Raw genomic sequence first — 54647 nt, forward strand, 5'->3', positions numbered from 1 at the left:
TATTCACGGCCCAGCTTTCGGGCTTTATCAACTGCCTGGCAGCAACGAGCCGTCTGGCGGTTGGGTTTGGAGCACAGGTGAGCCACTCACATATACGCGGTGGTCGAAGGGCGAACCCAACAATTACAAAGGCAACGAAGGATATGCCCACTTTTTCGGCGTTCCCGAGCACACACGCGACCCAAATTATTGGAACGATGGTCGCGGCTCCCACACCGCATTCATTGTCGAGATTGAATAGAATGCGACATCAGGTCCGACTTGGGCTAAACGCGGTCATCTGAGTGATTTTGTCAGATGCCCGCAAAGGATCAGATAGCAGACCCAACGTTGCAATGCGCTAAGGTCTGCTACAGGCTCGCAATGCCTTCGGCATCACAGCATGGTGGGGTTAAGTGCCATGAATTGATAATGGACTTACCGAAAGCCTAGGCGTCCGTCTTTGGTGCGGTGTCCAACAACAATTGGAACCGAGGATGACTGCGAAGAGAGAGGAAATCTGGATCATTTCGCATCCAGTCTCGTTGAACGGGGCCAAGACTCGGATAAACCTTCTCAAGGCAATCTAATGCTTCTTCGGTTTCACCGATCAAAGCATAAACGCAGGCCACGTTGTATCCATCTGTCGAATAGCTGTGGGATTCCATTGAAAGAGCTCGACTCAACCACGCGCGTGCCTCATCAATCCTTCCAAGGCTAGCCAAAACGGACGCTGATAATTCGAGTGGATCAGGGTTGTCGGGATTTCGTTCTACCGCTTCTTCAGCCCGTTTAAGACCCATGTTGAGGTAAAGGTCACGTTCGTCGAACCGTCCGAGTTCGGTGAGGTCGGCAAGAAGTAGAAGTGGTGACCGATAATCGTCAGGCTTGATTTCAAGGGCTCGTGTAAAATGATAGGCGCTCTGCTTATGATCCAGTTGACCGCGATGATAGCGGGCAAAATTATGGTGCGCATCATAACAAAGTGGATCAAGCGACAGCGCCCTGCGATAGGCTGTGACCGCGGCCTCATTCTTTCCGACAATCTGCGAAGCCAGTCCGAGGGAGGCGTGTGCTTCTGCCAAGTTTGGATCTAGCTTAATGGCGCGTTGAGCCATGCTGACAATATCTTCAGAGGGGAAATTCGTGCCGTGCCAATCGTTGAGCCTTGCTTCGCATTCAGCCAACCCCACGTAAGCGCGGGCGTAGTCAGGGTCGTGCTGCACTGCTTCAAGAAAAAGCGTACGTGCCTTTTCAAGATAATTTCTGGCACGCATATGAAAGTAGCGTCGCCCCTTTAAATAAAGATTGTAGGCATCCACACTTTCCGTAGGTGCACTTTCAGCGATATCAGAGTCAAAAAGCCGAACCTGCAATTGATCAATTATTATATTTGTTATCTCGTCCTGTAGGGCAAAAATGTCAGATAGGTCACGGTCATAGCGTTCTGCCCAAAGGTGCCCGCCAGTTACACCGTCGATTAATTGCGCTGTAATGCGGAGGCGGTTACCAGATTTTCGAACACTGCCTTCAAGAATATTGCGTACGCCCAAGTCTCGAGCGACATCCTGCAGTTTCGACGGTCGGCCTTTGTATACAAAAGCTGAGTTTCGACTAACTACAAAGAGACCCGAAAGCTTTGAAAGATCCGTGATCAAATCTTCAGTGATACCGTCAGCAAAATACTCTTGTTCGAGGTCACCACTCATGTTCTCAAAGGGAAGAACCGCGATTGTGGGATGGCTAGAAGCACTTACTATTGCAGGCTGAACATCACCAGTTTGAGGGCGAACGTGAAAAACTGGAACTGCGTTATCGATGTTCTTCAGCAGCTGTTCGCCTGCGGCATCAAAAGTGATACCGATCTTGTTACCTACCTGATCGCGAACGATCCCAGAAACGGCAATGCAGCCGGGTTGAGCCAGCGCTTCGATGCGGGCCGCGATATTGACGCCGTCGCCGAATATATCTCCGCCCTCAAAGAGCACGTCGCCCATGTTGATGCCGATACGGAAATGGATCTGCCGATCTTCTGGAACGCCTATGTTTCTTTTGGCCATTGCCTCTTGAATGACGAGCGCGGATTCCAACGCGCTTACAACGCTTGCGAACTCCGCAAGAATGCCGTCCCCCATAAGCTTTACGATGCGGCCGCCAGCTTTGTCGATTTCTTCATCGAATACTTTGGCGAGAATTTCTTGCATCTCAGCCAAGGTGGCGACTTCGTTTGCGCCCATCAAACGGCTGTAGCCGACTACGTCCGCGGCGAGTATGGCAGCTAGGCGTCTTTCCATTGGTTCTCTTCATCTCCGATTAATTCGAGCTTATCACCGAAATGATCACGGACAGCGCCCAGAAACGCATTCGGAGTGCTATTATTCACTTTGAAACACGTTGTTTCCACCGATACCGGCTATTTATCTTAAGGCCCAACGCCGACATTGGCTTCAGCCGAACGCAACGTTCGCTGAAGGTTACGACAGTTACACCCATATCCAAAGTTTGTTTGAACGTCCGCTTTGGGCTCGGTGCGGTCATTCGCTGAAATGCCGCGAGCGACCGCAATGCGGATGGGGTGGATGGCGTCTGCAGTCAACCGTCGCACTTTGCGGCAGACTGCAGCAGTCATCTTCTGCAATGAAAGGAGCCCCACCATGGAAGTTACGACGATAGGATTGGATCTCGGCAAGGACGTTTTTCAGGTTCATGGCGTGACGGCCGACGGCACAGTTGCATTCAATCGTACGATCCGCCGCAGGCAATTACTGAAGTTCTTTGAGACCCTGCCGAGCTGTCTTGTCGGTATTGAGGCGTGCGGGTCGGCACATCACTGGGCGCGTGAGCTGACTGAAATCGGCCATGACGTACGACTCATGCCAGCGACTTACGTTAAGCCCTACGTGAAGCGCGGAAAGACGGATGCGGTTGATGCCGAGGCGATCTGCGAAGCCGTCACGCGACCGACCATGCGGTTCGTTGCGGTGAAGTCAAAGGAACAACAAGCCCTTCTGGCAATCCATCGAGTGCGCCAGCTTGTCGTGCGCCAGAAAACCCAGATGCTGAACGTGATCCGTGGCTTGCTTCGTGAGTTTGGTCATGTGATCGGGAATGGGCCGGTGGCGGCGATGCGCTTCGTCAAGGCGTTCAAAACCGGCGACCGCCCAGACATCCCTGACGTGGCGAAGAGCATGCTCAGGACCCTCTGTGAGCAGGTCGTCGCACTCGAAGAGCGCGTGGTCTTCTACGACAAACTGATCGAGCACCATTCCAAGATCGATGATCGGGCCAAACGCATCCGAACCGTTCCTGGTGTCGGTCCAATCACCGCCTCGGCCATTGTCGCTACCATCGGCGACGGCAAACAGTTCAAGAACGGACGCGAGTTTGCTGCATGGTTGGGGCTCACTCCATTGAACAGGTCAAGTGGCGGCAAGGAACGTTTGGGCCGGATCAGCAAGAAAGGAGACCGCTATATCCGGCGATTGCTCGTGATGGGAATGACTTCACAGGTTCAACGCGCCCGCGGATACCCTGAACGCGTGCATCCCTGGATCATGCAGCTCCTAGAGCGCAAACCCGTCCGTCTCGCGACAATTGCGATGGCAAACAAAGCCGCGCGGATCGTCTGGGCGATCCTAACCAAAGATACGCATTACCGCCAGGCTGCCGCATAACCCGAAACCCGACACGGAATTGCAAGACGAATGCCATGATGGCACGTGCGGTCATCCGAAAACCTGAAACCCCGAGCTTTGTCCTGAACTCTAAAGTTCGTGTTGCCGATTGGGACCAGGTTAGCGGAACCCATCAAGGCCAGCGGCTCAAGGAAATGCCGCAATCAAAGGCCGGACACAGGACTGTACTGACCAACCGCGCAATCAGAGCATTTTTTCCTTGCAAAGCAGACGCCATCCACACAGGACAAAGCCGCCCGATGCTGGCGCAGCGAAAATCAAATCGATTGCTCGACAGTGTCACGGTATCACCCGCGACAGCGCAGCACGATTTCTCGATACCGGACGTTCAAATCATGCATATAGGCCAAAACTTAATCAGGCCGTTCGCTTCGCTCGGATATAATGTCTCAAATGCGGAGCAAGCTGCATTATGCTGCTGCGGAGACAATTGGCTTATTGCGCCACCGTACCTTTGAACGACAAGCACCCGCCCAGCCAAATATTTTGAGCGAGCGCAGTTTCCGTCACGTTTTTTCAGTGTTACCTTCGCAGTACTGCCCATATTTGGAGGAGAGGGGCAAACCTTGGAACGCAGGCTTGCCGCCATATTCGCCGCAGACGTAGTCGGTTTCAGCCGTATGATGGCCGAGGATGAGGTGGGCACCTTCGAACGTTTGACCACGGTGCGCCAAGACATCCTCACCCGTTTGATAGATGAAAAGAACGGGCGGATCGTCAAGCTTATCGGCGACGGACTGCTGGCCGAATTTGCAAGCGTTGTTGATGCCGTGGAGGCTGCGATCCAGATACAGGAGGCGGTTAAGGACAAAAACGACACCATTGATCCCCACCAGCGTATCGAATTGCGGATCGGTATCAACCTGGGAGATCTGATCATCGATGGCGACGACATTTACGGAGACGGTGTTAACATTGCGGCGCGCCTGGAACCCCTAGCTACGCCCGGAGGCATCTGCATCTCGCGCGAGGTTTACGAACACACGCGCGGCAAAGTCAGTAAGCCATTTGAATCTGCGGGTGTCCACCGGGTCAAAAACATACCTGAGCCTCTCACGGTATTTCGGATGGCGGACCCGAATGGCTCGAAATACACTTCACTGTCTCGCTTCAAAGTTCGACGCGCTGTCACGGCGGTGGCCGTAATAGCGATTCTTTCAGGTGCCGCTTTTATATTGCGTGATGGCATAGTTGCCCTTTTCGGCGGCGCTGAAAGTGAAATTATCGCAGCAGAGGACGGGCTGCCTTCTCTCATTGTGTTGCCCTTTGAAAACCTCGGGCTGCCAGACGCGGAACGCTACATCGCAGATGGGCTCACGGACGATCTGATTACAGATTTCTCGAAAGTCGCCGGGCTGATGGTGATCGGCAGCAACACCGCGTTTTCCTATCGGGACCGGACAATCGACAGCAGGGCCATCGGTCGCGAGTTGGGGGTGGGCTATGTTCTCGAAGGCAGCGTGCGCAGAGCGGGAACTCGGCTTTTGGTCAACGCGCGGCTGACAGATGTGAGCAGCGGGCAGACAGTATGGGCCGAGCGGTTGGAGCGAAACGAAGCCGATATTTTCTCCATGGAAGCTGGCCTGATAAATGAGATCATTGATCAACTTGGTGTGGATGTGAGTGTGTCCGAAAAGGAGCGGATCGAACGCCTACCTACAACGGATCTGGAAGCATATGACTTCTTTCTCAGAGCCGAAGAAGCCGCTCGCAGCGGCTTTCGGCCCGGGCTGCGCGAAGCGTTGAGCCTCTATTCGGACGCAACCGCAATCGACCCGACTTTTGCCAGGGCATTCGCGGCACAGGCCCGCACCGAGGCATTGATCATGCGCCGTAACTATGACGATGTGCTGCCCTTTCCGGTCGCCCGGAAACGCGCCTACGAACATGCCGGTCGTGCCTTAGAAATTGATCCCGATGCGGCGATGCCTTTTGCCGTATTAAGCGAGTTGCAGACTGTGGATCGAAGGTATGAGGAAGCGATGCGCTCGGCGCAGCTTTCTGTCGAGAAGGCCCCCGGTGAAGCATCTGCTTATCTTGCGCTGAGCTTTGCGCAAACATTCTACGGCCGACATGAAGAGGCGATCGAGAATTTCGAAACGGCTCTGCGTCTCAACCCACTATTGCCGGGCTATGCACGTCAGATCGCAAGCTTGTCATATATTCTGACAGGGCGTCCCCAACGTGCCGTCGAAATCCTTGAGGAGATAAAAGGCAATTCTCAAGGTATTGAGGACTACTTTAACATCCTCGCGGCCGCCTATGGAGAGGCTGGCCAGACGCAAAAGGCGCAAGCAACTGCAGACGAGGTGGCCGAATTTGCTCCGCATACTTCGGCGCAACTCTACAAGGTCTTGTTTGCGCATTTTCGGAAGCAGGAAGAACTCGATCGGATCATTGATGCAATGTTGACTGCGGGCGTGCAGGAATGGCCCTTCGACTTTCAACCTGGCGCTCGCGAAAAGCTATCTGCCGACGCGGTTACCGCTCTCATAGACGGCAACGTATGGCAGGGAAACTTCGAAGGCCGCGGACCCGGCTTGATGCAGATTTCAGAGAACGGAAGTATGGCCTTGCGCGCATCCACATTGTTTGTCACTGGATCGGCATTTGTGAAAGACGACACATTGTGCTTACAACAACCCGGTCTTTCGCTTGGTCGCCCGGCTTGTGGCATGGTCTACAAAAATGCCGAAGAAGAGGTCGGGGCGAGCGAGCCTTACAGCTACATCAACCCGCATATTCTGTTTCACTTTAGCCCTGGCGGATGACCATCATCCGAGGTGCGCGTCAATTAGAGTAATCCTTGGCTGCCAGCGGCTTGGTCTTCTCCCAATTCGCATCCGCCTTGGCGATCACCGCTTCCCCTTCTGGGTGGTCAAGCATTTCTGCTCCGGTCGGGTCCGATATAAAGTAAAGCTTCCCATCGATGATCCGCCAGGAATTTACTGGGTCGATGTTTTCGGACGCGTTGGCCCCAAGGCCGACACCCAATGTGCAATACCCGCCATATTGCGGAGCGTATTTGGTTGGGTCAGACTTAAACAGTTCGCGGTTCTCTGCGCTGTTGAAGTGCCATGGCGTGCCAAGCCAATCATATGCGAACTCACTTGATCCCTTTACCGCACGGCTTTCGGTGAAATAGGCAACAGTATCATAACCCTTGATTGCAACATCGCCGAAAGGCCCAGTGTTGATGGGCTCATCCGCCAGCGCACTCGTGGTCATGCTTGCAAAAAACAGCCCGCTCATCAGAAGTCGAAAGTTCATTTTTTGACCTTACCTTATGTGCCTGCCTCCAAACACAGGCGGTGAAATTCCGGGCCGAAGGCATCTGGCGGGGGGCAAGTGGCTCCGTTCTGCTTCAGCAGCCCAACGATATCATAGTGTTTACGGAACATCGTTCGGATTAGAACCGAAAAGCCATCGTTATCGAGTGTCACAATATCCGCACCGTTGTCGAGCAGTAGCTCGATCATCTCGATATGACCCTCATCGGCCGCCATGAAGATGGGTGACTTTTCGGCCCTGTTGATGCGTCCATTCACGTCTGCGCCTTTGGCGAGAAGCAGCTGCGCTGTCTCAATCTTACCGCCGAAGGCAGCCGCGTGAAGTGGAGTGAAACCGCTGTGGTTACGCGCCATCACGTCAGCCCCTGCTTCGATCAGAGCCGCAGCGGTTTCGGTGTTTCCAGCCAACGCAGCAGCAATCAAGGGCGTAGCCTTGTTCGGCCCCCGCTCATCAACCGAGGTACCGCTTTCCAACAGAGCCTTAACGGTCGCTGTATCACCCTGCTTTGCAGCATCGAATAACTGACCTGCTTGAGCGGGCCCAAGTATAAAGAATGCCGTTGTAAAGATGGCAATAATCCAACGCATGGATCTACCTCCCCTGTTTGAAGTCTACAATGAGCCGCTGTTGCGCGCAACGACGGCTTATTCGCTGCGGTGTTGAAGACGGTTTCGATCGAGTGGGTTTAGTCCATGCAGCGGCCCCAGAGACAACGAGTGTTTTGTCCGCGACGGAGCGTAGTGCCTCCGAATTTCGCCGCAGCCAGCATGAATGTCCGGTCTTTAATCTGCGCCGCGACGCTCCGGTTAACGAGAAGTAATGCTGCAGCGGCGAGATTTACTGGTCGAGAAGGTCTGCTTTGGGCTCGGAGCAGACGCTCGCTGCACTAAGTGTGAATGGCCGCTCTGCGGACTTTGCGGTTAAAAAAGCATCACTGCTGTATTAATTGCGCGAATTAGACAATCCAGCTAACTTACATGCATGCCAGATCCAGCAATAGACCCCAAAAAATTCCGATCACATGAATCTCTAAACGCTGAACTTGAAGCGATTCTTTGCGGCGCTCCCAAAGAAAACGGCACATTAGATATGATTGTAATGCGACCTGATCACGGGGAGCGTGTTATGCCGGAGTCATTCGAGGTTCGCGCCAAGGATGGCCTCCCCGGCGATCATTGGATAAGCGGGACTGGATACGCATTGGATGACGGAGCGGGCGATCCGGATGCGCAAATTTGTATCATGATGTCAGGGTGCATTCGAGCAATTGCTGGCGAAAAGAAATACTGGCCGCCGGCTGGTGACAATTTCTTCATCGATATGGACTTGACCCCATCTAACATGCCTCCAGGCACAGCTTTCGCCATTGGCGGTGCAGAATTTGTTGTAACTGAGCTTCCCCATAACGGGTGTCAGGCTTTCATTGACCGATATGGTCGCGATGCTTGCCTATTCGTGAACACTGGGGTGGGCAAAGTACACAGACTTCGTGGCATCTACGCACGTGTGACGAAAGACGGCACGGTCTCCGTGGGGGATGCCGTTAGCAAATTGGCGTAGGCAGCGGAACCAACCCTCTCGAATCCTAACGCTGAGCAATCACTGCCCAACGGGGGCAATGCCAATTTGCCAGTCTTTCGTGAGACCGCTTTGGGCTCGATGCAGTCATTCGGGAGCAACGGGGATTCGAACCCAAGGTTCTTCCTTGAACCCATTCCTTTCAAAACACCATCCTGTCCTCACGCCTTGGGCGAGATGGATGGTACAGCCCCCTCCGCCTGCCCGTTTCTACGTCAGTATCGAGATAGGCGCGTTGCGAGCGTTTCATATACTCCGCGAACTGGGTCAACGCGTCGACCTGGTCGTCATAAGAGGCGTCGGGAAATGCAAGCAATTCGCGACGGAAAGTGTCAAACCAAGGCTTGTCGGTCGGAATAGCCAGTTTGCCCGACTTGATCCAGTCAGTATGCGGGATGAACCGGTCCAGCTTGCTTGAAACGACGTCGATACCCAGGTAGACGCCCGCCGTATTCCTTCGGAACTCTTGCAGGATCGACCGCCCCATCGCCGAGTCCTCGATCAACACTCTGTCCACATACCAGCTCTTTCGCTCGCGCAAGATTGCCGCCTTTAACTCCGTGAAATTGGCGCGCTTCCGGTACACATCGAGAAGATACCAGCGCTCTTCGAGATCATGCCAACCAAAGGTCAGGCCAACCGAGTAATCGCACCGCGGACCATCTTTTGCTGCCGTATCCCAGCTTTGGACCCTGCGCGTGAAATGCGCTTCATCCGGCAGCGTGTCGACCAGGTGCAGATCATCCATAGTGAGGAATTCATTTTCTGCCTCGCTAGGGTTTTGTTGATATTGAGCCTGAAACGCATAGTTGCCGATATCCGCTTTGATTTTATCCAGAACCTCCCGCGGTTCCCTTTCTGGACTGAGCAGGTCGCCCAACCGCCGAGGCCAATGGCGGTTATTGTATAGGGATATGTCCTCCGGAACTTCAGCAATCGACGGCAGACACAGGTGTTCGAATGTCCCCTTCTCGAGTAGGTAAGCGGAGAAGTCATCGGGATGCAGGCGCTGCTGGATAGAGACAATTCGATCCGTCCGTTTGTCGTTTAGTCTCGAGAACAGGGTTTGGTCAAAATAGTCACGTAACTCCTGACGATAACTGTCGTGACGCATCTCTGAGGGTTTGCCCAAATCATCAATGATGATCAGGTTGGCACCAAACCCGGTGATGCCCCCACCGATGGAGGACGACTTTCGCCCGCCCCCGGCCGTCGTTTTCATATGATCAAACCGGTTGTGCTTTGGATCCAGTTTCATCCGCGGAAAGAGACGTTGATAATGCGGGCTCGTCACCAGGCGGCGGAACAGTTCTGCATGCTCGCGAGCAAGCTCCTTGCCGTAACTAACGACAACGATCTTCTGTGTTGGGTCCCGCCCCAGCACAAACGCCGGCAAAAGCACCGACCCACAGATGGATTTCAAGTGCCGCGGTGCAATCGAGATCATCAGGCGCTGGCACTGCCCCGCAGCGACCCGTTGCAGTGAATAACACATGGCTTCGAGATACGGGGCTCGGACAAGTTCTTCACCCGGGCAAAGGACAGGAAACACGCCAGCCAGAAAGGCATAGAGGTTCTCACGCGTCAGCGCGTCAGTGACTTCCCTGCGCGGTTCAGAGTTCTGGGCGTTCATTGCCGATGCCTCCCTGAACTGTGGCAAAGAGATCTTCCGGGTCACCGCCGAACATATCCGCAAGGGCTTCCAGTACAGCGACATCCGCTTGCGGATCGGTCTGTGCGGTGCTCTCGGCGGCGGTTTCGGCCGATGCCAGCGCATTTTGCAGCACTGGCAAAAGCTTTAGAACCCGATCAATATGACGCATCTCTCCCTTTACAGCTCCATTAACCAGCTGTCTCAGGATCGCATCCAGCATCGTAACTTCACGTCTGGAACCGTTTTCTGAGATCGTGATCTTTCGGTAAAACGTGTCTTCCAGCACTTTGCCTACATTCTTCGACGCTTTTGGCCTACCTTTTGGGTTGCCAGATTTGCCGCGTTTAAACTGTGTGGCCGTTGGCGGTTTGCCATAGCCAACCTCATAGCCGTCATCTCTGCTGTTATCCGACATGATCCACCTCGCTGTCGCCGTAGACAGATGCCGCGATGGCCAGCACGCGAGTGGCAAATGTTTCACCTGTCGAGGTCAGGACTGCTTCCTTTCCCGTCATCTCTTGCCATCTGCGGATTGCGACATCGACGTAAGCAGGATCCAGTTCGATGAGACGGCCCCTGCGACCGGTTTTCTCTGCCGCCAGCAATGTTGCCCCAGAGCCGCCAAAGGCATCGAGCACAAAGTCGCCCCGGTGGCTGACATCCATCAGCGCATCGGCCACCAAAGCCGTTGGCTTCACCGTTGGATGATCGGCGAGATCAGCTTCGCGCCCTGCGCCGAAAGTATTCACACCCGCATAGTCCCAGACATTGGTCCGGTTGCGACCGTGCCTGCCCAGCTCGACATTGTTGATGTGCGGTGCACCCGGCTTCTTGAAAACCGCGACCATCTCGTGTTTGGAGCGGTAGAGACTGCCCATCCCACCGTTGGTCTTGTTCCAGACGCATAGGTTGATGAGATCAAACCCGGCCGCCTTGCCTGCCGCAATCAGCTCTTCGATGTGGCGCCAGTCCATGCAGACCATGGCGATACCACCCTCAACCAGCTGCTCCAGCAGCCGTGCCAGAACGTCGGAAAGGAAAGTGCGGAATTCGGCGTCAGACATCTCGCCGGAGGCCATTGCAAACTCGCGATGATCCCCGCCGTTGCCACTGCGCACATGACCGTTCACCGGGACATTGTAAGGCGGGTCGGTGAAGATCATCCGGCAGGTCTCGCCGTCCAGCAGGGTTCCATAACTGCGCGCCTCAAGGGAGTCGCCGCAGAGAATGCGATGGTCACCAAGGATCCAGAGATCGCTGGGTTGTGTCACCGCTGGTTTTGCGTGATCGGGATCTTCAACGGTTTCTGTGGGATCGCTTTCGACATCACCGGCGCCGCCGATAATGATGTCAATCTCCGGGATCTCGAAGCCGGTGATGTCGAGGCTGAAGTCCAGCTCACCCGCTACGCTGAGGTCCATCAGCTCGCCCAATTCGATCCGGAGCGCATCCTGGTTCCAGTCAGAAAGCTCTGCAAGCCTGTTGTCTGCGATTCGATACGCTTTAACTTGCGCGGGCGTCAGATGATCCGCGCTGATTGTAGGGATCGTTGCGAGCTTCAGGCGCTTTGCAGCTTCGATCCGCCCATGCCCGGTGATGACGTTGTTCTCACCGTCGATGACGACCGGAACAACAAAGCCGAACTCGGCGATGGACTCAGCCAGGCGGCCAATGCTGCTGTCGCTGTGGCTGCGTGTGTTGTTGGAATAGGGCTTCAGATTTGCGATCAGGGTCTGGTCGATCCTGTCGCTGATCCAGACAGGCCGGTTGGCCCCAAGTTCGGGCGTTATCTTCAATTTTGCGGGCATAACTGCCTCCATAACTGTTGGGCGAAAGCGCCCTTTTCAGAAATGGATCGCGGTGGACATTCGGAGAGAGCACAAAGAGCAACTCCCCGGACCAAACGATCCGGTTAAGTTGCCCCATCGAATGCTCTCTCCTGGTCAGGATTATTCCCGGACCGAATGAGTGCTGCCTGCTGGGACAGTCGTGCCCTTCGCTGGGAAGGACAGGTAAAAAATAGTGCGCCACGACACGTCGCGCAACCCTCCACGGATGTTAACCCAATCTTAACATTCTGGTTTTGTTGACGAATAAACGGTAACATTGCACACCGCACTGTTCTCAAGGCAGTCCGTCACTCAGCAGGAAACCACTGGACTAGTGTTGGGAAGCACGCGTCACTGTCCCCACGCCCGACGCAGTCTCGGGCGCTCCTCGGTACCGGGCCGGCAATTCGCAGGGCCCGTCACAGAGGAGACAGATATGACCAAACCCAGACAGACGAAAATCGCAAAGGTACAAGCGATGCTGCTGCGCCCGTCAGGCACAACCATCGACGCTTTAAGCAAAGCGACGGGCTGGCAGGCGCACTCAGTGCGCGCGGCGTTAACCGGATTGCGCAAGGCCGGACACCAGATTGAACGGCAGGAGGCAGAGAGCAAAACAGGCAAACCTGTGTATCGCATCCGCGCCGCTGCCGAGGCGTCAACATGACGGTCGCCGAGATAGAGACCATGGACCGGGCAGCTCTCGTGGCTGCCTGGTCGGCGATCTGCCGCACTCCAGTGCCCAAAGGTCTGAGCAAGGCATTGATGCGCCGCTTTCTTGCCGTTGCGATCCAGACGCGGCAGATGGGTGGCCTGTCAAAAAAGTCCAAGGCAGCGCTCAGTAAGTCTTCGCATCAGAACGCGCGGCCGAAGAGCCCCGCCTTGCAGCCGGGCGGGCGCCTGCTGCGCGAATGGAACGGGGTCACGCATGTTGTCGACGTGACGGACGCCGGATTCATCTGGAAGGATACAAACTACCGCTCCCTCTCCAAGATTGCCCGCGAGATTACGGGCGCGCATTGGTCGGGCCCCCGTTTCTTTGGCCTGACAGGAGCCGCGAAGTCATGAGTCAGACAAAGATCCGCTGTGCCATCTACACCCGAAAATCCACGGAAGAGGGATTGGATCAGGAGTTCAACTCGCTGGACGCCCAGCATGAAGCATGCGCGGCATACATCGCGAGCCAGAAGCATGAAGGTTGGAAGATCCTGCCCGCACGCTATGACGATGGTGGTATTTCCGGCGGGACACTGGAACGCCCTGCCCTGCAGCAGCTGATGGCGGACATTGACGCGGGTCGCGTTGACATGGTGGTGGTCTACAAGATCGACCGGTTGACCCGGTCCCTGGCAGACTTCGCAAAGCTGGTTGAACGGCTGGAACAGGCTGAGTGTTCGTTCGTGTCCGTGACACAGGCGTTCAACACATCTTCGTCGATGGGTCGCCTGACGTTGAACGTGCTGCTGTCTTTCGCGCAGTTCGAACGCGAAGTCACAGCCGAACGTATCCGGGACAAGATCGCGGCCTCAAAGAAGAAAGGTATGTGGATGGGAGGTATCCCACCGCTCGGGTATGATCCGCATCCCGACAAGACACGTCGTGAACTGGTTGTGAATGCAGACGAAGCAGCAGTCGTTCGCAGGATATTCCAACTCTACGAGACGCATCGCTGTTTGAACGCAGTTGTGCGTGAGGCGCAAGTACTTGGTATTCGGTCCAAGCGGCATGTTTTTTCCACGGGACGCACGCAAGGCGGCAATTCGTTCAGCCGCGGACGGATCTATCACCTGCTGACGAACCCGGTTTATCTCGGCCTGATACGCCATAAGGATCAGACCTTTGACGGCCAGCATCCGGCGATCATTGAGCAGGCGCTTTGGGACAGCGTGCAGCGGCATCTTCAGTCCGCCAGTGTAAAGCGGCGTGGCGCGCCTGCAGGGCATGCCTCTGGATCGGACGCTCTGCTAAAAGGCAAAGTGCGCGATGAGACAGGTGACATCCTGACGCCCACCCACACAGTGCGGCGCGGCAAGCGGCAGCGCTACTACGTCTCCAACCGGCTGATCTCAGGCGGCCCCGATCCGACGGGGTGGCGCCTGCCAGCCGCGACCTTCGAACAAGCTGTTGTCGACGCAATCGCCGGTCATCTTGAGGAACAGGCAAACCGGCACGCTGTTTTGAAGGAAGACGACATCACCAATTCAATGCGCGCTTCCAGATCAATCATGGCACTCGCCGGGAGATTGCGAACGAAGGGATGCAAGGACGCAGCACCACTCATCCTCGCTGTCACGCTCGGGAAACAAAAGCTCGATATCCAACTCGATCCTGATGCTGTCGCCACCGCGTCCGGTCTGAACAATATGACTCTCCGCGACGGGCTTTTTAAAATTTCCACCACCTTCGCCTGCAAACGCCGCGGCGTCGAAACGCGGATCATTGCCGGTCAAGCAACACCCGAACCAGATCAGACCCTGATCCGCGGTTTGCGCAATGCGCACGCCTGGTCCGACGCGTTGAGATCAGGTGAACCCCTGAAGGATCTCGCCCAGCGCGTCGGCCACTCCGAGCGCTACATCCGGCGCATCATATCCTTGATCTCGCTCTCGCCCCGATTCCAGTCCGCGATCTTCGACGGCACTCAGCCCCCGCACATGAATCTCGAGACCCTGGTGCGGGGCACAATCTCCCTCGACTGGAACCACCAGGAACGGGTGTTTGGCCCCCACTCCTGACGTTCCCTGATTGTGGAAATCGATTCCCTGTAACAGGTTCAAAATTTCCCTGTTCCGCAAATCAAATTCCCTGTTAATGGATTTAGGGAATTTGCGCGCAAGCCATTGATATCACTCCCGCAAACACGATCCAAAATACAGAAATCATCCCGTTTTGGCACAAATTCCCTGTAAATCGGCTGTTATCAGGGAAAACCGGACCGAGGAGTTCAGGCAACTGAGACTGTCGAGGATAATGGCGCAAGCTGCGGCAACCCGGTCCGTCTCTGTCACGGATACAGGTTCACAAGCCGCGGAAATGACGCGGGAATTCCAGCTAAAACGGAAGGGTCATAATGAGACGGGGGTAGGTGGCGGACCGAGGAGGATTCGAACCCCCGACCCCTTGATTCGTAGTCAAGTACTCTATCCAGCTGAGCTATCGGTCCGCATTGGTGAGGCGCTATGTAGACCCGGTATCGGAGACGCGCAAGACGATTCTTCAAAAATCTTTCAAAAAGTCCCGTCCCCTCGAGGAAGCCTTATTTCAAAGGTGGTTCCTTCAGAGCCGGTTTCCTTCAGCACAAGATCGCCACCGTGACCTCGAACCAGTTCCTGCGAAATTGCCAAGCCAAGACCTGAACCGCCTTTTCGCACGCCGCCCTGGAAGGGCGTGAACAGGTTCTCTTGTGCCTTGGGTGGCAATCCGGGGCCAGTATCCCGGACTTCGATGCACCAATCGTCCTGAAATTCGCAACCCGTGATCGTCACTTTCCCAGGTTTGCCTGAGGCAACCAGCGCCTGACGCGCGTTTCTCACAAGGTTCAGGATCACCCTGAATATCTGCTCAGGGTCAGCACGTACGACCAAGTCTTCGGGAACTTCATTTGTTATTTCGACGCAAGCATCAGCGACAGCCAATTGCTCACTTGCTGCGACATCTTCCGCGATGTCGCGCAGTCGCACCAAATTCAGCGTCGGCGCAGGCTCTTCTGCGCGTCCGAAAGCCAGCGTGCTTTCGCATAGTGACACCGCTCGCGTTATCGAGTTCACCAGTTTAGGGGCCATACGGCGAACAAGCGGATCGTCGCTTGCCTCAATCCGATCAGTAAACAATTGCGCCGAAGTCAGAATATTTCGCAAATCGTGACTGACCTTAGCTACTGCGCCGCCAAGCTGAGCCAACCGCTCTCGTTGTTTGAGGGCCTGTGTAAGATCAGTTTGCAACATTTGCAGTGCTTCTTCAGCCTCTCGCAACTCGGTCACTTTGGAATTGGGTGATATGATGCCCCGCGCATCCTCTGGGGCGCTGGCATAGCGTTGCATGTAGCCGACGACACTTTTGATCGGCTTTACCAAAACCACCCGGACTGCAAGAAACAAAAGCGATGCTGTGATGATTGAAATAACAAAAGACAAACCCAGAATTCGCAGCCCGTAATCGATCATCGCCATGCGCAGCGGAGTACTGTCGATGGTGACTTCGATCAGAAGTCCAGCGCCCTTAACCGGTTCGCCGATGACGCGAATAACTTCGTTTTCAGCCGTGAGAATCCGAGCCATTGCATCCCGAATCAGGACCCAAGGGCTTGCATCCCTCAGGTCAAACGTCGTGACAATCTGTTCCGGTATTGGTGACGACAGCATCAGTTGGCGTACTTCGTCACGACGTAGGACCACATTGTAGACGCCGGCGTTCGCCAAAAGTTCGGCCTCAAGATCTTCTGCCAGCATATCATCCGCCAGCAAAGCCAGCGACGCTATCTGGGCCCGCTCCAGCCGGTTTTGCAGAAAATCCTCTCGGAACCGCGCAATCGAAGGCACAAAGATAAGTATCTCGGCCAACATCACGAATATCGTAGTCAGGATCAGGAAACGGCCGGACAGTGAATTCAATTGGCGCTCCTTTTCCAGTCAGGGAAGCCAGCGCTGGACGAACCTGACCGCACGTTTGACCGACTGATTCTCAAACAGCCTGGGCGAGAAATAGGCACCCGCGACACGTTTGTTAAGCTCTCCGATCGTCGGATAAGGGGAAACCATAGCGGCGATCTGGCTCATCTTCAGGTTATTTGCCAAAGCCAAAGACCACAAGTTGATCAATTCGCCCGCCTGATAACCCACAATTGTAGCTCCGACCGGACGGCCCTTGAACACCATGACCTTTATGAACCCCTTTGTCTTGCGTTCGGTCATGGCCCGATCGTTGTGGTGATAATCAAAACGCGCTACTTCCAGTCTTTCCCCATGCTGCGTGCGGGCCTGCACCTCGGTCAGACCGACCTGAGCCAATTCAGGATCGGTATACGTTGCCCATGGAATATGTGATGTCTTGGCCTTTGAGGGCAAACCAAACAGGGCCGATCGAATAATTATGCCCGCGTGATACCCGGCGACATGGGTAAATTGCATCCCACCAGCGACATCACCAATCGCGTAGACTTTTCGATTGGACGTCCGAAGGGTGTCATCTGTTTTGATCCCCGTCCGGGTCCGATCAATCCCTGCAGCTGCAAGATTCAGGTTATCAATATTGGCCTTTCGCCCAACCGCCAACAGCAGATGAGAGCCTTTGAAGACATTACCGGTTTCCGCGATTACTTCTATAGCGCCCTTTGTTCCACTGACTTGCGCTATCTTCGCCTGCTCATGAAGATTCACTCCTTCAGCGGACAGATTGTCCAGCACCAATGATACGGCTTCGGGATCATCTTTCGCCAACGCACGGGCGCCTTCCAGTACTGTGACTTTGCAACCCAACCGAACATGCGCCTGCGCCATTTCCATACCTATCGGGCCGCCCCCAATGATCAGCAAGTGCTGGGGCTTTTCGCGCAAGTCGAAGATAGTTTCGTTGGTATAGTACGGTACTTGATCCAACCCCGGGATAGGCGGAACCAAGGGTAGAGACCCCGTGGCAATCACCGTGCGACGAGCGGTGATTACATAGCCTCCGGCCTGAACTTTGCTCCGAGAGATAAAGGACCCGTATTCCCGTATAACCTTTACGCCGAAACCCTCGAATCTCTCCTGGCTGTCCATCGGTTCAATCTGCGCGATGACGTCGTGGACATGATCTTTCACGGCGGAATAGTCCACTTGTGGCGATACACTCGCGACACCAAAATCGGATGAAAGCGTCTGTGCATTTGCCGCCTTGCCACTCGCAATCAACGCCTTGGAGGGCACACAACCGTAGTTCAGGCAATCCCCGCCCATCTTGTTGCCTTCCAGCAGAATGACATTTGCACCCATCTGACTTGCCCCGGCGGCTACGGACAACCCGCCCGACCCGGCACCTATTACCAGGATATCGGTTTTAAGTTCTTTCATGGGTCAGGCGTCCTTTTTGCCTTGGATAGATTTGATGAAGATTGGCAAAGCGGCCAAAAAACACAGACCTAGGATTGGCCCTATAACGAATGGTTCCCACAAAAGTGAAACATCTGGGTTTTCACCACGATCAAAAACTCCGCCCAGACCGACACCAATCCAAGTGTACACGATTCCCCCCGGTATAATGCCCAGCGCAGTCGTCAGTAGGAAGTTACGGAATTTCACGCCCACCAATGCCGGCACAAGATTGGCCACAAAAAACGGAACAACCGGAACAAGCCGCAACAGGAACAAAACTGAAATCTCATTTTCCCGTAGTCCTTCTTTCAGTTTTTTGACTGCCCCTTCAGAAGATTCCAGCCGCGCGGTCAGCGAAGCGCCCAAACCCCAACTTGCCGCCAGAAAAATAGCGGACGCTCCAATAGTCGCAGAGACCACGTTGAAAACTGTGCCCGCGTATAATCCGAAAAGAAACCCGCCGGTCATAGATGCGACTGCGGCTCCGGGCAATGAAAATGCGACAATAACGATGTAGATCACCATGAATCCCGTGGCCATCGACCAATAATGTGTATCGCGCCATCCTAGCAGCGCCTCTCGATTGTCGCGCAGGGTTTCGAAGGTCAAGTAGTCGCCCAGAACAAAGAACCCAAACACGGCAACGGCAAAGATAACCATCAATGGGACGTGCCTTAGGAACCCATTGCGCTGGGATTGCGTCGTTTCGCTCATCTGGCTATCCGCCTTAAATCGCTTCATTCTGCTGCCAAACATGCGATGCCAACGCGGTCAGAAACAGAGACCTCACGCGGCGTTGAACCATGTGACGACGATTGTGAGGGTTTTTCACCTAAAAACCAGTTTTTGAAACCTTTCAGCACAGCGGCATGAAAAATTGTTGCAAAAGGGAACAGAAACACGAGCAATAGGGTTTGACTTAACGCTTGCTAGCCAGTAGAGGACGGGCTTCGAACACCACGGGCAGGCGAATCCGCGACCTACCCGACCGCACAGATTGGAGACGGAGCGATGAAACGCACCTTTCAGCCATCGAACCTGGTACGCAAACGCCGCCACGGTTTCCGCGCCCGCATGGCCACCAAAGCCGGCCGCAAGATTCTGAACGCACGCCGCGCACGCGGCCGCAAGTCGCTGAGCGCATAGTCGCGCCCACTGACAAGGTTCTAACGTATATGATGCCGCCGGAGGCCCCTGAGGATGGTATAAACCAACCCGGGGAAACGCCCCCGGCGGCTTCTTTTATTCCGTCTCCGCATCTTTCAGTAATAAAAAAACGTTCTGATTTCTTGAAAGCTGCCCGGGCACTCAGACAAGGCACCCCGACCATGATGGTGCAAGCGCGCCAGCGTACCGTGGGCGAGGCGGAGGGAATTCGTGTCGGCTTCACCTGCTCGAAGAAAGTTGGCAATGCCGTCGCTCGAAACCGAGCCAAACGCAGGATGCGCGAAGCAGCGCGTGAGGTTTTGCCCCAACTGGGCAAAGACGGATGGGATTACGTACTGATTGGTCGTGCCGAAGTCACCGCAGACCGACCGTTTACGGCGTTGCTGGACGATCTGAGACGCGCATTGGGCAAACTCCACGGGGCGCAAAAATGACTCTGTTTGCACATTTACTCGCTCTGCCTGTTCGCGCCTATCGTCTTGTTTTTAGCCCTTGGGTCGGATTCAATTGCCGATATCAACCGACATGCTCTGCTTATGCTCTGGAGGCATTGGAAAAGCACGGCGCCGTCAAAGGAACGTGGCTTGCAGCCAAGCGAATTGGGCGCTGTCACCCCTGGGGCGGCAACGGCTATGACCCGGTTCCAGAAAAGCGTTCTGACAAATGAAAAAAGAGCGCACACTTGCCCGGTTGATCCATCTCCTGTAGGGGCAGCGCATGTTTGACGATGCATACGATATCCATCCCCTTTTTGCGGGCGCTCCTTCGGCCACCGAGTTCAAAAAGTTGCGCAAGCGAATTGTTCGTCAAACCCGCGAAGCAATCGAGCAATATGGCATGGTGGACCCGTCCGCACATGGCAAAGATGGTAAAACACCGCGCTGGTTGATTTGCCTGTCCGGCGGCAAAGACAGTTATACTCTTCTCGCCGTTCTCTATGAACTTAAATGGCGCGGTTTACTGCCGGTTGACCTACTTGCCTGCAATTTGGATCAAGGTCAGCCCGGATTTCCTGCAACGGTTTTGCCTGAGTTTTTGGACCGTATGGGTGTGCCTCACCGGATTGAGTATCAGGACACCTATTCTGTTGTCGTGGACAAGGTTCCCAAAGGTCGCACTTATTGCGCATTGTGTTCACGCCTGCGCCGCGGAAACCTTTATCGCATCGCGCGGGAAGAGGGGTGTTCGGCCGTCGTGCTTGGGCATCATCGCGACGACATCCTAGAAACGTTTTTCATGAACCTGTTTCACGGTGGGCGTCTGGCGACGATGCCCCCGAAACTGGTGAACGAAGAAGGCGACCTGTTCGTTTATCGCCCACTGGCACATGTGGCAGAGGTTGACTGTGAGAAATTCGCCAAGTCTATGAACTATCCCATCATTCCCTGCGATTTGTGCGGAAGTCAGGACGGTTTGCAGCGGCAACAGGTCAAACAGATTCTGGATCAATGGGAAAAAAACACACCGGGCCGTCGTCAAGTGATGTTCAGAGCGTTGACCAACGCGCGTCCATCGCATCTTTTGGACTCGAAACTGTTTGATTTTATTAACCTGGCGACAGGTTCAAATAAAAATTCTGAAAATTCAGTCGAAATTCCTGACTTACGTTAACGACTGACTCAGATTGGTTTCCTACGGTTGAACGGAGCAACCCTGCCCCAGTCGAAGGCCGTAAGACCAATGCGGAAAATCCCGTTTGCTGTACGAACTCTGAATGCGCTTCGCACCGCGCTGTCAGGTCCACCGGCGCTGGCATTTGTGCCCGCTACCTGCCTGTCGGCTTTTTGGCTGGGGGGGGAGCTGGCATTGATGGCCGCTGCGCTGGGATTACCTTTAGCCTACGCAGCATTGAATGCTGCGGGTAGCCACTCTTTGACCGCGAAGGCAGCTGGTGCACGGCCCACCGGGGCGGTATCCACCGATATTTTTCACGATGAAATCCAAGCTATTTTGCAACAGGCCAAAAAATCCGGAGAAAACGCCGCCTGTGTTGCCGTTTCCTTTGACGACTATCCAGCGATGTTAGACCTTCACGGCCATGCAGCTGCCGATCATGTGAGTTCGCAATTTGTTGACCGCGTTCTGGCCGTTATCCGAGGTCAGGACATTTTCACTCAGATCAAGCCGAACCGTTTTTTGATTGGTTTGCACCCTTCGGCTCAACTGGATTTGGAAGCGTGCGTTCAAATGTCTGGCCGCATACAAAACACGGTAGAGGAACCATTTTTGCTGTACGGAGCCAGCGTCTATATGTCATGTTCAATAGGGTTTTGCATGCAGTCCAGCATCCCTGAGGCAGAACCGCAAGATTGGCTCGAGGCCGCTAATGCCGCCTTGGACGAAGCCCAGCGTAATGGCCCAATGACGATTCGTGCCTTTTCCTCGCAAACTCGCCGCAGGACATTGGTTCGAGCCAACTTGCGCAAAGACTTTGTAGCCGCACTCGACAATGGTGAAATTCGTCCGTGGTTTCAGCCGCAGGTCTCGACGGACACAGGAAACATAACCGGGTTCGAGGCGCTGGCACGTTGGGAACATCCTTCCAAAGGGATCATGGGTCCACAAATATTCTTGCCATTCGCCGAGCAAGCGGACCTGATGGGCCGCCTTGGGCAGGTTATTCGGCACCGTGCATTTTCTGCCATGCAAACCTGGGACATGGGCGGCACAAAAATACCTCGGATAGGTGTGAACTTTGCTTCAGACGAACTTCGCGATCCAGGATTGATTGATCGTCTGAAGTGGGAGTTGGACCAATTCGATCTAACACCTGACAGGCTTGCGGTCGAAATCCTGGAGACCGTATTCTCCCGACGCCCAGACGACGTAATTACTCGTAACGTAACCGGGTTAGCAGCACTTGGCTGTTGCATTGATCTGGATGATTTCGGCACCGGGCATGCTTCGATCGCTTCAATAAAACGTTTTGATGTCTCTCGAATCAAAATCGACCGGACGTTCGTTGCCAAGGCTGATCAGGACCCCAGCCAGCAACAGCTTGTCAGCGCCATTCTGACCATGGCTGAACGATTGAACCTGGAGACCTTGGCCGAAGGGGTTGAAACCGCAGGCGAGCACGCTCTCATGGCGCAACTGGGTGCGGATCACGTTCAAGGGTTTGGAATTGGCAGGCCCATGCCGTTTGAAAAAGCTCAAATCTGGATTGGCTCTCACCAAGCGAAACAAAAGGGTGCCCCGGAAATTGGGCGGAAAACCGGATAAGATTCGCGGGTCCAGGCCCACGAACTTAATGTCAGGGCGGATTCCGGGGCGATTCCACTTGACCTTTTGGGCTGCACTCTGTTGAACCCACCGGGTGTCTTTCACTGCGCAAGGTGGCTGTCCCCGATGGACGATCAGAATAAGAATCTAATCCTCGCAACCGCACTCAGCTTTCTGGTGATCCTCGTCTGGTTTGTATTGTTCCCCCCTCCGGAGCAGACCACAACCCAGGAACCCACCGAGATCAGCACCTCAGAGGTCGATGCGGTCCAGACGCCCAGCGCCGCTGGCACGACCGCAGTAGGCGAAGCAACAGCGGCGGCTGACGAAGTCCAACCAGAAGCGCAGGCACCTCGCGTTCAGATCGACACTCCTCGCCTATCGGGTAGCCTGTCCCTTTCAGGCGGTCGTATCGACGAGCTGTTTTTGAAGGATTACAAAGTATCCCTTGCGCCCGATGCTCCGATTGTCGAGTTGTTGTCGCCCGTGGGCGCGGAATCAGCTTATTATGCGCTCTACGGCTGGGCTCCCGGTTCCGGACTGGCTGGCACAGACGTTCCGGGGCCAAATACAATGTGGTCATTGGAACAAGGCGAGATCCTCGGTGTCGACACGCCAGTCACATTGGTATGGAACAACGGAAACGGGCTTACGTTCCGCCGTACCATCTCTGTCGACGAAGATTACATGTTTTCGGTCACTCAATCGGTTGAGAATGCAACCGGAGCAGAGGTGGGATTGGCGCCGTACGGCATTCTCGCGCGTCATGGCATAGGCGAAGACGGTGACCTGCCCGGCCTTAAGAATTTTTTCATCCTGCACGAAGGCGTTATCGGGATGGCCGACGGGACCTTGGCCGAGATTGACTATGGCGACGTGCGGGACTTCGACATTGACCCAAATGAAAGTGCGCAGGCCGAAGTGTTTCAGGTTAAGGAAGACGGTTGGATAGGGTTCACCGATCACTACTGGATGACCACCTTGATCCCTGAGCCCGGATCCGCATTCAAAGCAGCAGCGAAGTACGATGCCCGACGGAAAATCTACCAAACGGAAACCGTTCTTCCGACACTTACGGTTGAACCGGGTCAGTCAGCCGAAGTAACCACCAGACTTTTCGCCGGCGCGAAAGAGTGGGAAGCCATTCGGGAATATCAAGCCCAAGGCGTTCAAAAGTTCATCGACAGTATTGATTGGGGTTGGTTCTTTTTCCTGACAAAGCCGATTTTCTGGTTGCTTCACAATATCAACGTCCTGATTGGCAACATGGGTTGGTCAATCATCGGACTTACGCTGATCATTAAGGCAATTCTGTTTCCGCTGGCCTATAAGTCATATGTCTCGATGGCCAAGATGAAAGAGCTGCAGCCACAGATGGAGGCCCTGAAAGAAGCCGCAGGCGATGATCGTCAGAAGATGCAGCAAGGTATGATGGAGCTGTACAAGAAGGAAAAGGTGAACCCGGCCGCCGGCTGTTTGCCCATCTTGATGCAGATCCCGATCTTCTTCTCTTTGTACAAGGTTATCTTTGTCACAATCGAACTCAGGCAGGCTCCGTGGTTTGGTCCGTTCCGGGACCTTAGCGCGCCTGACCCGACGTCCATCATGAACTTCTTTGGCCTGTTGCCATGGGCGGGACCAGAACCCGGCACTTTGATGGCGACCATCTTCCTCGGTATCTTACCGCTGTTGCTGGGTATTTCGATGTGGTTGCAGCAAAAACTCAACCCCGCGCCAACCGACCCGACACAAGCAATGATCTTTGCTTGGATGCCATGGGTATTCATGTTCATGCTGGGCAGCTTTGCAAGCGGATTGGTCGTGTACTGGATTGCGAACAACACAATCACGTTCATACAACAGTATATGATCATGCGAAGCCAGGGCTACAAACCGGACGTTTTCGGCAATATCAAGTCCAGTTTCAAGAAAACACCTAAGACGGATGACAAATGAGCGGGCGGGTGACCGGTCTGTGGCGCCACCCCATAAAAAGCCATGGGCGAGAACCCTTAACTGACGTTACAGTGACCCCCGGGCAAACTTTGCCCGGGGATCGCGTTTGGGCAGTGGCGCACGAAGCATCTAAAGCAGATGGATCGGAATGGGTACCTTGTGCCAATTTCAGCCGCGGCGCGAAAGCACCCGGCTTGATGGCAATTTCCGCGAGATTGCGTGGTGATCAAGTAACGCTAAGCCACCCAAGACGCCCTGATCTGACGTTCCACCCGGACGAAGAGCAGGAAGTCTTTCTGGATTGGATCAAACCCTTAATGCCAAGCGACCGGGCCGCATCAACACATATCATACGCGTACCTGGACGAGGAATGACCGACAGCGATTTCCCGTCTATCAGTCTTTGCAATATGGCTTCACATCGCGCTGTCGAACAAAAACTGGGGAAAAAACTTTCGGTTTGCCGGTGGCGGGGAAACATATGGTTCGACGGGCTGCCGTTATGGGAAGAATTTGACTGGGTCGGGCGTGACGTCCGGGTCGGTCAAGCTGTATTTCGGATCAAGGAACGAATATCCCGATGTCTCGCCACGACTGCGAACCCAGAGACGGGCAAGCGCGATGCTGACACTTTGGGCGCACTAAACAGTTGGAACCATCAGGATTTCGGCGTAAATGCAGAAGTGCTGGAAGGCGGCGAAATCCTACTGGGCGACAAGGTTGAGGTTCTGTGAAAATGCTGCAGTTCCCATTGGCCGAAGACCCCGACGCGATTTCGCGGGAAGCTGGACGCAAGTTTTTTGCCGGGCCTTCAGAATTCGTCAAGGGCGTCGTCGCCATGGACGGACTGCCCAGCCCAGACCGTATAGAAGTTTGTTTTGCCGGACGTTCCAACGTTGGAAAATCAAGCCTGATCAATGCGCTGACAGGTACTAAGGGGCTCGCCCGGGCCTCTAACACACCCGGTCGCACACAAGAGATCAACTTTTTCACGCAAGGTCCCGAACTTTATCTAGTAGACCTTCCGGGCTATGGGTATGCAAATGCGCCTCTCAAGGTCGTGGAAAAATGGCAGAAGCTGCTAAAACAATATCTGAGCGGTCGCCAGACACTGCGTCGGGCTTTTGTCCTAATCGATGCGCGACACGGTGTTAAGTCAGTTGATGACGAGATCATGAAGCTTTTGGACGCCAGCGCGGTAACGTTTCAATGCGTTCTAACCAAAGCCGACAAAGTAAAGGTGAAGGATCGCGAAAAGGTACTGGAACAAGTCAGAGGAGCGCTTGCCAAACACCCCGCCGCTTTTCCTGAACTTGTTATGACGTCATCTGAAAAAGGGGACGGTATACCAACGCTTCGTTCAATCATCGCGCATCTGGAATAGCTTGGCCCTTGGCAGCGCCACCCAAAGCCCCTAACACGGAACGCCAGAGGGACCTAAGCGATGAAGACAAGAGACATGAACCGGGATTGGATCGCAACTGCAGCCACGCTAAACAGCGCATTGCCTTATTTGCAGCGCTATGACGGAGCCGTCGTAGTTATAAAGTTGGGCGGGCACGCAATGGGCAGTGACGAAGCAATGGAAAGCTTTGCCCGTGATGTCGTGTTGATGCGACAGGTTGGGGTAAATCCCGTTGTTGTCCACGGCGGCGGACCCATGATCAATGCAATGCTGGATAGGCTGAACATCCAGTCCGAGTTCGTCGGTGGCAAACGCGTGACCGACGCCGCGACAGTCGAAGTGGTCGAGATGGTACTATCTGGCTTGGTCAACAAGCGAATTGTACAAGCAATCAATTCGCAAGGCGGCATGGCAGTTGGCTTATCCGGAAAAGACGCCAATTTAATGATCTGCGAACAAACGGATGCATCGCTAGGCTTTGTCGGATCTCCGTCAGAGATGAACCCCGAAATTCTGCACGATTTATTTACGCATGACGTGATACCGGTCATCGCCCCCTTGGGCGCTGGCAAAGATGGGGAAACCTACAATGTAAACGGTGACACTGCTGCAGGAGCGATTGCGGCAGCATTAAAAGCGGACCGTCTTTTGCTTCTCACGGATGTATCGGGCGTCAAGAATGCCGCAGGCGATGTTGTCACAGAGCTCACAGCGGGTCAGATCCGTGAGATGACCCTAGCGGGCACCATTGCCGGCGGTATGATCCCAAAGACCGAGACGGCGCTGGATGCGCTTCACAGCGGTGTACGCGCGGTGGTCATTTTGGATGGACGCGCGCCAAATGCTGTGTTGCTGGAACTTTACACTGAACATGGCGCGGGATCTCTGATCCGTCCGGATTAACCGATGACAAGGCTCAGCAATCATGGCCGATCAACTAAAAGTTTCGGGGTCTGGCGCACCATTCTCAAGCGTAGAACAAGCCGTTCTGGATGCACACCTCATCATCATGGGTTCGCTACACCCACGGCGAGTTGAAACTAAACGCTTGGATAGCGGTACATTGATACTTTTGGGCGCCGGGGAGGTTTTTTGGCCAGCTTTGAAGGCTTCTCCGGAGTGGAAGGACGGGCAATCAGATCCGGTCGATCGTTGGTCTAAACGTGTGATCAACGATTTGGCAAACGAACTTGGTGCGCGCGCCTATTATCCGTTTGGCGGACCGCCCTATGCTCCGTTCATTGATTGGGCGCTGAAATCTGGACGCACGTTCAGTAGCCCGGTCGGCGCACTGGTACATGACAGCGTTGGCATGATGATCTCTTTCCGAGGCGCGCTGCATTTTGCCAGTGAGTTTCCCATACCCAAGCCGATCAGCACTTCACCTTGCACTGATTGCCCAGCCCCCTGCGCATCTGCGTGCCCAGTCGGTGCGTTGAATTCTGACAGTTTTTACAACGTCGATGCATGCCATGATTATCTAAATACCGATGCCGGACAAACCTGCATGTCTGGCGGTTGCCTTGCCCGCCTTGCATGTCCATTGAGTGCTGGGTCAAAAAGGAAAGCAGAGCAATCCGCGCACCACATGCGAGCATTTCATCCATCATGACCCGCACTTTGATCCTGACACGCCACGCGAAATCCAGCTGGGACACCCCAGCGTTGAGCGACCATGACCGACCGCTAAATAAAAGAGGTCGCAATTCCGCAGCGGCGATTGGCGAATGGTTGCGCGACAATAATTGGCTACCGGATGAAGTTCTGAGCTCGTCCTCGACCCGGACGCGTGAAACATGGGACAGGATTGGGCTGTCGGCATCCAACGTCAACTTTACGCGCGATCTATATCTGGCTGAGCCTGAAGACATGCTGGCTTGTCTTGCAGCGGCAAGTGGAGAAACTGTGCTAATGCTTGGACACAACCCAGGGATCGCAGAGTTCGCCAGTTTGATCGTGCAAAAAGCTCCGCCGCACCCACGGTTCTTGGACTACCCAACCTGCGCCACTTCAATAATTCAGTTCGACATTCAAGATTGGTCGCGTGTTCGATGGGGCAGTGGCAAAGTTCTTGGTTTTGCTATTCCACGAGAATTGCTGGAACACAAAAGGCGGGGCTGAACCCCGCCTCTTTTGGGTATTTCACATGATTTAGTGGCCGAGAATTTGGCTGAGGAACAGCTTGGTCCGTTCACTCTGTGGATTATTGAAGAACTCTTCTGGCTCGTTCTGCTCCACGATCTGCCCGGCATCCATAAAAATAACGCGGTTTGCGACCTGACGAGCGAACCCCATCTCGTGCGTCACGCACAACATGGTCATGCCTTCTTCGGCAAGTTCGATCATGGTGTCGAGCACCTCTTTGATCATTTCCGGGTCAAGCGCCGAGGTAGGTTCATCGAACAGCATGATCCGGGGCATCATGCAAAGGCTGCGTGCGATAGCAACGCGCTGCTGCTGACCACCGGACAACTGACCCGGATACTTGTCAGCTTGCTCAGGAATCTTAACCTTTTCCAGGAAGTGCATCGCGCGCTCTTCAGCTTCCCTCTTGGGCGTTTTTCTTACCCAGATTGGCGCAAGTGTGCAGTTCTCCAGAATGGTAAGGTGCGGGAAAAGGTTGAAGTGTTGGAACACCATCCCCACCTCGGACCGGATCTTGTCGATGTTCTTCAGGTCGTTCGACAATTCGATCCCGTCGACAACGATCTTACCCTGCTGGTGTTCTTCCAGCGCGTTCAGACAGCGGATCAGAGTAGACTTACCGGAACCCGAAGGCCCCGCGATTACGATCCGCTCGCCCTGATTGACGGTTAGATTGATGTCCCGAAGCACGTGGAACGATCCGTACCACTTGTTCATTGCGTTGATTTCGATGGCGACCTCGTCGCTCACCTGCATTTTGGAGCGGTCGATTTCGCGGTCAATTGCAAGTTCAGACATGCGTTGAACTCCTTAACGATGATCGGTGGCAAGGCGACGCTCGAGCCACTGTGAATATTGAGAAATGCCGTAGCAGACGACAAAGAACAGAAGCGCGGCAAAACCCAGTAACTCCCAATAGACGCCGTTCCACTCGGTAGACGCCAGAATTGGGCCCCGGATCATGCCCACCAGGTCGAACATCGAGATGACCGAAACCAGTGTGGTGTCCTTAAACAGGCCAACAGCCACGTTCACGATACCAGGGATCGAGATTTTCAGCGCCTGAGGCAGAATGATCAGCCGCATTGCCTGCGGGTAATCAAGGCCCAGACTGTCTGCTGCTTCGTACTGCCCGCGCGGTAGGGCGGCCAGACCGCCTCGAATGACCTCAGCGATATAGGCTGCCGAAAACATGGTGATCATAATCACCACACGCAAGAACAGATCAACTGTGCTTTCCGGCGGGAAGAAATAAGCCAGCATCACCGACGCCACGAATAGCAGCGTGATTAGCGGCACGCCACGGATGAACTCGATGAAAATGACACTTACCCATTTGATTAATGGCATGTCTGATTGACGCCCAAGAGCCAGGGCAATGCCCAGTGGAATGGACAGCGACACACAGGTAACGCCAAGCATCATGTTCAGCATGAAGCCGCCCAGGTCACGGCTGGGAACAGCCGTCAGCCACGCGTTCTCGGAGGCTCCTTCGGGGATTAGCGCGCCGCCAACATTCCAGACGACCAGCGCGACAACGATTGCTCCAAAGAAACCTGCGGCGAAACTGTTCTTGCCAAACTTCTGGAACACAGCACCACCGGCAACACAGCCCAGCAGAGCCACGAGTGGAACCAAAATGGTGCCACCCCAGATCAGCCAGAAGGCCAAGAACGGGTAGAGCGCCGTGAACACCAGCATTTTGCGCGGCAAATCGAAGAATAGAACCGGCGCAAAGGCTACCAGCATCAGGATAAAGGCCAGATTTGGTCGCCAATAGGCATCAACGGGATATTTGAACCCGTAGATCAGTTGTGGCCAACGTTCAGTCAGCACCGCAAAACATGCGCCTGTCTTTCCATCCAGGATTTCTCGACACTCAGCCAACGAGTTAGCTTGCCAAACCCCGTTCAAGATCCACGGCAACGTGTTCTTGAGCAGAAGGTAAATCAGGATCAACGACAGAACGGTCAAGATAGTGTTCGTGACACCTGAAAACAGGTTTTCACGTAGCCACTTGACCACTCCGGTTTCTCGTGCCGGAGGCGGCGAAGGAGGAATTGTGCCTTCCGCCACGAATGCGATCGGGTTTGTTGTTTGATCGGCCATGGCTCAGCGCTCCTTCAACTTGACGGATGCGTTGTAGATGTTCATCACCATCGAGATCAGCAGCGAAGCTGTCAGATAGAAGAGCATCAATAGCAATACACACTCAATCGCGCGACCCGTCTGGTTCAGCGTGATACCGCCTAAGGTCGCAGTGATGTCGGCATAGCCAACAGCAATCGCCAGCGACGAGTTCTTGGTGATGTTGAGGTACTGAGATATCAGCGGCGGAATGATAACCCGCAACGCCTGTGGCAGGATCACAAGATTCATGACGCGCCCAGGACGCAGCCCCAAAGCAGCCGCTGCCTCTGTCTGACCTTTCGAGATCGCTTGGATGCCAGCACGGACGTTTTCCGCGATAAACGCGCCAGTATAAATCGAAAGAGCAAACCAAAGCGCGATAAGCGGACCGCCTACCTTAATACCACCGCTGAAATTAAAGCCTTTCAGCGCGGGAACGTCCCACGTGAGTCCCATTAGGAACATCAGGATGGCAAATGGGACCAGCCAAACAGCCAGATTCAAGATCATAGTCTTTGGCCGTTCACCCGTTTCTTCTTGCGTTTTTGTAGCGCGCCTGTCGATTTCACGGGTCGCAAACCACGACCCAACCAACACTGCCAGAACCAATAGCCAGTTCAATATAGTCGCGCCGAATAGGCCATTGGCAAATTCAGGCCGGGGAACATAAACACCACGGTTGGTGAAAGCAAACAGGTCAAACAGCATGCTGGAGGTCGGGTTTTCGCCCCGAAAGGCGCGAGGCCCCGGCAGCACCGCCGTCATGATCGTGAAAATGATGATGATCCAGATCAGAACCGGAATATTTCGGAAAATCTCGACGTAAATCGCCATCAGTTTTGAAACAAGCCAGTTATTCGACAGCCTCAGAACACCGGCGACCACGCCGAAAATCGTTGCTGTAATACAGGCTAGAAAGGCTACCAGCAGTGTATTTAGGATACCCACAACAGCCGCACGTCCGTGCGAAGACTGGCTATCATATTCTATCAAACGCTGGTTGATATCGTACCCGGAGGGATCCCCCAGGAACGAATAGGAAATGTTAAGGCCCGCGGCCCTCAGGTTCTGGATAAGGTTGTTGCCAAGATACCAGATACTAAGCGCAATAACGATGGCCGCGATCACCTGAAATGTTAACGAGCGATAGCGGGTATCGTTTATGAGCATCGACAACCGAAAATCAGCTTTCGGCGGGTCTGTCATGGTCGACATATTATGGAGTCCCCGTGGCTTGCGGATTCTTCTGTCTTGGCGGGGTTGACCCCACTCTGTATTTGTCCGCAGCTTTTAGTTACGAAAAGGGCGCAGGTTGCCCTGCGCCCTTTCCAATTGGTTTCTTAACGGAACGGCGGTGAGTACAGCAGGCCACCTTCGGTCCACTGCGCGTTCAGGCCGCGTGCCAGACCAATCGGCGTTTCCTCACCGATATTGGTCGCAAAGATTTCACCATAGTTGCCGCCGGCTTTGATGGCTTTTGCAGCCCAGTCGGCGTCCAGTCCAAGCATCTCGCCCAAGGTGCCTTCGGTACCCAGCAGACGGTTGACTTCTGGATTGTTGGTTCCAGCTGCCATCTCGTCAATATTTGCCGAGGTAACACCCAGCTCTTCAGCCGAGATCAACGCGTTCAGTGTCCAACGTACAACGTCGCCCCACTCGTGGTCGCCGTGACGGACCAGCGGGCCCAGAGGCTCTTTCGAGATGATTTCGGGCAGCAGTACGTGATCACCAGGGTTTTCGAACGTAGCGCGAGTCGCCGCCAGGCCCGAAGCATCAGTGGTGTAAACGTCACATGCACCAGCCAGATACTGTTGCTGCGCTTCTGCGTTTGTTTCGATTGGAACCGGCTCGTAGCTGATGTTGTTCGAGCGGAAGAAGTCCGCCAGATTCAACTCGGTGGTGGTGCCGGTCTGGATGCAGACGGTTGCGCCATCCAGTTCCTTAGCCGAGCTGACGCCCAGTGCCTTGGGAACCATGAAGCCCTGACCGTCATAATAGTTAACGCCGGTGAATTCGAATTTCAGATCGACGTCGCGGCTGAATGTCCACGTGGTGTTACGGGCCAGCATATCGATTTCGCCCGAAGCCAGCGCGGTAAAGCGTGTTTTACCGGTGGTTGGAACGAATTCCACAGCGCTGGCATCGCCCAGAACAGCAGCAGCAACTGCGCGACAAAGCGAAACGTCAAAGCCTTTCCACTCGCCATTTGCGTCTGGTGCCGCAAAGCCGACCAGACCAGTTGTAACGCCGCAGTTCAGCTTGCCGCGCGCTTTGACATCGTCCACGGTACCCGCCGCAGCTGCACCGGCAGCCAGACCGGCAATCGTTGCCGCGCCCAAGATTACGGATTTTTTCATTTTTACCTCTTCCTGATTTTCCGTCCCTTTCTAGGGACAGTTCGATCCGACATTTTCATGCCGGAAAGGTTATCCAAAAGGTGTCTCCCCTTTAGTGGCCTGAGTTTGGGCGCATTCATTGACAAACGTCAAGGGCAGGATCAAGTAAATCGATGAGTCAGAGGCACAGGTTTTTGTTGTCACGCACTAAAAACGCGCAACAAGGATCAAAAAGATAGATCAAAGAAGCGTTTGGCGTGCAAAAAGGCGGCCCTTTTTGTTTCCGATACCGCGTCTGCCTCATCATCATGACCCCATTGTTCTATCTGCCAAAGCTCGTCCAACCGGGAAATTGTCCAGATTTCCGATGCCTCGCGCCAGCCGTGTGCCGCCGCAAACCCCAGGATCAATGACCCCGATAAACTGACAAGATCGTGAAAAGCCGCCAGTTTGAAGGCATCCAGCGCATGGACTTTCTTCCGTAAGGTTTCAACAGCTTCAGTAGGTTGGGGCTGATGCAATACGCCAACTACCGGATACAGGCGAGCACCCAAGGTATCGGCCGCCCAGTCCAACGCTGGGTCCCATTGTTCAGCTTGGCGCATTTGCAGCGCCTCTGGATGCGTGGCGCGATAACAGAGCAAGTCCGAATCGCCATAATCGGCAAGCATGTCCGCTACTTCGGCATGTTGAATACGCACCTTATCGATTGCTGCATTGGCAGAACGGGTAAAAGGCATCGTGTTTGGATCCACGACCTTTTCTTGCGCATCCCATTCTTCGGCAACGGCTTGCGCCATAGCACTCGTGGGCAGTATTAGCCCTTCCTTTGCCGGGGTTCTGACACGCCGACCATCAAGCTCAACGGTGAACCCGTCTTCTGTCTGGACAACGACACTATCGGTCCAGAAACGTTTCGGTTTCCAATCGCTCATGCCATTTATTCCCAAATCTCGGCCAGCACACTCGGCAAAAGGTCAAAACTGTCGATCACAGAAACTGCTGCTGTAAGCGATGACCGATGGTGATACCCCCAACTGACGCCGATGCCAGCCACCCCAGCAGCAGACGCCATTTCCATGTCAAAACTGGTATCGCCAATCATTGAGGCGTTTTCCGCAGCGACTCCTGTTTCTGCCAGCGCTGTATTTATCATCGAAGGGTGTGGTTTCGACGGATGATGATCGGCAACCTGACGGGTCACGAAAAACCGTTCAAGATCATGTGCTTCCAATAAAGCGTCCAATCCACGCTGCGACTTTCCGGTTGCAACGCCCAGCAGGATTTCCGGCACTGAATGCAACGTCTCAATAACCTTGCGTGCTCCTGGATAAAGCGGTGAATTGGCTGCACCCTTCTCCAGCCTGTTCGCATGATAGGCTTGTTTGTATCCTTCAACCAGACGTTCCTGTACCTTTAGGGAATGTTCCGGCGCCAACTGGCTTATTGCCTGCGGCAATGACAAGCCCACAATCGACAGCGTCTCGGAGCGAGGCGGGGCGTTCAATGAAAGCGCCTCGAAACTTGCTGTCATGGCGGAAACGATGCTGCCTTGGCTATCGACCAGGGTGCCATCGACGTCAAACAGCACCAACCGCAACGGAGCGGTCATTGCAACTCCTCAAACGGGTCGTCCGCCGCTAGATCTTCGGTCCAGCCAAGTGTGTCCCAACTGCTTTTCATATGATCCGGCAGAAGGGCCGAGATGGTTATTGGCTTGTGTGACACCGGGTGTTCAAAGGACAGAGTCCGCGCATGGAGGTGCAGTTTTCGGCTGATAATTCCACCCAGTTGCGCACCCCAACCATCGCCTAGGTTCTCCTGGCCCGATCCTCCGTATTTCCCGTCACCGATTATTGGATGGCCAATAGCTGCCATGTGTGCCCGCAATTGATGCGTGCGGCCTGTTACAGGTTCCAATGCGACCCAAGCCGCACGACCCGCAACGCGGTAAAGAGTGGCATAAAGCGTATGTGCGCGCTTGGCACCCGAGGTGGTGTCAATTTCATTTAAGTGAACGGCGATCATCTTTTCGCCTTCACCTTGCTTACCGTGACCTGGAGCTTTAACCAGCCCAGTCTTGATCTCACCCAGATATGGTGTTGGGACCCCCGCAACTAGCGCCCAGTAAATCTTACGAGTATTGCGGTGGCGGAACGCGGCCGTCAGCCCTTTGGCCGCCTCTCGCGTACGCGCCATCAGCAAAACACCCGAAGTGTCTTTATCCAGCCGATGTACCAGGCGTGGGTTTTCTTCAAAACCGAATCTCAACGCTTCGGAAAGGCCATCGACATGGCGCGTTTGTCCGCTGCCGCCCTGCACCGGCAACCCGTGAGGCTTATTTAGCGCAAGAACGTGATCGTCTCGGTAGATCACGCAGGATTGGATCATCTTGGCATCAGACTCAGAAATTCTTTTTTTGGTTTCCGTCGGTTTGTGATCTGCATCAGGCAACGGTGGGATACGAACAACTTGACCCGTTTCCAATCGGGTCGAAGCCTTAACCCTGCCTCCGTCGACGCGCAATTCACCCTTGCGGCACATTTTTTCAATACGACCTTGGCCGACATGCGGAAACAATCGACGCAGCCAACGATCCAACCGCTGGTCGCTGTCTCCTTCTGCAACAGTGACGATTTGCACGCCAGTCATGCCATTGTCCCTTATTTCAAACGGCAAACGCGTTCGAATTGAATCTATAATATCCCGCACGGAAACACGCGCGTCTCTCGCCTGCATCGTTCAAAGAGTCAAGTCAGCCTTGATCAGAGTTCCGCTGCGCTCGCAACTTACCGAAATACTCCAGACGCTTCTTTAACTCGCGCTCAAAACCGCGTTCTACAGGCTGATACAGGACCGGGCGTTTCATATCGTCGGGAAAGTAGTTCTGACCGGAAAATCCGTCTTCGGCATCGTGATCGTAAGCGTACCCTTCCCCATAACCCTGATCTTTCATTAGGGACGTTGGCGCGTTCAATATATGCTTTGGCGGAGGTTCACTGCCCGACTGCTTTGCAAGCCGCGTCGCCGCCTTATAGCCCATATAGGCCCCGTTCGATTTCGGCGCCAAAGCCAGATAGATGAGTGCTTGCGCCAAAGCCAATTCACCCTCAGGAGAACCCAATCTTTCGTATGTCTCCCAGGATTGAAGGCAAATTGCCTGGGCTTGTGGGTCGGCAAGACCAATATCTTCAACCGCCATCCGGGTGATCCGACGCGCAAGGTATCTGGGGTCTTCGCCACCGTTCAGCATTCGGGCTAACCAATAAAGGGCCGCATCGGGGTCGGACCCTCGGACCGATTTATGCAGCGCCGAGATCAGATTGTAATGTTCGTCTCCAGACTTGTCATATTTGGCAGCCCTTCGCATCAAGCGCGTCGACAGGGCATCCGGATCCAGAGGCCTATCAACTGACCACGCCGCGATCTGTTCGATCAGATTTAGCAACGCGCGCCCGTCGCCATCTGCCATCTCTTGCAGCGCATCTCGCGCAGCCGGGTTCAGCGGCAATGCGCGTCCAAGTTCTTTTTCTGCCCGTTGCGTCAAACGTTCCAAATCCGCAAGACTCAAGCGTTCCAGAACCAAAACTTGCGCTCTGCTCAGCACCGCGGCGTTTAACTCAAACGACGGGTTTTCAGTCGTGGCCCCAACCAACAAGATCGTGCCATCTTCCATATGTGGCAGAAACCCATCCTGCTGCGCCTTGTTGAAACGATGTATTTCGTCGACGAACAACAATGTGCCTTGACCGTTTTGCCGGCGGATTTTCGCAGCCTCGAAAACCTTTTTCAGGTCTGGCACCCCTGTAAAAATCGCACTGATCTGAACAAAGTGCAGATCGGTTTCCTGCGCAAGAAGTCGCGCGATCGTGGTCTTCCCGACACCCGGAGGTCCCCAGAATATTAGGCTGGACAAACTACCCGCAGCCAACATGACGCCCAACGGTGCTTCTGGTCCAAGCACTTGTTCCTGCCCGATCACATCGCTCAGCGATTTTGGCCGCAACCTGTCGGCCAGCGGTCTATGCGGTTCTTCGGCAGGTTCGGACTTTCCTGTGTCGAATAAATCAGTCACAGATCACAACCGAAACCGAAGGGATAAAGAACGCCCGCCACGTTGAATACTCATGTTCAATCTGCGCCCAGGATCGGTCAAAGCGCTAACAACGTCGCCTGGGCGCTCCATTTCTGCGCCATTGATAGCATTCAGAACGTCGCCGACCCGCAAGCCAGCACGACCACCGTAAGGGCCGGGATCTACGACGACCACGCCTGTCTGCGAAAGAGCCAATCCAAGGCTCGTAATCATAACGGGATTTACTCGGGCAACTTTTAAACCGGGCAATACAGTTTTGTCGTCAAGAGAGATTTCTTCTGCCGCTGGCTTGTCCGGAGCCTCAATCAGGTCTACTTCAACTTCTCCGCTCACGCCGTCCCTTAGTCGCGTTAAGATGGATGTTCCACCAACACCCGATACAGACATGCGGAATTTCATTTCAGCGGGGGAGTTGACCTCATCCCCATCGACATGGGTCACCACATCACCTACACGCAACCCTGCGTCAGCCAGTGGGCTGAGAATGTGTAAATCGGATATGACCACGCCTTGTGGGATAGTAATGCCCAGCGACTCGGCGATATCTGCGCTCATGTGTTGCCCGGCCATACCAGCCCACGGGCTGACAAAGTTCGAATTGCCAGCACGTGCCTGTTTCAGAAATTCAGCAACCAGATTGGCAGGTATGGCAAAACCAATACCATTCGAACCACCGGACCGCGTTAGGATCGAGGTATTAATTCCGATCAGTTTCCCATTCACATCGATCAAAGCACCACCGGAGTTGCCGGGGTTAATTGCAGCGTCGGTCTGAATGAAATAGCCGCGCGCGTTACCGGTTGCGGTTCCTGTCCGTGCCAAACCAGAGATAATGCCTGAGGAAACCGTCTGCCCCACCCCGAATGGATTGCCAATTGCCAACGCCAACTCGCCCACTTCCACATGATCCGAGTCGCGCATTATTAGGTAAGGAAGGCTATCAGCTTGCTCCAATCTCAAGATGGCGATGTCGCTTTCTTCGTCTCCCAGCACCACTTTAGCCGAAAACTCGCGCCTGTCCGTGGTGACCACGCGGATTTCCGTGGCAGATCCGACGACATGATAGTTCGAAACGACAAATCCGTCTTCGGTCAAAATTACTCCAGAACCCAGCGAATTTTGAACACGAGGCCTTGGGGCGCCAAAATCACGGCCAAAAAACTCTTGAAAGAACGGGTCTGAAAAGAAAGGGTTTGCACCTCCCTTCCGCACGATTTTTGCGTAGATATTGACAACGGCTGGTGCTGCTTGCTTGACGACAGGCGCGAAACCCAAGGAAATTTCGGACTGCGTCTGCGGTACTCGGGTTTCTGCCGTGGCCATAGTGGCGCATGCCAATGACAAAACAATAAGTGTCGCGCGAAACATGGATACCTCAACCGATATTGTTCAGGTGGATATGCGCTCCACAGGCCATTAATGCAAGCGAGGACAACCGATGGGCGCGCACCGGAAGCCGCGGTTCATGACAGCGACGCTGGCCTCAACAACTGAATTCACACAACCGATTTTAGTCCAGCACAACCTATGATGTTGCAAGCAGCTGACAAAGGTCTCTTACGTTTCTGAATTTCAGCTTATTCAACCGGTGACCAATCTGGGCCCGGATCATAGGTCGAAATTTCAGCTGTTAAGTTAAGCGTATCCGGGCCGAAGTCGGCCTCGTAAACGACCCCGTTTTCACCAACCAGGAACGAGTGGACACCCGTTTCACCATATTCAGACGGGACCGCCAGCAGTGCGTGCCCAGCCAAAAACAAGTCGCCGACGTAATAGGAATAAGCCCCACCAGGAGCGTTTGGTCCCTGACCTTGCAAGATTGTATAATAGTAACCAAGGAAGGGTTCAGCTTCATAGTCGGCCTCGCCATCGCTCCACCCTGAGGCCGCAGCACGGGCCAGTGCTGCTCCCACGAAACTATCTTCCTCAGGCCAGAACAGCCCGTTTCTTTCCCCTGGATCGGCGATGATAGTTCGTGCAAACTCCATAACTCCATCACCGTTATGATCGACCAACCGGAACGCAGCCTGAAGATCGACATAAGCCTCAAGCAAGTCGATAACCTCGAGTTCGTTCAAACCGATCTCACGGGCGGACAGTTCTTCGACCCCGGCTTCGAGATCGAATTGCCATCTGTTTTCAACTCTTGAAATTGGGATCGGGAAGGGCCAACTGTCTTCACCCAGCAGAAGAACTACCCCTTCACCCTCGGGCTGAAAGCGGTACCCTTCGGCGTACATTTCAAGCACTTCCTGCCTTGTTTCCCGCTCTTCCACAGGTTCACCCGTGCCAATCAATTCTTCAGCTTCGGACCCAAAAATCTCCAGAAGTTTTTCTTGATCGCTCGCCCTCAACGCTTCGACAAATGCGTCCAGAGCTGTCTGCGGGGTATCAAACCGAGCTCCATCCGACAGCGCCGGGCCAGCGGCGGCGACAAGGAGCAAAATAGAAAAAAACGACTTACGCATCTTACCGTCTCCGCTTTCCTTTGGCCGCGTGCCCACGTTTGGACGCACTATGTGTTCTGCTACCCGACGCTTTTTTCTTCATCGCCTGCCCCTTGGATGCCGAAGGTTTACGTTGCGGCGCCGCCGCTTTCTTTACTGGCGGTTTCTGAGCGGTCTTTGGTCTTTGCGCCACATTCTTTTTCCCGGCATCTGGCCGTTGTTTGGTGCGATCAATAGCTTGTTGTTTGGCCACAGCCTTATCGCGGTCAACATTGCCTCGATTAACCTGCGGCAGGTTACCGTTTCCATCTGCCCGATTGGCAAGCGCACCACCTGCCACCGCACCAGCGCCTGCTCCAACCGCAGCTGCCGCCGCCCGGTCTCGCGCGGCTCCATCTCTGCTGATATCTGCGGCTCCGGATTCTCGGCTCAATTTGGCACGCAACTCATCTGTGCGCCCCTCAGGGCGGTTGACTGGCAGATCGCTACGACCGCCTTCGGGTCTTTTATGATCCGCGATCTTGTTGCGCGCCTGTTGTTGACGATCCGGATCGGGTTGCCACCCATTCTTTGTTCGGTCGCCCAAGTCTATGTCATTACCGATGTTGACGTTTCCATCGACGTCTATGTCGATGTCTGGGTTTCTGTAGATAGGACCACCGTCCCACCCCCCGCAATTTCGGCATCCCCAATAATCATACCAATCGTCGTCATCGTCAAAAATCTCATCAATCAACGCCACGGTGCCGAAGGTCAGCAAAGTCGCGCCCAGTACATCTCCAGCCGAAGGCCCTGTGTAGACGGTCTCTGGGTTGTATTGGGGCACATAGACCGTTTCGGTGTTTGTGGGTGTGATTACGACTGTTTCATCTTCGGCCACTTCGACGGTTTGCTCAGGCCCTGAAACCAATGCACCGCTGTCGATTGCCTGATCCCGCATCACCTGAACTGCGTCCAACACGTCATCTGACTGGGCCAGCATGGCGGTACCTACCGTTTCGGTCCAATCAATATGCGTTGCCATTTGTCCAACGACTTCGGGAAAAGCTGTCGCTAAGACAGCTACAGAAGGATCCCATCCCATCGCTTCTATTTCAGGTTCCAGTTCTGCAGGGTCACGATCAGCGTTATCAAGCAAATAGCGCTCGGCCTTGACAATCTCCAATGGCTGCGTGGCGGCGACAAAGATCTGTATTAGCAACGTGTCGGGGTAAAGAGCCACCGGGGCGACTAAAGTTTGCAGTTCGGCATCTGTCAAAAGATCAGATGGCGCTGCTTCAACGTTGTCGGATTCTTCTTGCGCATAAAGGGCACTAGATGCGCCGATACTGAGCGCAATTATTAAACATCTGAACATATTGCGATCCCTCAATTTCTTGAAGGATCACTCAAATTCTCGATTCTGGCAACAGGACGACAGTAAGCCTTAGGCACCTGAAAAAACAAAAAGACCCCGCGATTAAAACGCAGGGGCCTTCTGATCGTGCCAGGTTCTATTACTCTTCGTCAGCCGCCTCTTCCGCAGCGACGCGTGCTTTGTCAGCAGCACCCTTGGCGTCCAGATCACGATCAACGAACTCGATGATCGCCATTGGGGCCATATCGCCATAGCGGAAACCAGCCTTCAGGATGCGGACATAGCCGCCCTGACGCTCGGCGTAACGAGGACCAAGAACTTCGAACAGCTTTGCAACGTCCTTATCTTCCTTCAGCTGCGACGCTGCCTGCCGACGGGCATGCAAGTCGCCGCGTTTGCCAAGGGTGATCAGTTTTTCAACGATCGGGCGCAATTCCTTAGCTTTGGGAAGAGTCGTCTTGATCTGCTCATGTTCGATGAGAGAACCGGCCATGTTCGCAAACAGAGCTTTTCGGTGCTCGTGAGTACGATTCAGGCGGCGATAACCACGTGCGTGACGCATTTTTTAGTTCCTTCTTTCAATTTTGCTTTGTCTGGCCGGCGATGCGTGTCACCGGCTCTCCTTGGGGCGGAAGTGCCCAGAACGTCCCCGGCAACCCGGGCATAGGCGAAGACGCGCTTAAAACGCGTCTTCGAATTTCTTGGCCAGATCCTCGATGTTGTCGGGCGGCCAGTCTTCGACATCCATACCGAGGTGCAAACCCATACCGGAAAGCACTTCCTTGATCTCGTTTAGCGATTTGCGGCCGAAGTTCGGAGTGCGCAGCATCTCGGCTTCGGTCTTCTGGATCAAATCGCCGATGTACACGATGTTGTCGTTCTTCAGACAGTTCGCCGAACGGACCGACAGTTCAAGTTCGTCCACTTTCTTCAGCAGCAGCGGGTTAAATTCCAGACCATCATCTTCATCTTGGCGACCGGCTGCCTCTGGTTCGTCAAAGTTGACAAATATCGACAATTGGTCTTGCAAAATACGCGCGGCAAAGGCCAAAGCATCTTCTGGAGTGATCGATCCATCGGTATCGATCTTCAGGGTCAACTTGTCATAGTCCAGAACCTGCCCTTCGCGGGTAGGCTGAACATCATAGGCAACCTTTTTGACCGGAGAGTAGATCGCATCGATCGGGATAAGACCGATGGGAGCATCCTCGGGTTTGTTCTTTTCGGCTGAGACGTAACCCTTGCCAGTGTTGACAGTCAGCTCCATGAACAGGTCCGCACCATCATCCAAGTGGCAGATGACGTGATCGCGGTTCAAAACCTCGATTCCAGCGCTCTCGCTGATGTCGCCAGCAGTGACAACGGCAGGGCCTTTAGCATTGATCGACAGGCGCTTGGGACCTTCGACTTCCATACGTAGGGACACGCCTTTTAGGTTCAGGATGATGTCGGTGACGTCTTCACGCACACCCGCAACCGACGAAAACTCGTGCAAAACGTTGTCGATCTGGACACTTGTGATAGCGGCACCCTGTAGCGAGCTCATCAATACACGACGCAGTGCGTTGCCCAAAGTCAGACCAAATCCACGCTCCAACGGCTCGGCAACCAGAGTCGCCTGACGCGCAGGATCATTACCCGGTTTACCGTCAAGCTGGGTCGGTTTGATCAATTCTGCCCAATTCTTATGGATCATGTAATCCCTCCATTCCTGTCCGCGCCCCATGACCAACAAGGTGCAGACGCCCGAGGTTTAAAATGACGTGCTGGGGCCGTGCAAAAACACAGCCCCAGCTCTGTTCAAAATCACTTAGACGCGGCGACGCTTTGGCGGGCGACAACCGTTGTGAGCGATTGGGGTCACGTCGCGGATCGACGTGATGTTGAAGCCCACTGCAGCCAACGCACGCAACGCAGATTCCCGACCAGAGCCAGGCCCCTGCACTTCGACTTCCAGCGTCTTGACGCCGTGTTCCTGCGCCTTTTTCCCTGCATCTTCTGCAGCCATCTGGGCAGCATAAGGTGTCGACTTTCGCGAACCCTTGAACCCCATTGTGCCGGCAGACGACCACGAAATGGCGTTGCCCTGTACGTCCGAAATCAGGATCTTGGTGTTGTTGAACGTCGAGTTCACATGGGCAACGCCCGATGCGATGTTCTTACGCTCTTTACGCTTTACGCGTGTCTTATCACGTGCCATCTATCAGACCCTCCCTTATTTCTTCTTACCAGCGATGGCCTTTGCGGGGCCTTTGCGGGTACGGGCGTTGGTGTGGGTACGCTGACCGCGAACCGGCAGGTTACGGCGATGACGCAGACCGCGATAGCAGCCCAGATCCATCAGGCGTTTGACGTTCATTTGAACTTCTCGACGCAAGTCACCTTCAACAGTGTAGTTAGCGTCGATATGTTCACGGATGGCCAAAACTTCGGCGTCCGAGAGTTCGTTGACACGGCGAGCCGTGTCGATACCGACGGCTTCGCATATTGCGTTAGCCGAGGTGTTGCCGATACCGGTGATATATGTGAGGGCGATAGGTACCCGCTTGGCAGTCGGGATGTTTACGCCGGCAATACGTGCCACGTGTCACTTTCCTTTTGTTGCGGTTCCGTAACTCCAGAACCTTTTTTCACAACACTTGACCTTGGCAGTGAGGCCAGAGAGTCCAGCATTTGTACGAGGTAGTAGAGGCGCACCAGACGAATCCCGCACGCGACGATGATTCCCTAAGGGATGAGGGTCGATATGGGCTTTTGATCGCGTCGTCAAGCCCATTTTCCAACCATAGATACACTAGGCGTCCAGAACCCCTGCAATTGCATCTTGAACTTGCGCGATCTCACCCAGACCATCGACCCTGGAGAGCTGACCTTTGGCATAATAATATCCAATCAGCGGTGAGGTTTTCTTGTAGTATTCCATAAGCCGCGTCTTTAGGCTCTGCTCGTTATCGTCAGCACGACGTTTGAAGTCGTTTTCCTTACCGCAATTCGTGCAACGTCCGTCGGCCGGGATGGGTTTGGTTTTGTCGTTGTAGACCTCACCGCAACCGCCACAGGTGGATCGCGCCGTGATACGCTCAACCAATGCAGCGTCGTCGACTTCCATTTCGATTACGGCACCCAGACTGTTGCCAGTACTTTCGAGCAATTCACCCAATGCATCTGCTTGCGCCAGTGTCCGGGGAAATCCATCGAAGATAAATCCGCCCGACGCGCCCTGATCCAGCTTTTCACGAATAAGCCCAATGACGATTTCATCAGTGACCAATTCTCCTTTGGCCATTACCTCCGCCACGCGGTTGCCCATCTCTGTGCCGCTGTCTTTTGCTTCGCGAAGCATGTCGCCCGTGCTTAGCTGTACCATACCGCGCGTTTCAACCAGATGCCGCGCCTGCGTGCCTTTGCCCGCGCCCGGCGGGCCCAACAGAATGATATTCATCGCCGAGCGGGTCCCTTTCTGCCGCGTCTTTTGCTTTTACCGCGCAGCTGGGACTTTTCTATAAGACCTTCGTATTGATGCGCCAGCAAATGGCTCTGCACCTGTTGGATCGTGTCCATAGTCACAGAGACAATGATCAGAACCGACGTGCCGCCGAAATAGAACGGAATGGCAAACTGACCTCGCAGAATTTCCGGTAGAAGACACACCGCCGCCAGATAGGCCGAACCCAGAACCAGAACGCGGTTGACCACATATTCAAGATATTCCGAAGTTTTCTTTCCTGGGCGAATACCGGGAACAAATCCATTCTGCTTTTTCAGGTTATCAGCCACATCGTCCGGCTTGAATGACACGTTGAACGTGTAGAAATAGGCAAAGAAGACTATCATCGTCGCAAAGAACAACAGATACAGCGGTTGACCCGGACCAAAGTTAGCCAACAGCCACGACATGAACGGCCCATTCGTGGCGCCGGATGAGAAGGTTGAGATAGTCACCGGCAAAAGAAGCAATGAACTTGCAAAGATCGCCGGGATTACACCTGCAGGGTTTACTTTGACCGGAAGGTGGCTCGAGCCGCCCTCGTACACTTTCATACCTGCCTGGCGACGGGGGTACTGGATGTGAATTTTGCGCAGCGCCCGTTCCATGAACACAACGAATGTAATCACGGCGATTACCATGATTATTACGCCGACGATTACCGCCGGACTGATCGCGCCGCTGCGACCGCTGGCAAAAAATTGCGCCAATGCCGCCGGAACTTCTGCAATGATTCCAACGAAGATGATCAGAGAGATACCATTACCTATACCGCGCGCCGTGATCTGCTCACCCAACCACATCAGGAACATTGTGCCGCCGACCAGTGTGATCATCGTAGAGAAACGGAAATACAGCCCAGGATCGGTGGCCAGATCGCCGGATTCCAGCGAGACAGCCAAACCGTAGGCTTGGACCGTAGCCAACGCTACGGTGCCAAAACGCGTGTATTGGTTGATTTTCTTGCGCCCTTGCTCGCCCTCTTTCTTGAGTTGTTCGAGGGCCGGAACCATAGAAGTCAGCAGTTGAACGATGATCGAAGCCGAAATGTAGGGCATAATACCAAGGGCAAAGATACCCATCCGCCCAAGCGCCCCGCCGGTAAACATCGAAACCATGCCGCCGATGCCCTGCCCCGCCTGCTCCATGAATTCGCGCAAAGCTTGCCCGTCAATGCCAGGTACCGGAATGAAGGTGCCAAGGCGGTAGACAATCAACAATCCCAGCGTGAACAGGATGCGGTTGCGCAGATCGGTGGCTTTGCCAAGGGCAGACCAGCTCGCGTTGGCTGCCATTTGTTCTGCTGCTGATACCATAAATCGGTCTCTCTTATGTAAACGCCGCCCGGAACCGTTTTCCGGCTCGGGCGGCGTCTTGGAAAACTCTGAAGTCTATGTAAGCGGCCCGGACGCCACTCACAAGCGCTTACTCTGCCGCAGCAGCTTTTGTGACTTTCAGTGAACCGCCCGCTTTTTCAACTGCCTCAACGGCAGATTTCGAAGCTCCGGTCACTTCCAGGTTCACCTTCGCGTTGATTTCACCCTTTGCCAGAACCCGGACACCGTCCAGTTTGCGGCGTACGAGCCCGGACGCAACCAAAACGTCTTCGGTAATTGCTGATTTGACGTCCAGTTTGCCAGCGTCGACAAATTTCTGGATCAGGCCCAAGTTGATTACAGCGAATTCCTTCCGGTTCGGCTTGTTGAAGCCACGCTTTGGTAGACGCTGATAAAGCGGCATCTGGCCGCCTTCATAACCATTGATGGCGACACCTGACCGGGATTTCTGGCCTTTGATACCACGGCCACCCATTTTACCTTTGCCGGAACCGGGACCACGGCCAACGCGGGTGCGTTTTGGTGTGGCGCCGGGATTGTCGCTCAATTCATGCAGTTTCATTTCGCTTCTCCTTGGCCGGATGTGACCCCCGAAGCGTGATGGGTCAAACACGGCATTTTTTGATTTTGATTCTCGCGGACACAATGCCACCGCAGCCCGATACAGCTTCGTGCCGTCTGTTGCAAGGTTTCTTGTAAATTTCAAACATTCAGCAACCATCTCGTGGTTGCCAAACCCGCAAATACCAGAGGCGCCACAGGGCGCCTCAGTTTCAGTTCCAAATTAAAGCGCTATACAGCTTCATTGTATTTACGAGAAATAAACCTGCTCGCGCGCGATGTCAGCTATGTCACACCTACGCAAACCAATGTCATCCAGTTCCCGGTCGGACAAGCGTTGGAGCTCGTTATAGGTGCGGTGGTACTCGATTGCCTTGGTGCGAGTTTCTTTCAAACCTTCGACAAACTTCGCAATTCGCGCACTCAGGTTGAAACCGCCATGTGCTAGTGCAGTTGTGTGTGCCATATCTCTATTCCTTACTTTGACCAGGGCGTATTCCCCGGTGTTTTCTCTATGTGTTCCTTTGGGGACAAAGCTCAGATAGGTGCGGCAGGTAACGCTAACAACGATATTTTAGGTCTAGCCGATATGCATTGAGTGAATGGCTGATCAACAAAAGATATGATCGGCGATCGATTATGGATTGCAATTAGATTGGGTTGTTGCAGTTCGCCTGAGTCCTGTTATTCACTGCGTATTTGGTTTGGGTGTGCGATTTTGCGGCCGTAAAACTTCTGAAAGGGTTTGATTTGAAAATTCAGCGCGTTGTCAGTGACGCAAAGGGGCGCAGCGATGCCGTGTCCTTCAATGGACTTGCTTACGTTGTTGCCTATGACCCCAACGCCGCCAGCGGGATCGAAGCGCAAACTCGAAACAGCTTACAATTTCTTGACGCAAAACTCGCAGAAGTAAGAAGCAACAAAGAGGCGCTTCTACAAGCAACAGTGTACCTGAGCGACATGAAAATGAAGGCTGACATGGACGAAATTTGGTGTGAGTGGATTGGCACGTCTAAAAATTGGCCCCAAAGAGCATGCGTCGGAGCCGACCTTGGTGACGATGTGACGCTGATAGAGATCGTGGTAATAGCAGTACAAAAGCCGGAAGCGCTCTAACACGCTGTTCTGGGTCTTTAACTTTTACAAGAAACCAATACATTTAGCAGGCTTTATTTTAAACCGAAAAAGCGCCCCCAGCCGAACCGGAGGCGCTTTTTTGGCATTTCGTTTTTGAATCGATCAACCGCGTTCTTCGACGATCTCTACCAGATGTGGAATCTTGTTGATCATGCCGCGGACCGAAGGTGTATCTTCCAGCTCACGGGTCTTGTGCATCTTGTTCAGACCCAGACCGATCAGAGTTGCACGCTGTTCGGCGGGACGGCGGATCGGAGAACCGATCTGCTTGACGACGATGGTTTTTGCCATGGGTCGCTCTCCTTACGCTTCAGCTTCAGCAGCAGGTGCTTCGGCCGCCGGGGCTTCTTCCCGCTTGGGCAGGATGTCAGCAACCTTTTTGCCACGACGCGCAGCAACCGAACGCGGGCTCTGCTCTTTTTGCAGACCGTTAATGGTTGCGCGGATCATGTTGTACGGGTTTTGCGACCCCAGCGACTTGGAAACAACGTCCTTGACGCCCAGCATTTCGAACACAGCACGCATCGGACCACCTGCGATGATGCCGGTTCCTTCAGGTGCGGTGCGCATAACCACTTTACCGGCGCCATGACGACCTTCGATATCGTGGTGCAAAGTCCGACCTTCGCGCAGTTGCACACGGATCATCTGACGCTTGGCCTGCTCAGTGGCCTTGCGGATGGCTTCAGGTACTTCTTTCGCTTTCCCTTTTCCAAAGCCCACACGACCTTTCTGATCGCCGACCACCACCAGAGCGGCGAAGCCAAAGCGCTTACCACCTTTTACGGTTTTAGACACACGGTTGATTGCGACCAGTCGATCGGCAAATTCCGGTGCTTCTTCACGGTCGCGGCCTCGGCCCCGACGGTTTTCACGTTCTGCCATCTGGCATCCCTTTTCTCTAGAGGCGCATCAGCGCCGTTTTATTCAATCCAAGTGAGCCCCGACTGCTGCCGAAGCCCCCGGATCATCGGGGCGGATCGAAACCCGCCCGCAAGTCTTAGATCTTCAGACCACCTTCACGCGCAGCGTCGGCGACAGCCTTCACTTTGCCGTGGAATAGGAAACCACCACGATCGAAATAGGCTTCTTCGACGCCAGCTTTCTTGGCACGCTCGGCGATCGCTGCGCCCACTTTGGCGGCCGCTTCGACGTTGTTCTTGCCAACAACACCCAGATCTTTTTCCAGGGTCGAGGCGGAGGCCAGCGTCACGCCACGTACGTCGTCGATCAACTGAACGGAGATGTTCTTGTTTGACCGATGCACAGACAGACGCGGCCGACCCGCGTTGACTTTGCGAAGTTTGTTCCGAACGCGCAGGCGGCGCTTCAGAAACAGGGTTCTTTTGCTGTTTGCCATTGTTTGCGTCCTTACTTCTTTTTGCCTTCCTTGCGGAAGATGAACTCGCCCTTATAGCGGATGCCCTTGCCTTTATACGGCTCGGGGCGGCGCCAATCGCGGATTTTTGCGGCAACTTCACCAACTTGTTGTTGGTCGATACCTTCGACAACAATCTCGGTTTGCTTCGGTGCCGTAATGGTCACGCCGTCCGGAGCAACGAAATCAACGTCGTGGCTGTAGCCAAGGTTCAGCTTCAAGGTATTGCCTTGCATCTGCGCCCGGTAACCAACACCCTGAATTTCAAGTTCCTTCTTGAAGCCGTTGGTCACGCCTTCAACAAGATTTGCGACCATAGTGCGGCTCATGCCCCACTGTTGGCGCGCGCGCTTGGACATGCCGCGCGGATCGATCTTGACCACGTTGTCTTCAACTGACAGCGTCACATCGTCGGTGGCGGTGAAGCTGCGGGAGCCTTTCGGGCCCTTCACTTCGATGGTCTGGCCGGACACAGTGGCGGTAACACCGCTGGGTAACTCGACCGGTTTTTTACCAATACGAGACATTGCAGACCTCCTTAGAAGACGGTGCAGAGCACTTCGCCGCCAACATTGTTGGAGCGAGCGTTTGCGTCCGACATCACACCTTTCGGAGTGCTGACAATCGACACGCCCAGACCCTGACGGACCTGCGGGATGTCATTGACGCCCATGTAAACACGGCGACCGGGCTTGGAAACCCGCTTCAGTTCGCGAATGACAGGGGTGCCTTCGTAGTATTTCAGGCTGATTTCGATGGCTGGATGACCGTTTTCACCGGTCGTCTTTTCATAGCCACGGATATAACCTTCGTCCGCCAGCACGTCCAAAACCCAACCGCGCAGCTTTGAAGCCGGGGTAGAAACAGTGGACTTTCCGCGCATTTGCGCATTGCGGATACGGGTGAGCATATCGCCGATAGGATCGTTCATATCAATCTCTCCCTTACCAGCTCGATTTCACCATGCCGGGGATCTGACCAGCAGAACCCAGCTCGCGCAGCGCGATACGGCTGACCTTAAGCTTACGGTAATAAGCGTGGGGACGACCGGTCAGCTGACAGCGGTTGTGCAGACGGGTAGCCGAGCTGTTGCGCGGCAGTTTCGCCAGTTTCAGACGCGCTTTGAAACGCTCTTCCATCGGCTTGCTCTCGTCATTAGCGATTTCTTTCAGCTCGGCACGCTTTGCGGCATATTTGGCCACCAGGCGTTCGCGCTTTTTCTCGCGTTCGATCATTGCTTTCTTAGCCATGTCTCAATCCTCCCGGCGCTTATGCGTTGAACGGCACGTTGAAATGCTTCAACAGTGCCTTTGCTTCAGCGTCGGTTTTCGCTGTGGTGGCAATTACGATATCCAGGCCCCAGACCTCGTCGACTTTGTCGAAGTCGATTTCAGGGAAAACGATGTGCTCTTTCATGCCCATGGCAAAGTTGCCACGACCATCGAAAGAAGGCTTAACACCGCGGAAGTCACGAACACGCGGCATCGCGATGGTAATTAGACGATCCAGGAACTCGTACATCCGGTCGCCGCGCAGGGTAACCTTGGCACCCAGCGGCATATCTTCGCGGACGCGGAAACCCGCGATCGACTTTTTCGCTTTGGTGGATACAGCTTGCTGGCCAGCAATCGCCGTCAAGTCTTCGACCGCAGCTTTCGCTTTTTTCGAGTCTTTGACGGCTTCAGCACCACAACCGATGTTCAGAACAATTTTTTCCAGCTTGGGAAGCTGCATGTCGTTCTTGTAACCGAACTCTTCTTTCAAAGCAGGACGGATGGTTTCGGCATACTGAGTTTTCAAGCGCGGGGTGTAGTTTGCGGTGTCAAGCATCGATTACATCTCCCGTTGTCTTAGCAAAACGAACCTTCTTTTCGCCTTCCATGCGGAAACCGACACGGGTTGCTTTACCGTTCTTGTCCAGCAGCGCCAGGTTCGACAAGTCGATCGGCAAAGCCTTGGGAAGGCGGCCACCTTGGCTGTTCTGCGTCTGGCGTGTGTGGCGAATGGCAATGTTGATACCGTCGACAACGGCCTTACCGGCCTTTGGGTCAACAGAGGTTATGGTTCCCTCTTTGCCCTTGTCCTTACCGGCCAACACGACAACTTTGTCGCCTTTGCGGAGTTTAGCAGCCATGATTACAGCACCTCCGGGGCAAGCGAGATGATTTTCATGAAGTTCTTGCCACGCAATTCACGAACAACGGGGCCAAAGATACGGGTACCGATCGGCTCGTTGTTGTTGTTCAGGATGACGGCGGCGTTGCGATCAAAACGGATCGCTGTGCCGTCTTCGCGACGGACTTCTTTAGCGGTGCGTACGACGACGGCCTTGCGGACGTCACCTTTCTTTACGCGACCGCGTGGGATGGCTTCCTTCACCGAGACGACGATAACGTCGCCAACAGAAGCGTATTTACGCTTGGAACCACCCAGGACCTTGATGCACTGAACTCGGCGTGCGCCAGAGTTGTCAGCGACATCCAGATTGGTCTGCATCTGGATCATGTGGTTTCTCCCGACCTGTGGGGGCTGGTCTAGTTAGTTCCCCCAGGGTTTCGACAAATGGAAAAGCTCCGGACGCCCTAAGCTTCCAGAACCTCCCAACGTTTCGTCTTCGATTTCGGCGCGCATTCGATAATGCGGACTGTATCGCCGACTTTGAAGGCGTTCCTTTCATCGTGAGCCCTGTATTTTTTGGACTTACGAATGGTTTTCTTCAGAACCGGATGCGTAAAGCGGCGCTCGACTGATACGGTTACGGTCTGTTCATTGGCGTCGCTGGTCACGGTGCCTTGCAGAATACGCTTGGGCATCTGATTACTCCTCGGATGCCGCAGCAGCGGCCTTTTCGTTCAGAATGGTTTTGACACGGGCAGCATTGCGGCGGGCCGCTTTGATACCGGCTGTGTTTTCCAGCTGACCGGTTGCCTGTTGAAAGCGCAGGTTAAAGCTTTCTTTCTTCAGGTTGGCCAGTTCCTCGCGGAGCTGGTCCGGGGTCTTGTCACGCAGTTCTTGGGCGTTCATCGCCTTTTTCCTTTGCTCAAAACACCAGAAGGCCCCCTTACAGGGTCACCTTTGACCTGGTGGATGAATGATAGACATACGAATCGCCCGACAACGCCGGGAGACCGCAGGATGCCGCCGTATAAGGGTTTGGGGTGAGTGTGGCAAGGGAAAGTTTCAGCCTTTTGCTTCGATGGGCTTTCCCGCCCATCGAAGACAATTAAGCTTAGACTACGATTTCCAAGGGATCGAGATAAAGTTCACCTTCAAACTCTATCGCGATCGAGTCGAATTCGTTCTTTGACGCCAGCTCTGTTTCAAATCTGACAGGGCCTTCGAAAATGACCCTGTCGCATGCGTCAGGAAGGGTCGCAATCAATTCGACAAGCCTGGTTTTCCCCGTAATTCCAAAAGGTCCTTTGTCATCAAAGGTGAACTCGTAATTTAAGCATGGCGCTATAATATTTACGATCGCAATCAATCTGGGAGGTTGAGGCGGTTGCGCGTTTATCCATGCTGAAACTGAATTTATTTCGATGCCAGACCCGGGCGGGGGTAAGGCTGTGTCCGCCGCAGAAGCAATAATGTCGTTTGAAAAGCTCACTATTCTTTTAGAGCCCGTTGCTACCACGTCACCATCGACTGTCACAAATGCAAGGACGGTGGTTTTGCCAATCGTTTGCGGCAGCCATCTTACTTTGAAGGTCAAAACTTGAGGGGCTTGAATACAGGGACCATCCGTCGATTTTATCGCCAATGTGATCGGCTCAACTTCCGGAAGGGTATATTGATCCGGAGGTGCCCCAGCAGATGCTCCGACCTTTGCATAGCACCCGGTAGGTACGACTACTGTTGCCTCGACATCATACGACTTTAGGTTTGGGTTAATCTTGATCGACAATTGTGGCTTAAAAAATTCCATTCCAATTCTCCGTAATAAACACATAAAAAGTGCATACAGATTATCACGAAACTGTTTCGAGAAAAGCTCTCGTTTAAATTGCAAGACTGGGTGACAGAGAAAATGCGCAGTGCGACCGTCTAAAGGCGCGCTTATTCCCACTTATAATTAAAGCTCACGGAAATCCGCTCTTCTTCGGCCATGTTCATCGGCACCTCGTGGCGCAGCCAGCTTTCCCACAGCAGAACTTCACCCACCTGCGGCTGCATGTAGATGAACGGCCGCAAGTCCCGCCGCGCGCCCTTCAGACGAGTCGGCGCGGCCATCATGCGGCCCGAGCGGGGGTCTTCCAGTTTCAAAGCACTTGTTCCTTCGGGCATCGCCACATAGGTCGTGCCTGAAATCACGCTGTGCGGATGAATGTGGCTGGAATGCATTCCGCCTTCGGGCAGGATGTTGATCCACAAATCCTCAAGCTTTAACTTTCCTTCGCCCAGATCAAACTCCAAATCCTTGGCGAATGCGGCGACGTGCCGGTCCAGTGATGCAACCAGATCTGTGAAGATCGGAAACCGCCAAGGCAAATCCGTCAGAGACGCATAACTTGTATATCCGGGATAACCGTTCTTCTCGCACCATTCTTGCCCGGCCTCGTCATCCTCAGCGATGACAAGACAGGAACTTTCCAACTCTTCCTTGTCGATCTTGGGGTCGAATTCAGACAAAGCTGCGCGATAGAGACGGGTAACGAAGAGTGATTCAATTTGTGCCATGAGCCGGGCATAACCCAGCCCCTTCACCAACGCCAGTCAATGTAGCTGCGTTTACGTGTTTATGGGCCCTTTACCGCAGCGCGGTATAGGTCGCCCACCATCTGCGTAGGCTAAGCAAAGCACGATCTCGTCAGGTTTTGGCGCGTCAGGTATGTTCAAAGTCATTGTGTCAAAATGATCGAACGACCAAGGGTTGTCCTTATGACCAAGCGGCAGGTCGATTTCACATCCCGGTGCACCAAGCTTGGCATTAGAAGGAATTACTGCTTCACCCCCGCCGGCCGCTGCGCGCATCGGAGCACCAAGCCTGGGATGTATCACTGCCCCACCCTGTTCGAGGTCACCATTGATGCCCACAATCGCGGCCTTTCCGTATGAGACCGGATCACCGTTTAGTTGCCTTATTGCTTCTGCGGCAAGATCTTTACCAAGAGCACCACCAATCTCAAAAAGCTCTGATAAGTCCTCCGAGAATTTCCCAGATAACGGGTTTTGAAAAACAGCCATGGCAGCCACGCGGTTGATTGGCGGGCAGGGCTGGCCCAATTGGTCCGCCGTAACGACTTCTTTGAGAAAAACCTTTTTGCGCAACTGAAACATTGAAACCTCTCACATTGCTGCTTGGCAGCCTAAGCGTGCGCCAGTTGTTCGTCGATTCCAATCGCAGCCCGATCGCAGAGTTCGGGCGAAAAAGAAAACCCCCGCCGGCTCTCCGACGGGGGTCATCAAATTTCAAGCGGGGTTGCCGCCAATTACTTACCAGTCTTCGCGAACCACAACGCGAGTCTTGATCGGCAACTTCATCGCCGCAAGACGCAGTGCCTCACGAGCGATGTCGTCGTTGACACCGTCGATCTCGAACATCACGCGACCCGGCTTGACTTTGCAAGCCCAGCGATCGACCGAACCCTTACCTTTACCCATACGAACTTCGATCGGCTTTGCCGTAACCGGAGTGTCGGGGAAGATACGGATCCAAACGCGACCTTGACGTTTCATATGACGGGTCATGGCACGACGCGCAGCTTCGATCTGACGCGCAGTCACACGTTCAGGCTGCAATGCTTTAAGTCCATAGGTGCCAAAGTTCAGATCAGAGCCACCTTTGGCTTCGCCCTTGATCCGGCCTTTGTGCATCTTGCGGAATTTTGTACGCTTTGGTTGAAGCATCTCAAATCCTCCTTAACGACGGCCGCCTGCACCGCGAGGCGCCGGACCATCCTGGAGTTCCTGTGCTTTACGGTCACGTGCCTGCGGATCGTGCTCCATGATCTCACCTTTGAAGATCCAGACCTTGATCCCAATGATCCCATACGGTGTCATCGCTTCGGCATGTGCGTAATCGATATCTGCACGCAGAGTGTGCAGAGGAACGCGGCCTTCCCGGTACCACTCGGTCCGCGCAATTTCGGCACCGCCCAGACGGCCAGCAACGTTGACGCGAATACCGAGTGCGCCCATGCGCATGGCGTTCTGAACCGACCGCTTCATCGCGCGGCGGAACGAAACGCGGCGTTCAAGTTGCTGAGCGATAGACTCTGCAACAAGTTGCGCATCAAGCTCGGGCTTGCGCACCTCGACGATGTTCAGGTGCAGTTCGCTGTCAGTCATGCGGGCAAGCTTTTTGCGCAGAACTTCGATGTCTGCACCTTTCTTGCCGATTATGACGCCCGGACGCGCTGTATGGATCGTTACGCGGCACTTTTTGTGCGGAC

64 protein-coding genes and 1 tRNA gene (1 of these 65 running past the window's edge) are annotated in these 54647 nt (G+C 54.2%); 20 read left to right on the plus strand and 45 right to left on the minus strand.

The window, feature by feature from the left end:
* Positions 1-241 (plus strand): C-type lectin-like domain-containing protein (locus tag AC2FNE_RS14715; protein WP_496805676.1); only part of this gene is annotated, 241 nt, incomplete at its 5' end.
* 187 nt (positions 242-428) lie between these two features.
* Here the strand turns inward: AC2FNE_RS14715 and AC2FNE_RS14720 are convergent.
* Positions 429-2273, minus strand: a complete 1845-nt coding sequence (locus tag AC2FNE_RS14720; RefSeq protein WP_170474138.1) for an adenylate/guanylate cyclase domain-containing protein — start codon at positions 2271-2273, stop codon at positions 429-431.
* 360 nt (positions 2274-2633) lie between these two features.
* Between AC2FNE_RS14720 and AC2FNE_RS14725 the strand changes: the two genes are divergently transcribed.
* From AC2FNE_RS14725 to AC2FNE_RS14735, 3 genes are all read left to right on the plus strand, one after another.
* Positions 2634-3653, plus strand: a complete 1020-nt coding sequence (locus tag AC2FNE_RS14725; protein ID WP_496805677.1) for an IS110 family RNA-guided transposase — start codon at positions 2634-2636, stop codon at positions 3651-3653.
* 35 nt (positions 3654-3688) lie between these two features.
* Positions 3689-4132, plus strand: a complete 444-nt coding sequence (locus tag AC2FNE_RS14730) for a hypothetical protein (protein WP_496805678.1) — start codon at positions 3689-3691, stop codon at positions 4130-4132.
* Positions 4133-4240: 108 nt separating this feature from the next.
* Positions 4241-6445 (plus strand): adenylate/guanylate cyclase domain-containing protein, encoded by a 2205-nt coding sequence (locus AC2FNE_RS14735; RefSeq protein ID WP_496805679.1) that lies wholly within the window; start codon positions 4241-4243, stop codon positions 6443-6445.
* A 19-nt stretch (positions 6446-6464) separates the two neighbouring features.
* Here the strand turns inward: AC2FNE_RS14735 and AC2FNE_RS14740 are convergent, their stop codons facing one another.
* Positions 6465-6944, minus strand: coding sequence for a YHS domain-containing (seleno)protein (locus tag AC2FNE_RS14740; protein WP_170608711.1), 480 nt, complete (start codon positions 6942-6944; stop codon positions 6465-6467).
* A 14-nt stretch (positions 6945-6958) separates the two neighbouring features.
* Positions 6959-7552 carry an ankyrin repeat domain-containing protein gene (locus AC2FNE_RS14745; protein ID WP_170608710.1) on the minus strand — a complete coding sequence of 198 codons (594 nt, stop codon included), beginning with the start codon at positions 7550-7552 and terminating at the stop codon, positions 6959-6961.
* A gap of 538 nt (positions 7553-8090) precedes the next feature.
* Here AC2FNE_RS14745 and AC2FNE_RS14750 point away from each other — a divergent pair.
* Positions 8091-8525: an MOSC domain-containing protein gene (locus AC2FNE_RS14750; RefSeq protein WP_496805680.1), complete on the plus strand. Its 435-nt coding sequence runs from the start codon at positions 8091-8093 to the stop codon at positions 8523-8525.
* Between the two features lie 160 nt (positions 8526-8685).
* On the opposite strand, the gene terL is transcribed toward AC2FNE_RS14750, so the two are convergent.
* From terL to AC2FNE_RS14765, 3 genes are read right to left on the minus strand one after another with little or no spacing between them, the layout of a single operon-like run.
* Complete coding sequence (gene terL / locus AC2FNE_RS14755) at positions 8686-10176, minus strand: phage terminase large subunit (RefSeq protein WP_496805681.1); 1491 nt, start codon at positions 10174-10176, stop codon at positions 8686-8688.
* A complete protein-coding gene (locus AC2FNE_RS14760) occupies positions 10157-10612 on the minus strand; it encodes a DUF5681 domain-containing protein (RefSeq protein ID WP_496805682.1) in 456 nt (151 codons plus the stop codon). Before AC2FNE_RS14760 ends, terL begins: the two co-directional genes overlap by 20 nt.
* Positions 10602-12005 carry a site-specific DNA-methyltransferase gene (locus AC2FNE_RS14765; protein WP_496805683.1) on the minus strand — a complete coding sequence of 468 codons (1404 nt, stop codon included), beginning with the start codon at positions 12003-12005 and terminating at the stop codon, positions 10602-10604. Before AC2FNE_RS14765 ends, AC2FNE_RS14760 begins: the two co-directional genes overlap by 11 nt.
* A gap of 457 nt (positions 12006-12462) precedes the next feature.
* On the opposite strand from AC2FNE_RS14765, the gene AC2FNE_RS14770 reads away from it, so the two are divergent.
* Genes AC2FNE_RS14770 through AC2FNE_RS14780 form a run of 3 tightly spaced genes read left to right on the plus strand, consistent with a single transcriptional unit; the run spans position 12463 to position 14761 of the window.
* Complete coding sequence (locus AC2FNE_RS14770; protein WP_496805684.1) at positions 12463-12693, plus strand: DUF3489 domain-containing protein; 231 nt, start codon at positions 12463-12465, stop codon at positions 12691-12693.
* Complete coding sequence (locus AC2FNE_RS14775) at positions 12690-13094, plus strand: DUF2924 domain-containing protein (protein WP_496805685.1); 405 nt, start codon at positions 12690-12692, stop codon at positions 13092-13094. The genes AC2FNE_RS14770 and AC2FNE_RS14775 overlap by 4 nt, the downstream gene beginning before the upstream one ends.
* Complete coding sequence (locus AC2FNE_RS14780; RefSeq protein WP_496805686.1) at positions 13091-14761, plus strand: recombinase family protein; 1671 nt, start codon at positions 13091-13093, stop codon at positions 14759-14761. Before AC2FNE_RS14775 ends, AC2FNE_RS14780 begins: the two co-directional genes overlap by 4 nt.
* A gap of 351 nt (positions 14762-15112) precedes the next feature.
* On the opposite strand, the gene AC2FNE_RS14785 is transcribed toward AC2FNE_RS14780, so the two are convergent.
* The 4 genes from AC2FNE_RS14785 to AC2FNE_RS14800 all read right to left on the minus strand — a co-directional run bounded on the left by AC2FNE_RS14785 (position 15113) and on the right by AC2FNE_RS14800 (position 18808).
* Positions 15113-15189: transfer RNA gene (locus AC2FNE_RS14785), tRNA-Arg, on the minus strand.
* Between the two features lie 64 nt (positions 15190-15253).
* Positions 15254-16636 carry a sensor histidine kinase gene (locus AC2FNE_RS14790; protein WP_254442553.1) on the minus strand — a complete coding sequence of 461 codons (1383 nt, stop codon included), beginning with the start codon at positions 16634-16636 and terminating at the stop codon, positions 15254-15256.
* Positions 16637-16654: 18 nt separating this feature from the next.
* Entirely contained in the window at positions 16655-18073 is a 1419-nt protein-coding gene (locus AC2FNE_RS14795) for a dihydrolipoyl dehydrogenase family protein (protein WP_496805687.1), read from the minus strand.
* Positions 18074-18076: 3 nt separating this feature from the next.
* Positions 18077-18808, minus strand: a complete 732-nt coding sequence (locus AC2FNE_RS14800; protein WP_170478043.1) for a TVP38/TMEM64 family protein — start codon at positions 18806-18808, stop codon at positions 18077-18079.
* Positions 18809-19105: 297 nt separating this feature from the next.
* On the opposite strand from AC2FNE_RS14800, the gene rpmH reads away from it, so the two are divergent.
* From rpmH to AC2FNE_RS14855, 11 genes are all read left to right on the plus strand, one after another.
* Positions 19106-19240: a 50S ribosomal protein L34 gene (gene rpmH, locus AC2FNE_RS14805; protein WP_012177012.1), complete on the plus strand. Its 135-nt coding sequence runs from the start codon at positions 19106-19108 to the stop codon at positions 19238-19240.
* A gap of 29 nt (positions 19241-19269) precedes the next feature.
* Positions 19270-19695, plus strand: a complete 426-nt coding sequence (gene rnpA / locus AC2FNE_RS14810) for a ribonuclease P protein component (protein WP_170477013.1) — start codon at positions 19270-19272, stop codon at positions 19693-19695.
* Positions 19692-19928 (plus strand): membrane protein insertion efficiency factor YidD, encoded by a 237-nt coding sequence (gene yidD / locus AC2FNE_RS14815; protein ID WP_170603406.1) that lies wholly within the window; start codon positions 19692-19694, stop codon positions 19926-19928. The genes rnpA and yidD overlap by 4 nt, the downstream gene beginning before the upstream one ends.
* Before the next feature lie 50 nt (positions 19929-19978).
* Positions 19979-20872 (plus strand): tRNA 2-thiocytidine(32) synthetase TtcA, encoded by an 894-nt coding sequence (gene ttcA / locus AC2FNE_RS14820; protein ID WP_496805688.1) that lies wholly within the window; start codon positions 19979-19981, stop codon positions 20870-20872.
* A 69-nt stretch (positions 20873-20941) separates the two neighbouring features.
* Positions 20942-22483: a putative bifunctional diguanylate cyclase/phosphodiesterase gene (locus AC2FNE_RS14825; protein WP_496805689.1), complete on the plus strand. Its 1542-nt coding sequence runs from the start codon at positions 20942-20944 to the stop codon at positions 22481-22483.
* A gap of 126 nt (positions 22484-22609) precedes the next feature.
* The gene (gene yidC / locus AC2FNE_RS14830) at positions 22610-24439 is read left to right on the plus strand and encodes a membrane protein insertase YidC (protein ID WP_496805690.1); all 1830 of its coding nucleotides are present in this window, start codon (positions 22610-22612) and stop codon (positions 24437-24439) included.
* Positions 24436-25173, plus strand: coding sequence for an MOSC domain-containing protein (locus tag AC2FNE_RS14835; RefSeq protein ID WP_496805691.1), 738 nt, complete (start codon positions 24436-24438; stop codon positions 25171-25173). The genes yidC and AC2FNE_RS14835 overlap by 4 nt, the downstream gene beginning before the upstream one ends.
* A 2-nt stretch (positions 25174-25175) precedes the next feature.
* Complete coding sequence (gene yihA / locus AC2FNE_RS14840; protein ID WP_170603402.1) at positions 25176-25823, plus strand: ribosome biogenesis GTP-binding protein YihA/YsxC; 648 nt, start codon at positions 25176-25178, stop codon at positions 25821-25823.
* A gap of 60 nt (positions 25824-25883) precedes the next feature.
* Positions 25884-26747: an acetylglutamate kinase gene (gene argB / locus AC2FNE_RS14845; RefSeq protein ID WP_170477002.1), complete on the plus strand. Its 864-nt coding sequence runs from the start codon at positions 25884-25886 to the stop codon at positions 26745-26747.
* Positions 26748-26769: 22 nt separating this feature from the next.
* Complete coding sequence (locus tag AC2FNE_RS14850; protein WP_496805692.1) at positions 26770-27456, plus strand: ferredoxin; 687 nt, start codon at positions 26770-26772, stop codon at positions 27454-27456.
* Positions 27453-27965 carry a SixA phosphatase family protein gene (locus AC2FNE_RS14855; RefSeq protein WP_170610744.1) on the plus strand — a complete coding sequence of 171 codons (513 nt, stop codon included), beginning with the start codon at positions 27453-27455 and terminating at the stop codon, positions 27963-27965. The genes AC2FNE_RS14850 and AC2FNE_RS14855 overlap by 4 nt, the downstream gene beginning before the upstream one ends.
* A gap of 30 nt (positions 27966-27995) precedes the next feature.
* On the opposite strand, the gene AC2FNE_RS14860 is transcribed toward AC2FNE_RS14855, so the two are convergent.
* The 19 genes from AC2FNE_RS14860 to AC2FNE_RS14950 form a co-directional block, all read right to left on the minus strand.
* The gene (locus AC2FNE_RS14860) at positions 27996-28787 is read right to left on the minus strand and encodes an amino acid ABC transporter ATP-binding protein (protein WP_170476996.1); all 792 of its coding nucleotides are present in this window, start codon (positions 28785-28787) and stop codon (positions 27996-27998) included.
* Between the two features lie 12 nt (positions 28788-28799).
* Positions 28800-30098 carry an amino acid ABC transporter permease gene (locus tag AC2FNE_RS14865; protein WP_170476994.1) on the minus strand — a complete coding sequence of 433 codons (1299 nt, stop codon included), beginning with the start codon at positions 30096-30098 and terminating at the stop codon, positions 28800-28802.
* Positions 30099-30101: 3 nt separating this feature from the next.
* Complete coding sequence (locus AC2FNE_RS14870; protein WP_170476993.1) at positions 30102-31334, minus strand: amino acid ABC transporter permease; 1233 nt, start codon at positions 31332-31334, stop codon at positions 30102-30104.
* A gap of 125 nt (positions 31335-31459) precedes the next feature.
* Positions 31460-32476, minus strand: a complete 1017-nt coding sequence (locus AC2FNE_RS14875; protein ID WP_170476991.1) for an amino acid ABC transporter substrate-binding protein — start codon at positions 32474-32476, stop codon at positions 31460-31462.
* A gap of 206 nt (positions 32477-32682) precedes the next feature.
* Complete coding sequence (locus AC2FNE_RS14880; protein WP_170476989.1) at positions 32683-33390, minus strand: ATP12 family chaperone protein; 708 nt, start codon at positions 33388-33390, stop codon at positions 32683-32685.
* 5 nt (positions 33391-33395) lie between these two features.
* Entirely contained in the window at positions 33396-34067 is a 672-nt protein-coding gene (locus AC2FNE_RS14885; protein ID WP_170476987.1) for an HAD-IA family hydrolase, read from the minus strand.
* Positions 34064-35107: an RluA family pseudouridine synthase gene (locus AC2FNE_RS14890; protein WP_170610747.1), complete on the minus strand. Its 1044-nt coding sequence runs from the start codon at positions 35105-35107 to the stop codon at positions 34064-34066. Before AC2FNE_RS14890 ends, AC2FNE_RS14885 begins: the two co-directional genes overlap by 4 nt.
* Before the next feature lie 103 nt (positions 35108-35210).
* Positions 35211-36530 (minus strand): replication-associated recombination protein A, encoded by a 1320-nt coding sequence (locus AC2FNE_RS14895; protein ID WP_170476984.1) that lies wholly within the window; start codon positions 36528-36530, stop codon positions 35211-35213.
* A 3-nt stretch (positions 36531-36533) separates the two neighbouring features.
* On the minus strand, positions 36534-37919 hold the full coding sequence (locus AC2FNE_RS14900) for a trypsin-like peptidase domain-containing protein (RefSeq protein WP_496805693.1): 1386 nt from the start codon (positions 37917-37919) through the stop codon (positions 36534-36536).
* A 209-nt stretch (positions 37920-38128) separates the two neighbouring features.
* Positions 38129-39019, minus strand: coding sequence for a DUF2950 family protein (locus tag AC2FNE_RS14905; protein WP_170603392.1), 891 nt, complete (start codon positions 39017-39019; stop codon positions 38129-38131).
* 1 nt (position 39020) lies between these two features.
* The gene (locus AC2FNE_RS14910) at positions 39021-40355 is read right to left on the minus strand and encodes a DUF3300 domain-containing protein (RefSeq protein WP_170603390.1); all 1335 of its coding nucleotides are present in this window, start codon (positions 40353-40355) and stop codon (positions 39021-39023) included.
* A 139-nt stretch (positions 40356-40494) separates the two neighbouring features.
* Entirely contained in the window at positions 40495-40917 is a 423-nt protein-coding gene (rplQ, locus tag AC2FNE_RS14915; protein ID WP_170476977.1) for a 50S ribosomal protein L17, read from the minus strand.
* A 117-nt stretch (positions 40918-41034) separates the two neighbouring features.
* Positions 41035-42051 carry a DNA-directed RNA polymerase subunit alpha gene (locus AC2FNE_RS14920; RefSeq protein WP_170476975.1) on the minus strand — a complete coding sequence of 339 codons (1017 nt, stop codon included), beginning with the start codon at positions 42049-42051 and terminating at the stop codon, positions 41035-41037.
* Between the two features lie 114 nt (positions 42052-42165).
* Positions 42166-42555, minus strand: a complete 390-nt coding sequence (gene rpsK, locus AC2FNE_RS14925; RefSeq protein ID WP_008757289.1) for a 30S ribosomal protein S11 — start codon at positions 42553-42555, stop codon at positions 42166-42168.
* Between the two features lie 15 nt (positions 42556-42570).
* Positions 42571-42939 carry a 30S ribosomal protein S13 gene (gene rpsM, locus AC2FNE_RS14930; protein WP_170476973.1) on the minus strand — a complete coding sequence of 123 codons (369 nt, stop codon included), beginning with the start codon at positions 42937-42939 and terminating at the stop codon, positions 42571-42573.
* A 210-nt stretch (positions 42940-43149) separates the two neighbouring features.
* Positions 43150-43797 carry an adenylate kinase gene (locus tag AC2FNE_RS14935; RefSeq protein ID WP_170476971.1) on the minus strand — a complete coding sequence of 216 codons (648 nt, stop codon included), beginning with the start codon at positions 43795-43797 and terminating at the stop codon, positions 43150-43152.
* The gene (secY, locus tag AC2FNE_RS14940; protein ID WP_170476970.1) at positions 43794-45158 is read right to left on the minus strand and encodes a preprotein translocase subunit SecY; all 1365 of its coding nucleotides are present in this window, start codon (positions 45156-45158) and stop codon (positions 43794-43796) included. Before secY ends, AC2FNE_RS14935 begins: the two co-directional genes overlap by 4 nt.
* 109 nt (positions 45159-45267) lie before the next feature.
* Positions 45268-45741 (minus strand): 50S ribosomal protein L15, encoded by a 474-nt coding sequence (rplO, locus tag AC2FNE_RS14945; RefSeq protein ID WP_170603388.1) that lies wholly within the window; start codon positions 45739-45741, stop codon positions 45268-45270.
* A 249-nt stretch (positions 45742-45990) separates the two neighbouring features.
* The gene (locus tag AC2FNE_RS14950) at positions 45991-46206 is read right to left on the minus strand and encodes a DUF1127 domain-containing protein (RefSeq protein ID WP_496805694.1); all 216 of its coding nucleotides are present in this window, start codon (positions 46204-46206) and stop codon (positions 45991-45993) included.
* 284 nt (positions 46207-46490) lie between these two features.
* Here AC2FNE_RS14950 and AC2FNE_RS14955 point away from each other — a divergent pair, with 284 nt between their 5' ends.
* Positions 46491-46856, plus strand: a complete 366-nt coding sequence (locus AC2FNE_RS14955; protein ID WP_496805695.1) for a Rid family hydrolase — start codon at positions 46491-46493, stop codon at positions 46854-46856.
* Between the two features lie 123 nt (positions 46857-46979).
* On the opposite strand, the gene rpmD is transcribed toward AC2FNE_RS14955, so the two are convergent.
* From rpmD to rpsC, 16 genes are all read right to left on the minus strand, one after another.
* Complete coding sequence (gene rpmD / locus AC2FNE_RS14960; RefSeq protein ID WP_005621828.1) at positions 46980-47168, minus strand: 50S ribosomal protein L30; 189 nt, start codon at positions 47166-47168, stop codon at positions 46980-46982.
* Positions 47169-47180: 12 nt separating this feature from the next.
* The gene (rpsE, locus tag AC2FNE_RS14965; RefSeq protein ID WP_170603384.1) at positions 47181-47762 is read right to left on the minus strand and encodes a 30S ribosomal protein S5; all 582 of its coding nucleotides are present in this window, start codon (positions 47760-47762) and stop codon (positions 47181-47183) included.
* A 115-nt stretch (positions 47763-47877) separates the two neighbouring features.
* On the minus strand, positions 47878-48237 hold the full coding sequence (rplR, locus tag AC2FNE_RS14970) for a 50S ribosomal protein L18 (RefSeq protein ID WP_170476961.1): 360 nt from the start codon (positions 48235-48237) through the stop codon (positions 47878-47880).
* Between the two features lie 11 nt (positions 48238-48248).
* On the minus strand, positions 48249-48782 hold the full coding sequence (rplF, locus tag AC2FNE_RS14975; RefSeq protein WP_170476959.1) for a 50S ribosomal protein L6: 534 nt from the start codon (positions 48780-48782) through the stop codon (positions 48249-48251).
* Positions 48783-48793: 11 nt separating this feature from the next.
* Positions 48794-49186 carry a 30S ribosomal protein S8 gene (rpsH, locus tag AC2FNE_RS14980; protein WP_068340741.1) on the minus strand — a complete coding sequence of 131 codons (393 nt, stop codon included), beginning with the start codon at positions 49184-49186 and terminating at the stop codon, positions 48794-48796.
* A 13-nt stretch (positions 49187-49199) separates the two neighbouring features.
* On the minus strand, positions 49200-49505 hold the full coding sequence (rpsN, locus tag AC2FNE_RS14985; RefSeq protein ID WP_010437098.1) for a 30S ribosomal protein S14: 306 nt from the start codon (positions 49503-49505) through the stop codon (positions 49200-49202).
* Positions 49506-49524: 19 nt separating this feature from the next.
* On the minus strand, positions 49525-50085 hold the full coding sequence (gene rplE, locus AC2FNE_RS14990) for a 50S ribosomal protein L5 (RefSeq protein ID WP_496805696.1): 561 nt from the start codon (positions 50083-50085) through the stop codon (positions 49525-49527).
* Positions 50078-50389: a 50S ribosomal protein L24 gene (gene rplX / locus AC2FNE_RS14995; protein ID WP_170476956.1), complete on the minus strand. Its 312-nt coding sequence runs from the start codon at positions 50387-50389 to the stop codon at positions 50078-50080. Before rplX ends, rplE begins: the two co-directional genes overlap by 8 nt.
* A gap of 2 nt (positions 50390-50391) precedes the next feature.
* The gene (gene rplN, locus AC2FNE_RS15000) at positions 50392-50760 is read right to left on the minus strand and encodes a 50S ribosomal protein L14 (protein ID WP_068340767.1); all 369 of its coding nucleotides are present in this window, start codon (positions 50758-50760) and stop codon (positions 50392-50394) included.
* Between the two features lie 77 nt (positions 50761-50837).
* Positions 50838-51068 carry a 30S ribosomal protein S17 gene (gene rpsQ / locus AC2FNE_RS15005; protein ID WP_170603382.1) on the minus strand — a complete coding sequence of 77 codons (231 nt, stop codon included), beginning with the start codon at positions 51066-51068 and terminating at the stop codon, positions 50838-50840.
* A 4-nt stretch (positions 51069-51072) separates the two neighbouring features.
* Positions 51073-51279, minus strand: coding sequence for a 50S ribosomal protein L29 (gene rpmC, locus AC2FNE_RS15010; RefSeq protein ID WP_010437082.1), 207 nt, complete (start codon positions 51277-51279; stop codon positions 51073-51075).
* Positions 51280-51484: 205 nt separating this feature from the next.
* On the minus strand, positions 51485-52180 hold the full coding sequence (locus tag AC2FNE_RS15015) for a hypothetical protein (protein WP_496805697.1): 696 nt from the start codon (positions 52178-52180) through the stop codon (positions 51485-51487).
* Positions 52181-52311: 131 nt separating this feature from the next.
* Complete coding sequence (locus tag AC2FNE_RS15020; RefSeq protein WP_170476952.1) at positions 52312-52932, minus strand: 2OG-Fe(II) oxygenase family protein; 621 nt, start codon at positions 52930-52932, stop codon at positions 52312-52314.
* A 51-nt stretch (positions 52933-52983) separates the two neighbouring features.
* On the minus strand, positions 52984-53532 hold the full coding sequence (locus AC2FNE_RS15025) for an amino acid synthesis family protein (RefSeq protein ID WP_170603378.1): 549 nt from the start codon (positions 53530-53532) through the stop codon (positions 52984-52986).
* Positions 53533-53688: 156 nt separating this feature from the next.
* Entirely contained in the window at positions 53689-54102 is a 414-nt protein-coding gene (gene rplP / locus AC2FNE_RS15030; protein ID WP_170476948.1) for a 50S ribosomal protein L16, read from the minus strand.
* A gap of 12 nt (positions 54103-54114) precedes the next feature.
* Positions 54115-54647, minus strand: partial view of a 30S ribosomal protein S3 gene (gene rpsC, locus AC2FNE_RS15035; RefSeq protein ID WP_170476946.1) — the 3' portion only. Its footprint extends 175 nt past the window's final position; only the last 533 of its 708 coding nucleotides appear in the window; its start codon lies beyond the right edge, outside the window; the stop codon is at positions 54115-54117.

Source organism: Ruegeria sp. YKSD179 (assembly GCF_059612885.1).

Excerpts from the sequence above, each read along its gene's own strand:
- AC2FNE_RS14720 (WP_170474138.1), bottom strand. The coding sequence starts at position 2,273 with ATGGAAAGACGCCTAGCTGCCATACTCGCCGCGGACGTAGTCGGCTAC.
- AC2FNE_RS14725 (WP_496805677.1), top strand. The coding sequence starts at position 2,634 with ATGGAAGTTACGACGATAGGATTGGATCTCGGCAAGGACGTTTTTCAG.
- AC2FNE_RS14730 (WP_496805678.1), top strand. The coding sequence starts at position 3,689 with ATGATGGCACGTGCGGTCATCCGAAAACCTGAAACCCCGAGCTTTGTC.
- AC2FNE_RS14740 (WP_170608711.1), bottom strand. The coding sequence starts at position 6,944 with ATGAACTTTCGACTTCTGATGAGCGGGCTGTTTTTTGCAAGCATGACC.
- AC2FNE_RS14745 (WP_170608710.1), bottom strand. The coding sequence starts at position 7,552 with ATGCGTTGGATTATTGCCATCTTTACAACGGCATTCTTTATACTTGGG.
- AC2FNE_RS14750 (WP_496805680.1), top strand. The coding sequence starts at position 8,091 with ATGCCGGAGTCATTCGAGGTTCGCGCCAAGGATGGCCTCCCCGGCGAT.
- terL (WP_496805681.1), bottom strand. The coding sequence starts at position 10,176 with ATGAACGCCCAGAACTCTGAACCGCGCAGGGAAGTCACTGACGCGCTG.
- AC2FNE_RS14760 (WP_496805682.1), bottom strand. The coding sequence starts at position 10,612 with ATGTCGGATAACAGCAGAGATGACGGCTATGAGGTTGGCTATGGCAAA.
- AC2FNE_RS14765 (WP_496805683.1), bottom strand. The coding sequence starts at position 12,005 with ATGCCCGCAAAATTGAAGATAACGCCCGAACTTGGGGCCAACCGGCCT.
- AC2FNE_RS14770 (WP_496805684.1), top strand. The coding sequence starts at position 12,463 with ATGACCAAACCCAGACAGACGAAAATCGCAAAGGTACAAGCGATGCTG.
- AC2FNE_RS14775 (WP_496805685.1), top strand. The coding sequence starts at position 12,690 with ATGACGGTCGCCGAGATAGAGACCATGGACCGGGCAGCTCTCGTGGCT.
- AC2FNE_RS14780 (WP_496805686.1), top strand. The coding sequence starts at position 13,091 with ATGAGTCAGACAAAGATCCGCTGTGCCATCTACACCCGAAAATCCACG.
- AC2FNE_RS14795 (WP_496805687.1), bottom strand. The coding sequence starts at position 18,073 with ATGAAAGAACTTAAAACCGATATCCTGGTAATAGGTGCCGGGTCGGGC.
- AC2FNE_RS14800 (WP_170478043.1), bottom strand. The coding sequence starts at position 18,808 with ATGAGCGAAACGACGCAATCCCAGCGCAATGGGTTCCTAAGGCACGTC.
- rpmH (WP_012177012.1), top strand. The coding sequence starts at position 19,106 with ATGAAACGCACCTTTCAGCCATCGAACCTGGTACGCAAACGCCGCCAC.
- rnpA (WP_170477013.1), top strand. The coding sequence starts at position 19,270 with ATGATGCCGCCGGAGGCCCCTGAGGATGGTATAAACCAACCCGGGGAA.
- yidD (WP_170603406.1), top strand. The coding sequence starts at position 19,692 with ATGACTCTGTTTGCACATTTACTCGCTCTGCCTGTTCGCGCCTATCGT.
- ttcA (WP_496805688.1), top strand. The coding sequence starts at position 19,979 with ATGTTTGACGATGCATACGATATCCATCCCCTTTTTGCGGGCGCTCCT.
- AC2FNE_RS14825 (WP_496805689.1), top strand. The coding sequence starts at position 20,942 with ATGCGGAAAATCCCGTTTGCTGTACGAACTCTGAATGCGCTTCGCACC.
- yidC (WP_496805690.1), top strand. The coding sequence starts at position 22,610 with ATGGACGATCAGAATAAGAATCTAATCCTCGCAACCGCACTCAGCTTT.
- AC2FNE_RS14835 (WP_496805691.1), top strand. The coding sequence starts at position 24,436 with ATGAGCGGGCGGGTGACCGGTCTGTGGCGCCACCCCATAAAAAGCCAT.
- yihA (WP_170603402.1), top strand. The coding sequence starts at position 25,176 with ATGCTGCAGTTCCCATTGGCCGAAGACCCCGACGCGATTTCGCGGGAA.
- argB (WP_170477002.1), top strand. The coding sequence starts at position 25,884 with ATGAAGACAAGAGACATGAACCGGGATTGGATCGCAACTGCAGCCACG.
- AC2FNE_RS14850 (WP_496805692.1), top strand. The coding sequence starts at position 26,770 with ATGGCCGATCAACTAAAAGTTTCGGGGTCTGGCGCACCATTCTCAAGC.
- AC2FNE_RS14855 (WP_170610744.1), top strand. The coding sequence starts at position 27,453 with ATGACCCGCACTTTGATCCTGACACGCCACGCGAAATCCAGCTGGGAC.
- AC2FNE_RS14860 (WP_170476996.1), bottom strand. The coding sequence starts at position 28,787 with ATGTCTGAACTTGCAATTGACCGCGAAATCGACCGCTCCAAAATGCAG.
- AC2FNE_RS14865 (WP_170476994.1), bottom strand. The coding sequence starts at position 30,098 with ATGGCCGATCAAACAACAAACCCGATCGCATTCGTGGCGGAAGGCACA.
- AC2FNE_RS14870 (WP_170476993.1), bottom strand. The coding sequence starts at position 31,334 with ATGTCGACCATGACAGACCCGCCGAAAGCTGATTTTCGGTTGTCGATG.
- AC2FNE_RS14875 (WP_170476991.1), bottom strand. The coding sequence starts at position 32,476 with ATGAAAAAATCCGTAATCTTGGGCGCGGCAACGATTGCCGGTCTGGCT.
- AC2FNE_RS14880 (WP_170476989.1), bottom strand. The coding sequence starts at position 33,390 with ATGAGCGATTGGAAACCGAAACGTTTCTGGACCGATAGTGTCGTTGTC.
- AC2FNE_RS14885 (WP_170476987.1), bottom strand. The coding sequence starts at position 34,067 with ATGACCGCTCCGTTGCGGTTGGTGCTGTTTGACGTCGATGGCACCCTG.
- AC2FNE_RS14890 (WP_170610747.1), bottom strand. The coding sequence starts at position 35,107 with ATGACTGGCGTGCAAATCGTCACTGTTGCAGAAGGAGACAGCGACCAG.
- AC2FNE_RS14900 (WP_496805693.1), bottom strand. The coding sequence starts at position 37,919 with ATGTTTCGCGCGACACTTATTGTTTTGTCATTGGCATGCGCCACTATG.
- AC2FNE_RS14905 (WP_170603392.1), bottom strand. The coding sequence starts at position 39,019 with ATGCGTAAGTCGTTTTTTTCTATTTTGCTCCTTGTCGCCGCCGCTGGC.
- AC2FNE_RS14910 (WP_170603390.1), bottom strand. The coding sequence starts at position 40,355 with ATGTTCAGATGTTTAATAATTGCGCTCAGTATCGGCGCATCTAGTGCC.
- rplQ (WP_170476977.1), bottom strand. The coding sequence starts at position 40,917 with ATGCGTCACGCACGTGGTTATCGCCGCCTGAATCGTACTCACGAGCAC.
- AC2FNE_RS14920 (WP_170476975.1), bottom strand. The coding sequence starts at position 42,051 with ATGATCCATAAGAATTGGGCAGAATTGATCAAACCGACCCAGCTTGAC.
- rpsK (WP_008757289.1), bottom strand. The coding sequence starts at position 42,555 with ATGGCACGTGATAAGACACGCGTAAAGCGTAAAGAGCGTAAGAACATC.
- AC2FNE_RS14935 (WP_170476971.1), bottom strand. The coding sequence starts at position 43,797 with ATGAATATCATTCTGTTGGGCCCGCCGGGCGCGGGCAAAGGCACGCAG.
- secY (WP_170476970.1), bottom strand. The coding sequence starts at position 45,158 with ATGGTATCAGCAGCAGAACAAATGGCAGCCAACGCGAGCTGGTCTGCC.
- rplO (WP_170603388.1), bottom strand. The coding sequence starts at position 45,741 with ATGAAACTGCATGAATTGAGCGACAATCCCGGCGCCACACCAAAACGC.
- AC2FNE_RS14950 (WP_496805694.1), bottom strand. The coding sequence starts at position 46,206 with ATGGCACACACAACTGCACTAGCACATGGCGGTTTCAACCTGAGTGCG.
- rpmD (WP_005621828.1), bottom strand. The coding sequence starts at position 47,168 with ATGGCAAAAACCATCGTCGTCAAGCAGATCGGTTCTCCGATCCGCCGT.
- rpsE (WP_170603384.1), bottom strand. The coding sequence starts at position 47,762 with ATGGCAGAACGTGAAAACCGTCGGGGCCGAGGCCGCGACCGTGAAGAA.
- rplR (WP_170476961.1), bottom strand. The coding sequence starts at position 48,237 with ATGGCAAACAGCAAAAGAACCCTGTTTCTGAAGCGCCGCCTGCGCGTT.
- rplF (WP_170476959.1), bottom strand. The coding sequence starts at position 48,782 with ATGTCTCGTATTGGTAAAAAACCGGTCGAGTTACCCAGCGGTGTTACC.
- rpsH (WP_068340741.1), bottom strand. The coding sequence starts at position 49,186 with ATGAACGATCCTATCGGCGATATGCTCACCCGTATCCGCAATGCGCAA.
- rpsN (WP_010437098.1), bottom strand. The coding sequence starts at position 49,505 with ATGGCTAAGAAAGCAATGATCGAACGCGAGAAAAAGCGCGAACGCCTG.
- rplE (WP_496805696.1), bottom strand. The coding sequence starts at position 50,085 with ATGCTTGACACCGCAAACTACACCCCGCGCTTGAAAACTCAGTATGCC.
- rplX (WP_170476956.1), bottom strand. The coding sequence starts at position 50,389 with ATGGCTGCTAAACTCCGCAAAGGCGACAAAGTTGTCGTGTTGGCCGGT.
- rplN (WP_068340767.1), bottom strand. The coding sequence starts at position 50,760 with ATGATCCAGATGCAGACCAATCTGGATGTCGCTGACAACTCTGGCGCA.
- rpsQ (WP_170603382.1), bottom strand. The coding sequence starts at position 51,068 with ATGCCCAAGCGTATTCTGCAAGGCACCGTGACCAGCGACGCCAATGAA.
- rpmC (WP_010437082.1), bottom strand. The coding sequence starts at position 51,279 with ATGAACGCCCAAGAACTGCGTGACAAGACCCCGGACCAGCTCCGCGAG.
- AC2FNE_RS15015 (WP_496805697.1), bottom strand. The coding sequence starts at position 52,180 with ATGGAATTTTTTAAGCCACAATTGTCGATCAAGATTAACCCAAACCTA.
- AC2FNE_RS15020 (WP_170476952.1), bottom strand. The coding sequence starts at position 52,932 with ATGGCACAAATTGAATCACTCTTCGTTACCCGTCTCTATCGCGCAGCT.
- AC2FNE_RS15025 (WP_170603378.1), bottom strand. The coding sequence starts at position 53,532 with ATGTTTCAGTTGCGCAAAAAGGTTTTTCTCAAAGAAGTCGTTACGGCG.
- rplP (WP_170476948.1), bottom strand. The coding sequence starts at position 54,102 with ATGCTTCAACCAAAGCGTACAAAATTCCGCAAGATGCACAAAGGCCGG.